Below are 57159 nucleotides of genomic sequence, written 5' to 3'. Positions count from 1 at the left end.
TTGTAACAACATTGTTAGCTTATGCGAGTCAGCTCAAATAAATTAACAATTACATTTCAATTTCATCACTCGTTATTTCTGAAATGTTTCATGGGTGTTATTTTTAAGCCACGGACGCAATACCCCCTCAAGGTCTGTGGTTATCTCCAAAGGACACCCTATGAAAATCTCTTTCTTTAAAAGCCTCTATGTCCAGGTTCTCTCGGCCATAGCGATCGGTATTCTGCTGGGCCATTTTTACCCGGAACTGGGTGCGCAGATGAAACCCCTCGGCGATGCCTTCGTTAAGCTGATTAAAATGATTATTGCCCCGGTTATCTTCTGTACCGTCGTGACGGGGATTGCCGGGATGGAGAGCATGAAAGCCGTCGGCCGCACCGGGGCGGTGGCGCTGCTCTACTTTGAAATCGTGAGTACCATTGCGCTGATCATCGGCCTGATCATTGTAAACGTGGTGCAGCCCGGCGCGGGAATGAACGTTGACCCGGCGACCCTCGACGCGAAGGCCGTGGCGGTTTACGCCGAACAGGCGAAAGATCAGGGCATCGTAGCGTTCCTGCTCGATATTATCCCCGGCAGCGTGATTGGCGCTTTTGCCAGCGGCAACATTCTGCAGGTGCTGATGTTTGCGGTGCTGTTTGGTTTCGCGCTGCATCGCCTCGGCAGCAAAGGCCAGCTGATTTTTAACGTTATCGAAAGCTTCTCGCAGGTGATATTCGGCATCATCAATATGATCATGCGCCTGGCGCCGATTGGCGCGTTCGGGGCCATGGCCTTTACCATTGGCAAATACGGCGTCGGTACGCTGGTGCAGCTTGGCCAACTGATCGTCTGCTTCTATATCACCTGCATCCTGTTTGTGGTGGTGGTGCTGGGGTCGATCGCCAAAGCCACCGGCTTCAGCATCTTTAAATTTATCCGCTATATCCGTGAAGAGCTGCTGATTGTCCTGGGGACCTCTTCATCCGAGTCGGCGCTGCCGCGTATGCTCGATAAGATGGAGAAGCTGGGCTGCCGCAAGTCGGTGGTGGGGCTGGTGATCCCGACGGGGTACTCCTTTAACCTCGATGGCACCTCAATATACCTGACGATGGCGGCGGTGTTTATCGCCCAGGCGACGAACAGCCATATGGATATTTTCCATCAGATCACCCTGCTGGTGGTGCTGCTGCTCTCCTCAAAAGGCGCGGCGGGGGTGACGGGCAGCGGGTTTATCGTCCTTGCGGCGACGATTTCCGCCGTCGGGCACCTGCCGGTCGCCGGTCTGGCACTCATTCTTGGCATCGACCGCTTTATGTCCGAGGCGCGCGCGCTGACCAACCTGGTGGGTAACGGCGTCGCGACTATCGTTGTCGCTAAATGGGTCAAAGAGCTGGACGCGAAACAGCTGGATGATGTGCTGAACAACCGTACTCCGGCAAGCAAATCGCACGAATTATCCTCATAAATCCATCTGTTAGGCCCGTTGTCCCTTGCTGGACTACGGGCTCCTGCGCATAATTAGGGGTCACTGTCGCTTGCGCGGCGGTGACCCTTATGTTTATTTCACGTCAACATGCGACATTTTCATCTCCGTGTGGTCTAACCGACGTACTTAACTCACCATATTTTTTCGGCGGCCCTCCCGTGGGCCGCTGTTGTAACCAGGATTGTTCATCAGGGGTTCACATGCAGGGCACAAAAATTCGACTCTTAACCGGTGGTTTGCTGATGATGGCGACGGTCGGTTATGTGCAGGCAGAAGCGCTCCAGCCGGACCCGGCCTGGCAACAGGGGACACTGGCGAATGGGTTTCAGTGGCAGGTTTTAGCCACCCCGCAGCGTCCCAGCGATCGTATCGAAGTTCGCCTGTCCGTGAATATTGGCTCGCTGAGCGAAAGCACTCAGCAGAGCGGCTTTAGCCACTTTATCCCGCGCCTCGCGCTGACGCAAAACGGTGGCCTCCCGACCATGCAGGCCCGTTCGCTATGGCAGCAGAGTATTGACCCGAAGCGTCCTCTGCCGCCCGCTATCGTCTCTTATGACTACAGTTTGTTTAACCTGAGCATACCGAATAACCGTAACGACCTGCTGAAAGAGGCGCTGAGCTGGCTGGCCAGCGCCAGCGGTAAAATGTCGATCGCCCCGGAAACCGTCAACCACGCGCTGCAGGGCGAAGACATGGTGGCAACCTGGCCTGCGGATACCAAAGAAGGCTGGTGGCGCTATCGGCTAAAAGGCTCCACCATGCTGGGGCACGATCCGGCGGCGCCGCTGAAGCAGCCGGTGGATATTGCTCAGCTAAAAGAGTATTACCACAAGTGGTACACGCCGGATGCCATGACCCTGATTGTGGTCGGCAACGTGGATAGCCGCAGCGTCGCGGAACAAATCAACAAAACTTTCGGCGGCCTGAAGGGCAAGCGCGAAACGCCGGTGGCGGTTCCTACGCTGTCGCCGCTGCCGACGACGCCGGTCAGCATCATGACCGATGCGGTGCGCCAGGATAAGCTGTCGCTGATGTGGGATGCGCCGTGGCAGCCGATCCGCGACTCGGTCGCGCTGCAGCGCTACTGGCGCGACGATCTTGCCCGGGAAGCGTTGTTCTGGCACGTACAGCAGAATCTGAGCAAAAGTAATATCAAGGATATCGGCCTTGGCTTTGACTGCCGCGTGCTCTACCAGCGCGCCCAGTGCGCGATCAATATCGAGTCGCCGGGCGAGCGCCTGAACGCCAACTTAACGACCGTGGCGCGCGAGCTGGCGAAAGTCCGCGATCGCGGCCTGCCGCAGGAGGAGTTTGATGCCCTGATCGCGCAGAAAAACCTCGAACTGCAGAAGCTGTTTGCCACCTATGCGCGCACCGATACGTACATCCTGATTAGCCAGCGGATGCGTTCGTTGCAAAATCAGGTGGTGGATATCGCGCCCGAGCAGTATCAGAAACTGCGCCAGGAGTTTCTCAATTCGCTGACGGTCGACATGCTGAATCAGTACCTGCGTCAGCAGCTGTCGCAGGATATGGCGCTGGTGTTGCAGCAGCCGCAGGGTGAGCCGGAATACAACATGAAGGAACTGCAGGCGACGTGGGAAAAGCTGATGGCGCCCGCGCCAGCGGCCGCAGCGTCGTCGAGCGCCGCCGGTGATGTTGTGGAAGGGCGTAACGAAGCGACGGATATCCCTCCCGCACAGTAAAGCAAAACCGGATAGCGTGGCTATCCGGTGAGGTTTATGGCTAATCTGTTTTAACTATTGCTCGGGATTCTCGCCGGCGGGCGTAACGCCATCGAAATTACTGCGGCATCGCCTCGCGCGGGATAATCGCGCCGCGATACTGGATCACCGTGCTGGCGGTCAGGTGCCCGCGTTTGGCCGCCGACTCAGCATCGCCCCCGGTCAGGCGCACGGCCAGGTAGCCGGCGCTGAACGAATCGCCCGCCGCGGTGGTATCAACCACTTTCTCTTTCGGCAGCTTAACGGCCGGGACTTCCCGCTGCGGCTGGCCGGCAATCGCCACCAGGCAGGAGTCTGCGCCGCGCTTAACCACCACTTCTTCCACGCCGGCGGCGTGGGTGCGGGCAATCACTTCCGCAACCGGCTTCTCGCCCCACAGCGCGTCTTCGTCATCGAGGGTCAGGAAGGCGATATCGGTGCAGCTCAGCATCTGCTGATAAACCTGCTGCGTCTCCTCTTTGCTGCTCCACAGGCGCGGGCGATAGTTGTTATCAAAGATAACTTTGCCGCCGTTCGCCCGGCACTCACGCAGCAGGGTCAGCAGCTTCTCGCGGCTGGTCGGGCTGAGGATCGCCAGGCTGATCCCGCTAAGATACAGATAATCAAAGGTCGCCAGCTCTTCGCAGATGCTCGCAGACTGCTCGCTCTCCAGCCAGAACTTCGCCGCGGCTTCGTTGCGCCAGTAGTAAAAGGTGCGCTCGCCGCTCTCGTCGGTTTCGATGTAGTAGAGGCCCGGTAAACGGTCGGCCATGCGCTGAATCAGGTCAGTCTGAACGTTCTCGCGCTGCCAGGATTCGAGCATCTGCTGGCTGAAGGTATCCGTGCCCAGAGCGGTAACGTAGTGCACGCCCAGCGCACTGGCGTCGGTCTGGCGAGCGATGTAGACGGAAGTGTTTAAGGTGTCGCCGCCAAAGCCGCGATTAACCGCCGCGCCTTTCTCTGACAGCTCAATCATGCATTCGCCAATGACGGCAATTTTCTTCGACATAGTGATGACCTGAAATTAAATCAATATTAGCCCTAGTGTGCGCTGGGGCGCTTTGATGGTCAATGATATTAAAACAACGTTCCATTATTTTTTTGACCTGACGCGGATTATGTGACGAAAACCTCATTCGGCGGAGCAAATGGCGTTTCTCAACTATATTCAGGACTGACGAGACGCAAAAGGAGTGCAGAAGGGATGAGCAGAACCCGAAAAACCGTGGCTATTATCCTGGGAACGATTGTCGTACTGATCGTTCTGCTTTTTATCGTGCTGGCGACCTTTGACTGGAACCGCCTGAAGCCGACGATCAACCAGAAAGTCTCTGCCGAGCTGAACCGCCCGTTCGCGATTCGCGGCGATCTGGGCGTCGTCTGGGAACGCCAGCCCGGCGAGAGCGGCTGGCGAAGCTGGATCCCCTGGCCGCACGTTCATGCTGAAGATATCGTCCTTGGCAACCCCCCTGATATTCCGCAGGTCACGATGGTCCACCTGCCGCGCGTTGAGGCGACGCTCGCCCCGCTGGCGCTGCTCAGCAAAACGGTCTATCTGCCGTGGATTAAGCTTGAACAGCCCGACGCGCGGCTGATCCGACTTTCGGAGAAGACCAACAACTGGACTTTCGATCTGGCTTCGGCGGGGTCGTCGGAGAAAGATGCGGCGCCTTCCAGCTGGTCTTTCCGCCTCGACAATATTCTTTTCGATCGCAGCAAGATTGCCGTTGATGACAAAGTGTCGCGCGCTGACGTGACGGTCGTGGTTGATCCGCTCGGTAAGCCGCTGGCGTTCAGTGAAGTGACCGGCGAGAAGGGGAAAGGGCAGCCGCAGAAAGTGGGCGATTACGTCTTCGGCCTGCAGGCGAAAGGGAGCTATAACGGACAACCGCTCTCCGGTAGCGGCAAAATCGGCGGCATGCTGGCGCTGCGCAGCGAAGGGACGCCGTTCCCCCTGCAGGGGGATTTTCGTTCCGGCAATACCCGGGTCGCGTTTACCGGTACGGTCAGCGATCCGCTTAACCTCGGCGGCGTCGATCTGCGGCTGAAGTTTTCCGGGGACTCGCTGGGCGATCTCTATGACCTGACCGGCGTGCTGCTGCCGGATACGCCGGCCTTTTCGACCGACGGGCATCTGCGGGCCACCTTCAAGGAAAAAAACGGTTCACGCTTCGCCTATCAGGATTTTAATGGCCGCATCGGCGAGAGCGATATCCACGGCTCGCTGACCTACACCACCGGTAAACCCCGGCCTAAGCTGGAGGGCGACCTTGAGTCCAGACAGCTAAGGCTGGCGGATCTGGGCCCGCTGATTGGCGTCGATTCCGGCGGTAAAGGCAGCCAGACCGAACGGCGCAAAGGCGAGGCCTCCCCGCAGCCGGCCGGAAAAGTGTTGCCGTATGACCGCTTTGAAACCGATAAGTGGCAGGTGATGGATGCCGATGTGCGCTTTAAAGGACGGCGCATTGAGCACGGCGGCACGCTCCCCATCAGCGACCTCTCCACCCACGTGATCCTCGAACAGGGCGACCTGCGCCTGCAGCCGCTGCGTCTGGGGCTGGCCAACGGCACGATTGCCGGCAGCATTCATCTTGAAGGGGATAAAAAACCGCTGCAGGGGACGGCGAACCTGCAGGCGCGCCGCCTGAAGCTGAAAGCGCTGATGCCAAACGTGGAGATGATGCAGAAAACCCTCGGCGAAATGAACGGCGATGTGCAGCTTCGCGGTACCGGCAACTCCGTCGCCGCGCTGCTGGGCAACAGTAACGGTAACCTGAAGCTGCTGATGAACGACGGTTTAATTAGCCGCAACCTGATGGAGATCCTTGGCCTGAACGTTGGTAACTTTATCATCGGGCAGATCTTTGGCGATGATGAGGTGCGGGTGAACTGCGCGGCGGCCAATATCGACGTGGTCAACGGCGTCGCCCGGCCGCAGGTGTTTGCTTTTGATACCGAAAACGCGCTGATCAACGTCACCGGTACCGCCAGCTTTGCGTCGGAGCAGCTCGACCTGACCATCGATCCGGAAAGCAAGGGATTCCGCATTATCACCCTGCGTTCACCGCTCTACGTGCGCGGCACCTTTAAGTCGCCGAATGCGGGCGTAAAGGCGGGTCCGCTGATTGCCCGCGGCGCGGTGGCGGCAGCGCTGGCGACCCTGGTGACGCCGGCCGCCGCGCTGCTGGCGCTGATCTCACCCGCCGAAGGCGAGGCGAACCAGTGTCGGGCAATCCTGTCGCAGATGAAAAAATAGTGGGCAAGGAGAGACGCCCCTGGCCGGATGGCCAGGGGCGTGGAGGGAGAGTTACAGCGATTGATGACGCGTTTCGTGAGTCAGCAGCAGCGCGATCATCGTCAGCGCCGCCATGGCGGCCAGATAGAGCCCCACCGCAGGCAGACCGTAGTTGCCCTGCAGCCAGGCTGCGATATACGGTGCGACGGACGCCCCGAGGATCGACGAGACATTATAGGAGAACGATGCGCCGGTATAGCGAACTTCCGTCGGGAACAGCTCCGGCAGCAGCGCGCCCATGGGGCCAAAGGTCAGCCCCATCAGGCTCAGGCCAATCAGCAGGAAGGCAAAGACCAGCAGCGGGTTGCCGGAACCAAGCAGCGGTTTAAAGGCAAACAGCGCGAAGAGGATGATCAGGGTCGTAATCACAACCATGCTCTTACGACGGCCGAATGCATCCGCCAGCAGGCCCGCAACCGGCACCATCACGCCAAAACCGATAACCGCCATCATCAGCATCCACAGCACTTCGTTACGCGGCAAGCCGAGGCCAATCGGTGCGGCGGCAGTGCTGAAGGTCATGGAGTAGACGGTCATGATGTAAAACAGCGTATAGGTCGCCAGCATGATAAAGGTGCCGAGAACGGTGACGCGCACGTGTTTGGTCAGCAGCGTGCCCAGCGGGATTTTGACCTGTTTTTTCGCGGCGGCTACCTTAGCGAACACCGGCGACTCGTGCAGCGAAACGCGGACGTACAGGCCGATAATGACCAGCACGGCGGAGAAGATAAACGGCATACGCCAGCCCCATTCCATAAACTGCTGGTCGGTCAGCAGCCAGGAGAGCAGCAGGAAGGTGCCGTTCGCGAAGAAGAAGCCGATAGGCGCGCCCAGCTGTGGGAATGAGCCATACAGCGCGCGCTTGCGCGGCGGGGCGTTTTCCGTCGCCAGCAGCGCCGCGCCGCCCCATTCGCCGCCAAGGCCGAGCCCCTGACCAAAGCGCGCCAGCGCCAGCAGCACCGGCGCCATAATGCCAATGGTTTCATAGCCGGGCAGCAGGCCGATAACCACGGTGGAGATCCCCATCGTCAGCAGCGAGGCGACGAGGGTCGCTTTACGGCCTACGCGGTCGCCGAAGTGGCCAAAGACTGCTGAACCGATAGGGCGCGCAATAAAGGCGATAGCGAAGGTCGCCAGCGATTGTAGCGTCGCGGCGGCGGGATCGCCCTGCGGGAAGAAAATATGCGGAAATACAATGACCGCCGCGGTGGCATAGATATAGAAGTCGAAGAACTCGATGGCGGTACCAATGAGTGAGGCGACGACGACTTTATTGCGTGAGTTAACCGGAACGGTGTCCTGCGCGTTGTCGAGTGTTGTGGCTGTGGCTTGCATAGATCTTTCTTATTTTTTGCGAACGAAAGGCCATATAGCCACAGCCTTGGGGACATTTCAATCTGTAACAAGGGGCGATGGAGACCAAAAAAGAAGCAAAAAGTGAATAATTTCTGTGCCAGAAAAATAACTTCTATGAAATGCTTCACAAAATTAAAATAATGGTCGATAAAACCAGGTTTAGGTTAAATAAAAGTTACATGTTGGATTTATATGCTGAAATGCCAGGTTGGGCTGAATTTTGCGTCTTTTATTCAGCCCATTGATGGTTTAGTCGTGGGCTTTGCCCGGCATCCGGCGGTCGTCTTTATATTCGGCGGTGGCAATCCATGCGGCGCAGAACAGCGTCAGGCGGGCGAAAAAATAGAAGAAGGCCATTATCCCCAACACCGAACCGAATGCCGCCCCGGATGGGGATTTCACCAGCGCCGGTAGCGTCCAGGTCATGATGATTTTGATTACCTCAAAGCCGACGGCCGCAATCAGGGTGCCGCGAATCAGCGCCTTACGGCGAGGTCGGTGGCGCGGGAGTCGCCAGAAAATCCAGAAAAACAGCAGATAGTTGGCGAAGATGGAAATAGCGAGGCCAATCAGCCGCCACGCCGGTTTCAGCCACTCAATATAATCAAGATAAAGCGCTGAGATAATCATCTGCTGGGCCGAGCCGGCGATGGAGGTGATCGACAAGGTAATGACCAGCGCCACCAGCAGGCCGATCAGGGAGATAAAGTCGCGGAAATACTTTACCCAGATTTTCTCCTGATCCTGCGGCGTGCGCTCCCAGACGTCGCGCGACTGGGCGCGAATGGCCTCACGCAGGTTGCCCATCCAGTTAATGCCAGAGTAGAGCGCCACCAGCAGACCCACGATACCGACGGCGGTACGCTGCTGTACGGCGGTATTGATGGTATTTTTCAGCGTTGCCGCCAGCGTCGGGTCGCTAACGTTAAGCAGGATTTTATCGAAGATGTCCTGTAACAGCGTGGGATGCGAGGCCAGCACAAAACCGGCGGCCGCAAAAGAGACCATCAGGATTGGGATCATCGATAAAAATGAGAAGTAGGTGATTGCCGCGCCAAACTGATTACCCAGCCTGTCGTTGAAGCGCTCCGCGGCGCGGATGATATGGGCGACCATATGGTTACGCTGAACTTTTTCCGCCGTTCCGGTGACGCTTTTCAGCGCCTGGTTGGCTTTTTTCGCCACGGTAGAGTCGTTTATCGCAGCCATCGCGCTTTTGTTTTTATCCGGCTGCTGGCCCGGATCCTCGGTTGGGCGTTGAGGGTCGTTTTCCGGCGTCATAAATTATTTCTTCCTTTTTTACAGCGTTATTCATCAAAATTATATACGTAAAATCGCGGATAAGGCGTACCGGGGCCATCCGGTGTATGAATCAGAGGGCGGTTGAAGCGCGCTCTTTTGCCATTGTCCGGGCCTACGGGAAGTTGATAACATGGTGTTATAGCTGGTTTTTTATTCTGAGTCAGGCCTCATTCGACACCCGGCAGAAAATATCGGCACGCTCTCAAATACGGATTTTTCATCATGCGGACTAATCAACGTAGTTTTTCATCAGCCCGCCGAGCCACTCCATAAACAGATGTACCCGCCGCGAGAGATTGCGCCGGTGCGGGTAAATGAGCGACACCGGCAGCGGTTCGGCGCGGTAGTGGGGAAGAATTTCGATCAGTTCGCCGCTGCGCAGCACTTCGCGAACGCCTACCCGTGGAACCTGAATAATCCCCAGTCCTGCCAGACACGACGCCTGATAGGTCTCGGTACTATTGACCGTAAGCACGCCGCCCGCTTTAACCCAGCGAACCGCGCCATCGCTGACCACTTCAAATCCGAGCGGACGAACGCCCAGATTGCTGGCGTAGTGGATCAGCGCATGATCGGCGAGATCGTCCAGCGATTGCGGATAGCCGAAGCGCGTCAGGTACTGCGGGCTGGCGCAGTTGATTTGCGTTAGCTTGCCCAGCGGCCGCGCAATGAGCCCGGAATCTTTCAGCGTACCGACGCGCACCACGCAGTCAAAGCCCTCGCGAACCACGTCGACTAACCGATCGCTGCTGCTGAGCTCCAGTTCGATGCCGGGATACTGCTGCAGAAATGCCGGCAGCTGTGGAATGACCAGCTTTTTCGCGACTGCGACGGGCATATCAACCCGCAGACGCCCGCTGATGCTGGAGGGGTCGAGCTGAAACATGCCGTCCAGCTCTTCAAGATTGCTGAGCAGGTCTCTGGCGCGTTCATAGTAAACCATGCCGTCCTGGGTTAGCTGCACCCGGCGGGTCGTGCGGTGCAGCAGGCGAGCGCCAAGGTGGCTCTCCAGCGCCTGAATCTGGCGCGATACGCTTCCTTTCGGCAGGCCAAGAGTGTCGGCGGCGCGGGAAAAACTTTCCAGCTCCGCTACCCTAATAAACAGCTGCATTGCGTGAATTTTATCCATCCCGGCGGCCTATTGTTGTTCAATAAGAAACAGTAAAACGTAATTTGCCATATTTATTGTTTTTATAGCAGCTAATAAGCTCTTCAACTATGCAAACGCAACCAAGAAGGGGTTTTCTGATGACGCAACGTATCGCTTTAGTCACCGGCGGTAGCCGTGGACTGGGAAAAAACGCCGCATTGAAGCTGGCGGCAAAGGGAACCGATATTATTCTGACCTGGAACAGCAATGCGCAGGCAGCGCTGGACGTGGTGGCTGAAATTGAGCAAACGGGCGTGAAAGCTGCGGCATTACCGCTAAACGTCGGTGATGTTAGCAGTTTCGACAGTTTTGCTCAGAAGGTAAGAGAAGTGCTTCAGCAGCGCTGGCAGCGGGAGACCTTCGACTATTTATTGAACAATGCCGGAATTGGCCTGAATATCCCCTTTGCTGAAACCAGCGAGGCGCAGTTTGATGAATTAATGAACATCCAGTTCAAGGGGCCGTTTTTCCTCACCCAACGCCTGTTGCCGTTATTGCAGGACGGGGGGCGGATCCTCAATGTTTCCAGCGGACTGGCGCGTTTCGCGCTGCCGGGCTATGCGGCCTACGCCTCAATGAAAGGCGCGATGGAGGTGCTGACGCGCTACCAGGCGAAGGAGCTGGGCGCGCGCGGAATTTCGGTCAATATCATCGCGCCCGGCGCGATTGAAACCGATTTTGGCGGCGGTGTGGTCAGGGATAACGCGCAGGTGAATCAGCATATTGCCGCGCAAACGGCGCTCGGAAGAGTGGGGCTGCCGGATGATATTGGCGATGCCATCGCCGCGCTGCTTAGCGATAACCTGCGCTGGATGAACGCCCAGCGCGTAGAAGTCTCCGGTGGGATGTTCTTGTAATCCCGCGCCCCTCCATAGAGTATGGAGGGGCTAACGCATTTCATGCGCTTTCTTATTTCGTAAAGGACTTTCCTCATTTCGCCATCACCTGCGTTTTCGGCTTCGTTTAAACTAGAAAATTAATATTATTTTATTTTTTCTTGCCCGCCTGATTAAGGATTTCCTTAAGTCAAATGTAATAAATATTGTGAATAAGTAATGGTATCAATAAGGCCTGTAACTATTCATATATATGATATTTAGTTAATCCTCCTTATCGGTAAAATGCCCCAGGCCAAACGGCGAGTGCTTTTTTCTTGCTGATATTACCATTCCCCGTGATTTAATCAGGCCTTTCTTTGATGGAGAGAAATCCATGCAGGTAATCATGTTTGACAGGCAGTCGATATTTATTCATGGAATGAAAACGGGTCTACAGCAATACATTCCTGAAATTGATATTTTTGGCACCTGTCAGGCTGAACAGCTCTGGCAGACGCTGACGGCGCATCCGGAAGCGCTGCTCATTCTGGACGGTGATATGCACAGTGAGTTTTGCTGCGGGTTGTTGCAGGAAAAACAGCGTCGCTTCCCACACGCTCAGGTCCTGCTGATCGTTTCTGAAGATAATAAGCACTGGCTACAGCGCGCGCTGTCTTATAATGTACGGGCCATTCTGCAGCGCGAGGAAAGTTTGCCCACTTTCGCTCAGACCATCAACCGTCTCCGGCGGGGGATGCCCTGCTTGCCGGACGATGGATTAATAATGGCGGAGGTGAGCGATAATAAACGGGTTCATTTAAGCCAGCGCCAGCGTGAGATTTTACAGCTGCTGGCCGCCGGTGATTCAAATAAAGAGATTAGCCGTACGTTAAATATTAGCGCCGGCACGGTAAAGGCCCACCTCGAGTTGCTCTATCGCCGGCTTGATGTGAAGAATCGTACCCAGGCGGCGATAATTTTTAATAGCATTAGCGAAACTTAATCGGTTCTGGCTTTGAATCGTGCGCACTCTTCGCGCCGCTGTTCGCGGCCGCTGCGAATATTTTCCCATGCTTTAAGTGCCTCAGCGAACCGCTGCTGGTTAAGATGCGTCAAAACACTATTAAGCGCTGGAGACGCCGGCCCGCAGCTAAAGGCTAAAGAGACCAGCGCATCATATTGCGCTTGATTAAGCGTAACCCGGAGGCTGCGCTTAAGCTCGCGCTGGCATTGCAGTAGATCCACGGTAAGTAAGGTCTCCGCGACCTCGCGCGTGAAGTGGCTGAACGTCTCGAAATCGTTGAGAACGTGGCCGTAGCCAATCACGCGCAGGCCGCTTTCGTCCCGATAGGGGACGAGCGCTAATCCCTGGGCGCGCTTAATAAACTCGAGGCCCTGCAGGCTTAGCGGTGGTATCGTTGGGGACATTTATCGCTTCCTCTGTTGTCGGCCTGCAGTGTAGAGGAAAAGCGCGTCGCGCCCTATTCGCCAGATGGCCCAGGCTGGTGGTAATCGCGGCGCAGCAGGCCAAACAGCCAATCGTTGTGCCAGCGACCGTTGAGCCAGTAGCATTCGCGCAGCTCACCTTCCTGATGAAAACCAACCTTTTGCAGCAGATTCTTTGACGCCAGGTTGCCCGCGGTGACGGTTGCCGTAAGCCGCCGGATGCCGCCGGCGGAGAAAGCGTAATCGCACAGCGCGCGCAGAGACTCATAGCCGTAACCTTTGCCCTGCGCCCGGGGAACGAACAGAAAACCCGATTCAGCGCTGTCGGGAGCGTGGTGCTGATAGCCGGTGAGGCCCAGGGGAGCGTGGGTGTAGCGGTCGCGCACCACCAGGCACAGCCAGTGGGCCGCGCCCGGCGACCACGCGGGAAGCCGGGAATCAAAAGCATCACGAATGTCCGCTACCGGGCGGGGATCTGCGACGTAAAGCATCACCTGGGGGTCTTGCTGTAAGCTGAGAAAAAAGGGCCAGTCGTCAAGCTGCAGCGGTGAGCAACGCAGACGTGGGGTAACCAGTTCAGGCATAGCTGGGCTTCCGGCGAAAGTCGATGCCATGAACATAGCAGGACATCGACCGCGGGAATAGTCCGCTTTTACAACGGTTCGCCGTACAGGCCGATAAGCCGGCGCACCACGCCATTCGTCCAGCCAAAGCCATCCTGGAGCGGATATTCACCGCCTCCGCCTTCATGGGGCGTGGCGCTGGCGATATGGTACTTTTCAATCAGCTTATAGTGCTGTTTATAGAAATGATTCACCGTTTGCAGCCAGCTTTGGGCTATCTCATCGCCCAGCGGATCCTGGCCGTACATTTTAAAACCCTGTACCGCCATCCACTGCAGCGGCGCCCAGCCGTTGGGCTTATCCCACTGCTCACCGCTTTGATATTCGGTCGCCATAATACCGCCGGGGGTGAGCAGGCGGGCGCGTACCGCGTCGGCGAGCCTGTCGGCCTGTTCATGGGTCGCCATGCCGACATACAGCGCGACGATGCTGGCGGCGGAAAACAGCGCCAGCTGCTCGCGGCGCCAGTCGTAATCGCGGAAACAGCCGCTTTCGTCATCCCACAGATAGCGGGTTACCGCCGCCCTGCGCTCGCTGGCCTTCTGGCGAAAAGCGGCCTCTGTTTCCCGGTCGCCCTTCAGGCCGGAGAGGTTGGCGATGGTATTCTCCAGCTTGAACAGGAAGGCATTCAAATCAATGGGGATAAACTGGGTGGTGCGGATGCTCGCCAGCCGGGTGATATCCCGCAGCCAGCGGCTGGAGTAATCCCAGCCGGACTCCGCCCCGGCGCGCAGGTCGCGATAGACCTCGTTCGGCGGGCGCCCGGAGTGCTTCGCCGTTTCGACATCTTCCCGCCATGACTCATCGCGCGGCGTATCGCGATCGTCCCAGTAGCGGTTCAGCAGCGAGCCGTCCGGCATCCGCACCACGTGGCGGTAGGCCTGATTGGGGATCAGCGATTCCGCGCCGTCCATCCAGAAGCTGTACTCCATATGCAGATGGTCAAGGTACCGCTTAGCGCCGCGGACGCCATCTTCTTCAAACAGTTCAACCATCAGGGCAAACACCGGGGGCTGCGAGCGGCTGAGATAATAAGTGCGGTTGCCGTTGGGAATATGGCCATAGATTTCAATCATCCACGCGAAGTTGTCGGCCATGCACTTCAGCAGATCTTCGCGGCCGCTTTCCGCCAGCCCCAGCATGGTGAAGTAGGAATCCCAGTAGTAGGTTTCGCTAAAACGGCCACCGGGAACGATATAAGACTGCGGCAGCGCCAACAGCGACGACCAGGGTATATGATCCTGCGGCTCGCGGGTCAGCACGGGCCACAGGTTATCAATATGCTCTTTTAACGATCGATTAGGATCTGAGACGTAATCCTCGGCGCGGCTATCCGGCAGCCAGAAGTGATCTTCAACAAACTGGCGGAGATCGAATCCGGGAGTGCGTCTTACGCGACGGTAGTGAATCAAAATATCCAGCGGGTCCTGCTTCGGCGCGCAGTCGGGGAAGGTTTTGCTATCGGCGAAAATTCGTGACTTCTGGACGTGAGCGAACAGTTCCAGATAGCGATCGGCAGGGGTCAGGGCATCCGAGGCGGGCAGCCCTTCGATGATCTCCGGTTCGGGTTCGGCGTCGAACATTTCATCCAGCTTTAACTCATACGGATCGGCTTCGTAGCACGGATCGATCTCGATCCTGAGCTCATCGTCATCAACGTTGCGTAATTTCTGGCTGAACATAGTGGTACGGACCTCCGGATTGCGTCAGTAGAGGATGCCGGGCGCGCCCGACCTGTCTATTAAGCTTAGACATTCGCAGCGGGAAACGAAAAGAGAAGTGTGCGTTAGATCACGCTTTTTTCTAAACCTTCAGCCTGGGGTTTCTCCTTTAACTCGTTGACCTGGCGAATTAAAACTATTTTAACCGCTTCGTATTGCGCCGAAAAATTCGGAGATTTCGTTTTGCAACAAAATCTAAATTTCCATGCGCTTTTGCGATTAAGCCATTACTCCCACGCGGCCTCCAGCATTTCCAGCAGCTGCTCGCTGGTCAGCATAACCGGGTTAGCCTTCATGGAGGATGAGCTGCTGGCGGCGAGGGCCGCGGGTTCCAGCGCTTCGCGAGGGACGCCGAGCTCGCGCAGATTGCCCAGACCGGATCGCTGGCTCCACTCGCGCAGGCTCTCCCAGGCGCTGTTTGGATCGGCGTCCAGTCCGGCGGCCAGCCACTGGCGTACGTCGGCAAAACGCTGGCGGAGGCGTTCGTCGCTAATTTGTGTTTCATTGAGCGCCAGGCCGAAGGGAAGCAGGCTGCCGCAAAGCGCGCCGTGGGGGGCGTTGCTCAGACCGCCTAATGGCCCCGCAAGACCATGAATGACGCCGAGACCGGCGTTGGCTAGCGCCAGCCCGCCGCACAGGCTGACCCATGCCATCTCATCGCGGCTATCCGGACACTCTTTGGCCATCAGCGTTCTGAGCGCTTTGATGCCGCGTGGGATTGCCTCCCGGCAGAGAGCGTCGGTAAAAGGATTCGCCCGGGTGCACAGCCAGGGCTCAATCACCTGGGTGAGGGCATCCAGACCGGAAGCGAGGGTCACCGCGCGCGGGGTGTTGTCGGTGAGCGACGGGTCGACAATCGCCAGGTCCGGCAGCATGCGGTCATCGCGCAGGCTGACCTTGCGCTGCTGCTCGGGGACGTTGATCACCGCGTTCTTTGTGACTTCCGCCCCGGTACCGGCCGTGGTGGGGATGGCGACGAATGGCAGCGGATTGGCTTCTAACAGGCGCCCGGTACCCACCACTTCCAGATACTCGATCGCGGGCCCCTGCGCGGGAACCAGTGCCGCAATCGCTTTGCCGGCATCTATCACCGCGCCGCCGCCGAGGCTGACCACCGCGCCGACGCCTTTTTCCCGCGCCAGACGAACGCCCCGTTCAATATCCTGCAGGTCGGGTTCATGGGCGATAGACAGCGTGGTGACGTTCAGCTGGTGAGCGTGGAGTTCGCTTAATAAGAACGCCGCGCGCTGCAGGCTGGCGCCGTGAATCAGCAGTATCTGTGCGGAGCGGGCGGCGAGCCAGGGGGCGGCGCTGCGAGCAAGGCCGCGTCCAAAGCGGATATTGCCCGGTGTTAAAACGTTAAAAGAGGTCAACATGTCGGGTAGCCTGTCCTGGAGAAAAATCGTGCAATCCACTATACACATTATCCGGCTGTACATGCGCCGCCGATGCAGTATTGTGAAACAACCATCTCTTTTGATTGAGGAATTGCTGACAATGCTAAAAATACTGGGCAAACGCTCATCAATTAACGTGCGTAAAGTGCTGTGGACCTGCGAAGAAGCGGGGCTTGAGTATCAGCAGGAGGATTACGGCAGCGGGTTCCAGTCGATTGAGACCCCGGAGTTTCGCGCCCTTAATCCAAACAGCCTGGTGCCCGTGCTGCTGGACGACGACTTTGTGTTATGGGAGTCGAACAGCATCTGCCGCTATCTGGCGCGCAAAGCCGGGCGGGAAGACCTGCTCCCCACGGCGCCGCGGGCTGCCGCCGAGGTTGAGCACTGGATGGACTGGCAGGCGACGGAATTTAATACTGCCTGGCGCTATGCCTTTATGGGACTGGTACGCAAGGACCCGCGTTTTCAGGATCCGACGGCTATCAAAGAGAGCGTTGCTGCCTGGACCCGCTGCGTGCAGATCGTCAATACGCAGCTGCAGCAAACCGGGGCATGGGTCGCCGGTAGAGAGTTTACGCTGGCGGATATTGTCCTTGGCCTGTCGGTGCATCGCTGGAAAATGACGCCGTTCGCCCATCCTGAAATGGCGGAAGTGGAGCGCTGGTATATGGCGCTGAATCAGCGGCCGGCGTTTAAGCGCCACGGGAATAACGGCGTGGCGTAGAGGTAAAAAAAAGAAGCTCCGGAGAGCTTCTTTTTCAGGCATGGTGCGCGTCTTACCGCATCGTCACAAACTCTTCCGCGGCGGTTGGGTGGATCGCCACGGTATTGTCGAAGTCTTTCTTGGTTGCGCCCATCTTCAGCGCCACCGCGAAGCCCTGCAGCATCTCGTCCATTCCGAAGCCGATACCGTGAATACCGACAATCTTCTCTTCCGGGCCGACACAGACCAGCTTCATGCGGCACGGCTGGCGGTGTGAGGTCACGGCGGTATACATGGCGGTGAAAGAGGATTTATACACTTTCACCGCTTCATCGCCGTACTGCTCGCGCGCCTGCGGCTCGGTTAAGCCGACGGTGCCGATGGGCGGATGGCTGAACACCACGGTCGGGATATTGCTGTAGTCCAGATGTTCGTCCGGCTTGTTGTTAAACAGACGCTCGGAGAGACGACGGCCTGCGGCAACGGCGACCGGGGTCAGCTCGACGGCGCCGGTATTATCGCCGACGGCGTAAATACCCGGAACGCTGGTATTCTGGAATTTATCGACGACGATATAGCCTTTATCGTTGGTTTCCACTCCGGTCGCGGCGAGGTTGAAGTTATCGGTTGCCGGTTCGCGACCGATCGCCCAAATCAGGCAGTCCACGGTCTGGCTGCGGCCATCTTCCAGTTCCAGGGTCAGGCTGCCGTCGGCGTTCTTCACAACCGTTTTCGGAATGGCATGGGTATGCAGCTGCGGGCCTTCGGCGTTCATCACCTCAACCAGCGTTTCCACGATCAGCGGATCGAAGCTACGCAGCGGCGCGTGTTTACGCACGAACAGGTGCGTCTCCGCGCCCAGGCCGTTAATCACGCCCGCCAGCTCAACGGCGATATAGCCCGCGCCGACAACCGCAACGCGTTTCGGCAGCGCCGGCAGTTCGAAGAAACCATCGGAATCAATGCCGTATTCGACGCCGGGGATATTCGGATGGCTCGGGCGGCCGCCGGTGGCGATCAGAATATGATCGGCGGTTATCGTCTCGCCGTTAACTTCGATGGTTTTCGCATCGACAAAACGGGCGAAGCCTTTAATCACATCGACCTTATTTTTGCCCAGCACGTTGTCGTAGGAGGTGTGGATACGATCGATATAGGCGCTACGGCTGGCGACCAGTTTGTCCCAGTCGAAGTGATTGATAGTGGTGTCAAAACCGTAATCCGGGCCATACAGATGGATGGCTTCACGGATCTGCGCCGCATGCCACATGACTTTTTTCGGCACGCAGCCGACGTTCACGCAGGTACCGCCCAGGTCTTTGGCTTCAATCAGCGCGCACTTCTGGCCGTACATAGCGGCACGGTTAATGGAGGCGATACCGCCGCTGCCGCCGCCAATGGCGATATAGTCATAATGCTTGCTCATGAGTCTTATCCTTAATGTCTGATTGGCGCGATTGTATACCTGAAATCAATAGTTTCCACCGATGACTGCGATTACTCAGGCACGATCCAGCTGACGGTGGTATGGCCGATACCGGTCGGCACCAGCTTTTTATGCAGCCACGGCAGAACGTTGTTCATCTGCTGCTCCAGCTTCCACGGCGGGTTGATGACGATCATCCCGGAGGCGGTCATCCCGCGCTGGTCGCTGTCCGGACGCACCGCCAGCTCGATTTGCAGAATTTTGCGAATGCCGGTGGCCTCTAACTCTTTGATCATGCGCTTAATCTGCGCCCGCAGCACCACCGGATACCACAGCGCGTAGGTGCCGGTAGCAAAGCGTTTGTAGCCTTCATGAATACCGGTCACGACCGCCTGGTAGTCGCTTTTGATTTCGTAAGGCGGGTCGATCAGCACCAGTCCACGACGAGAAACCGGCGGCAGCTTCGACTTCAGCTGCTGATAGCCATCGGTTTTTTCAACCCGGGCGCGGTCGTCTTTCTGAAACTCGGCGCGCAGCAGCGGAAAATCGCTGGGATGCAGTTCGGTCATCTGCAGGCTGTCCTGCTCGCGCAGCAGCTGGCGGGCAATCAACGGCGAGCCGGGATAGTAGCGTAGCTGGCCGCTACGGTTGAAGTGCTGAACGACGGAGATATACGGCTCCAGCTCGGCGGGCAGGTCATCCTGCTGCCAGATGCGGGCGATGCCTTCGAGATATTCACCGGTACGCTCGGCGTGTTCGCTGCTCAGCTGATAGCGGCCTGCGCCGGCGTGGGTGTCCAGATAGAGAAACGGTTTTTCTTTCTCTTTGAGCGATTCAATGATCAGGCTCTGAACGGTGTGTTTAAGAACGTCGGCGTGGTTGCCTGCGTGAAAGCTATGACGATAACTGAGCATGGATACGGTGATTCCGGGATTTAGACAAGATTACCGATAGTTTACCGCAGATCGGCCTGGATTACCGCCGCGCTGTTTCCATTCCGCTTAAAGCGTTGCAAAACATAACCGTGTCATAAAAGCGTCAAAGAGAAGGGCTAGCGTCACGTAAAGGCAAGGTAATGGTTTGAATAAAAGGAAAAATAATGAAACTGCACATCACGCTACTCGCATCGGCGTTAATGCTGGCGCTGCCGGCGCTGGCGAAAGAGGTTCCTTTGAATCAGGCGGCGGCAATCGCCAACGGCGTGACGCCAGCCGCCGCCAGTCCGGCGTTTGACGCGCTGGAGAGCCAAAGCCTGTCGCAGCTGCGCAACGCGCTGAAGGGCGATGCGGCAACCCTGACTCGCGACCAGCTTGAACACGCCAGACAGAATAAAACACAGGCGGATACCGCGTGGCTGAAGGCCAGCGGTTATGACTTCCAGACAAAAGCCAACCAGCAGGTGGGAATCGAGCTGCTCTCAGCGTTCAGCGCGCTGCCGAAGGCGGTCACAGAGCAAAACCTGGCGACCGTCACCGCCATTAACCGCGATGCTGCACAGAGCGCTCGCCACCAGGCACTGGCGGATGCCGAAGGCATCAGCTATCTCTATTTCCTCAGCGATGCGCTGGGGCCGCGCCTCGGCAAAGCGTTCCTCGCCGCCTACGACAAAGGCGAGCTCGGTAAGGCGGCGGCGCTGATCAAAGCGTCTGAAGTGAGTACCGGGGCGGCGAAAAAGCACTTCAATAACCCGCGCCCGTTCCTGATTCAGGGCAATACCATCCATCTGGTGCCGGACGATGTGGTGGTTAAGGACAATAAGCCCTATACCGCCGACGGCGGCTCGTTTCCGAGCGGGCACACCAACACCGGCTATACCGACGCTCTGCTGATGGCGGAGATGATCCCGGAGCGCTTCGACGCGCTGGTGACCCGCGGCGCCCGCTATGGCTATTCGCGCATCGTGCTGGGCGTGCACTATCCGCTGGACGTGATGGGTTCGCGGATGGTGGCGCAGCGCAATGTCGCCCACTACCTGAATGACGCGAAGTATCGCGGGCTGTTTAATGAGGCCCGCGACCAGCTGCGTACCGCGCTGGAGAAAGAGTGCGGCACGACGCTGGCGGAGTGTGCGAAAGTGCCTGCGAAAGACGATCCGTATCGCGACCCGGCGATGGGCGCGTTTTATCGCTTTACCATGACCTACGATCTGTCGCAGCAGAAGGGCGAAAAACAGAGCCTGAAGGTGCCGCAAGGGGCTGAAGTGCTGCTGGAGGCTGCGCTGCCGAATCTGTCCGCCGCGCAGCGTCGGGCGCTGATGGTCAAAACGGCGTTGCCCGCAGGATATCCGCTCTCCGGTGATAACGACGCGCAGCAGTTCTGGCAGCGGCTGAATTTGCCAGCGGCGTATGCGATGGCGAATAAAGCGCATTAAACCTGGTGCAGTCCGGAGGCGGTGCTGGCGCACCTCTCCGGGATATAAGGGCAATGCGGCGGCGTACAGCGTGGCGCCGCCGGGCGTTTTAATGCGGGCGTACCGGCAGAACTAGCTCTCTTTGGCGGGCTTTATCGCGGGCAGGGCGCGCTGCATCGGCACCGGCAGCCAGGCGCGAATTAATAATCCGCCGCGTTCGCTGGAGCCAAGTTCCAGCTTACCGTTATGGTTATCGATAATGCGCTGAACGATAGCCAGGCCGAGGCCGGTCCCGCTAATCGTACGGGCGCTATCGCCGCGCACGAACGGCTGGAACAAATGCTCACGCTGCTCCGGTTTAATTCCCGGACCGTCATCTTCCACCTGGAACCAGGCCCGGTTCCCCTCGCTGCCGCTGCTGACTTTAATCCAGCCGTTACCGTAGCGGGCGGCGTTGACCACCATATTCGCCAGCGCGCGCTTGATGGAGAGCGGATGCACGCGCAGCGGGATCTCGCCCGGCTGCAGGTCGGTGGCGATTTCTCGCTCGTAGCCGCTCTCCGCCGCAATCACTTCCCCCAGTACCGCGTTAAGGTCCGTCAGCTCCATCGGCATCTCCTGGCCGGTGCGCAGGTAGTCGATAAACTGCTCGATAATGGCGTTACACTCTTCTATATCTTTATTAATCGACTCGGCGAGGTAGCCGTCCTCTTCGCCCATCATCTCCGTCGCCAGACGGATACGCGTAAGGGGAGTGCGTAAATCATGGCTCACCCCGGCCATCAGCAGCGTGCGGTCATCCGCCAGCTGCTTCACGCCAGCCGCCATGTGGTTAAAGGCGCGGGTCACCGATCGCACTTCCGATGCGCCGTATTCGCGCAGCGGCGGGGGAATAATCCCTCGCCCGACCTGAAGCGCCGCGTGCTCCAGGTCGACAAGCGGTCGGTTCTGAATACGAATAAAAAGCCAGGCGCCGCCAATCGCCAGCAGCATGATGGCCAGGGTGTAGCGGAACAGCGGCGAGAAGTCGCCCTGGTGGATTTCGGTCAGCGGTACGCGCACCCAGATATTGGGAGAAAGCCAGGTTTTCAGCCATACCACGGGGGAGCTTTTGTTTACCTCGACCCGCACTTCAGTCGGCCCGCCGAGCTGGTGCGCCATCTGCTGACTTAAGAATTCATAATGCTGCGCCCAGCGCAGGCCTGCGTCTTCCGCCGCTTCGTTGGAATAGAGCGAAATGCCCAGCTCGCGGTAAATCTCGCGGCGAAACGCCGGCGGCACCACCAGTTGAGTGCCGTCTTCCAGCTGGAGTTTATCGGTCATCAGCATACGCACTTCGTAGGCCAGAACCTTATTAAACTGCTGGAGACTGGGCAGGATCGCGAAATTCAGCACCACTAAATAGGTTGTCACCAGGCTGGCGAACAGCAAGGTGACGATCAGTAACAGAGTGCGGGCAAACGAGCTTCGCGGCGAAAAGCGCACGCGTTTCATGCCTTAGAGCCGTCCGGGACGAAAACGTAGCCCAGGCCCCAAACGGTCTGGATATAGCGCGGATGCGCCGGATCTTCTTCCACCATGCGGCGCAGGCGGGAGATTTGTACGTCGATGGAGCGCTCCATGGCCGAATATTCACGGCCGCGGGCGAGGTTCATCAGCTTATCGCGGGATAATGGTTCGCGCGGATGGCTCACCAGCGCTTTCAGTACCGCGAATTCACCGCTGGTCAGCGGCATAGGCTCATCTTCGCGGAACATCTCGCGGGTGCCGAGGTTCAGCTTGAACTTACCAAAGGCGATAACCGCTTCTTCCTGCGAAGGCGCGCCCGGCAGTTCGTTAGCCTGGCGGCGCAGCACGGCGCGGATACGGGCCAGCAGCTCGCGCGGGTTGAACGGTTTTGGGATGTAGTCGTCGGCGCCGATTTCCAGGCCCACGATACGGTCAACTTCTTCCCCTTTCGCCGTGACCATAATGATCGGCATCGGGTTGCTCTGGCTGCGCAGGCGGCGGCAAATGGACAGGCCATCTTCGCCCGGCAGCATGAGATCCAGCACCATCAGGTGGAAGGATTCACGGGTCAGCAGGCGATCCATCTGTTCAGCGTTCGCCACGCTACGAACCTGGAAGCCCTGCTCGGTCAGATAACGTTCGAGTAGCGCACGCAGGCGCATGTCGTCATCGACAACCAGAATCTTATAATTCTCTTGCATTGTTTATACTCCCAAAGGTTCACTGCAATTGTCAGTACGTATTCTCAAAAAAGCCCGGGTCGCCCACCAGCGAAATCTGGTATATATTCCAGGCTAAATTGTTACAAAGCATATTTAACAGCAGCTTAAGTATACATTTAAGCATAAGACACATTATTTATCCTGTTGGTATGATGACGTGCGACGAATTGTGCGCAGCATTGCACAAAGATCTGTAATCAGGAGCCGGAACCTTCGATGAAAACGCCGCTGATCACCCGTGAAGGGTATGAAAAACTGAAGAAAGAGATGGATACCCTGTGGCGCGAAGAACGTCCGGAAGTCACCAAAAAGGTGACCTGGGCGGCGAGCCTCGGCGACCGCAGTGAAAACGCCGATTACCAATACAATAAAAAGCGCCTGCGTGAAATCGACCGCCGGGTGCGCTACCTGACCAAGTGCCTTGAGCAGCTGAAAATCGTCGATTATTCGCCGCAGCAGGAGGGGAAGGTCTTTTTCGGCGCGTGGGTGGAGATTGAAAACGATGCGGGCGAGACGAAGCGCTTCCGGATTGTCGGCTACGATGAAATCTTTGGCCGCAACGACTACATCTCCATTGATTCGCCAATGGCGCGCGCGCTGCTGAAAAAAGAGGTCGGTGATTTAGCTATCGTGAACACCCCCGCGGGCGAGGCGGCCTGGTACGTGAACGAAATTGAATACGTCAAAGCCAGATAGGTCCGGAACATTCCGAGAGGCTTTGGTCGCGGCTGGCATTTTAGCGTGCCAGTCCGTATAACTATCCCCCTGATTTTTGATCCTAAAGATGAATTAAACCGATGATGAATGATTCGCTCTGCCGCATTATTGCGGGTGAACTTCAGGCCAGGGCTGAACAGGTAGAAGCTGCCGTTCGCCTGCTTGATGAAGGGAATACCGTGCCGTTTATTGCACGCTATCGTAAAGAAGTCACCGGCGGTCTGGATGACACGCAGCTGCGTAATCTGGAAACCCGCCTGGGCTATCTGCGTGAACTTGAAGACCGTCGTCAGGCGATCCTGAAGTCCATCGGCGAGCAGGGCAAGCTGACCGAGGCGCTGGAAAACGCCATCAACGGGACGTTGAGTAAAACCGAGCTCGAAGATCTCTATCTGCCGTACAAGCCGAAGCGCCGCACGCGCGGGCAGATCGCCATTGAAGCCGGGCTGGAACCGCTGGCCGATCTGCTGTGGAACGAACCCTCTCACGACCCGGAAACCGAAGCCGCTAAATATATCGACACCGACAACGGCGTAGCGGACACAAAAGCCGCTCTCGACGGCGCGCGCTATATCCTGATGGAGCGCTTTGCTGAAGACGCGGGCCTGCTGGCGAAAGTGCGCGACTATCTGTGGAAAAACGCCCACCTGGTGGCGACCGTCGTCAGCGGTAAAGAAGAGGAAGGGGCGAAATTCCGCGACTACTTCGATCACCATGAACCGATCGCCACCGTCCCGTCGCACCGCGCGCTGGCGATGTTCCGCGGCCGCAACGAAGGTGTGCTGCAGCTCTCTTTAAATGCCGACCCGCAGTTCGACGAGCCGCCGAAAGAGAGCCACGGCGAGCAAATCATTATCGACCATCTCGGCCTGCGCCTGAACAACGCCCCGGCGGACAGCTGGCGCAAGGGCGTGGTGAGCTGGACGTGGCGCATCAAGGTGCTGATGCACCTCGAAACCGAACTGATGGGTACCGTACGCGAACGTGCGGAAGATGAGGCAATTAACGTCTTTGCCCGCAACCTGCACGACCTGCTGATGGCCGCGCCGGCCGGGCTGCGCGCCACCATGGGCCTCGATCCGGGCCTGCGCACCGGTGTCAAAGTTGCCGTCGTTGACGGTACCGGCAAGCTGGTGGCTACCGATACCATCTACCCGCATACCGGCCAGGCCGCAAAAGCGGCGGTAGCGGTTGCCGCGCTGTGTGAAAAGTACAACGTTGAGCTGGTGGCGATCGGCAACGGTACCGCCTCGCGTGAAACCGAGCGCTTCTTCCTCGACGTACAGAAGCAGTTCCCGAAAGTGACCGCGCAGAAGGTCATCGTCAGCGAAGCGGGCGCGTCCGTGTACTCCGCCTCCGAGCTGGCGGCGCTGGAGTTCCCGGATCTCGACGTTTCCCTGCGCGGCGCGGTCTCTATCGCCCGTCGTCTCCAGGATCCGCTGGCTGAGCTGGTGAAAATCGATCCCAAATCCATCGGCGTCGGCCAGTATCAGCACGATGTCAGCCAGACCCAGCTGGCGCGTAAGCTGGACGCGGTGGTGGAAGACTGCGTGAACGCCGTCGGCGTCGATCTGAATACCGCTTCCGTCCCGCTGCTTACCCGCGTCGCCGGTCTGACCCGCATGATGGCGCAGAATATCGTCTCCTGGCGCGATGAGAACGGCCAGTTCCAGAATCGCCAGCAGCTGCTGAAGGTGAGTCGTCTGGGGCCGAAGGCCTTTGAACAGTGCGCGGGCTTCCTGCGTATCAACCACGGTGACAACCCGCTGGACGCCTCAACCGTGCACCCGGAAGCGTATCCGGTGGTGGAACGCATTCTGGCGGCGACTCAGCAGGCGCTGAAAGATTTGATGGGCAACAGCAGCGAGCTGCGTCATCTGAAAGCCGCTGACTTCACCGATGAGAAATTCGGCGTGCCGACGGTGACCGACATCATCAAAGAGCTGGAAAAGCCGGGCCGTGATCCGCGACCTGAGTTTAAAACCGCCCAGTTCGCCGATGGCGTAGAGACCATGAACGACCTGCTGCCGGGGATGATCCTCGAAGGCGCGGTGACCAACGTCACCAACTTCGGTGCGTTCGTTGATATCGGCGTTCATCAGGACGGCCTGGTGCATATCTCTTCCCTGTCGAATAAGTTCGTTGAAGACCCGCACACGGTGGTCAAAGCGGGCGATATCGTGAAGGTGAAAGTGATGGAAGTCGACCTGCCGCGTAAGCGCATCGCGCTGACGATGCGTCTGGACGAGCAGCCAGGCGACAGCAACGCGCGCCGTGGCGGCGGAAGCGATCGTCATCAGGGTAACCGCCCGGCGGCGAAGGCCGCTAAACCTCGCGGTCGCGAAGCGCAGCCAGCGGGCAACAGCGCGATGATGGACGCGCTGGCGGCGGCAATGGGTAAAAAACGCTAGTCTCTTTCCGGCCCCTTTTCTGAGGGGCCGTTTCTCCTCTGCTCTTCGCCATATTGCGCAAACAAGCATCAGTATTTTCTTATAACCTCTTAATAAGCGCGTATTGCGGATAATGAGTTTATTATTTTCATTTCATTAACCAATGACACCTTTATTAAACATTCGCTAAGCAGAAATAATGATTCTCGCTACGGCCATGACAAAATAGAGTTTGCTCAATATCAACAAATGCTCAATTTCCTGTTTAAAAAAAGAATCGAGCGCATTATATGTATTGATGATAAAAACTATTCTCATTATCATTATTTCCATTGAATATTTTTTATTCTTCGTTGGCTACGGTTCCTGGCGCCGCGTCTCAGGCGCATACGGAAAACTCTCTTTTCAGTTGGCGATAAACAAGTAGGTCCTATGCAATTCACACCTGATAGTGCGTGGAAAATCACCGGCTTCTCCCGCGATATTAGTCCGGCGTATCGGCAGAAGCTGCTGTCCCTCGGGATGCTGCCGGGGTCGTCTTTTAATGTGGTCCGCGTGGCGCCGCTCGGCGACCCAATTCACATTGAAACCCGACGCGTTAGCCTGGTATTACGTAAAAAGGATCTTGCGTTAATTGAGCTGGAAGCGGTTGCACAATAATGCCTGACCGGCACTAAGAGTATGAATATGAAAAAATTAACCCTTGGTTTAATTGGTAATCCAAATTCCGGGAAAACAACGCTGTTTAACCAGCTCACCGGCGCGCGCCAGCGTGTCGGGAACTGGGCGGGGGTGACCGTTGAGCGCAAAGAGGGTGGCTTCAACACCACCGATCATCAGGTCACGCTGGTAGACCTTCCGGGCACGTATTCCCTGACCACCATCTCCTCGCAAACTTCGCTGGATGAGCAGATTGCCTGCCACTATATTCTCAGCGGCGACGCCGACATGCTGATTAACGTGGTCGATGCGTCCAATCTGGAGCGTAACCTCTATCTGACGCTACAGCTGCTGGAGCTCGGCATCCCCTGCGTGGTCGCGCTGAATATGCTCGATATCGCGGAAAAACAGAACATCCGCATTGATGTCGACGCCCTGGCCGCCCGCCTCGGGTGCCCGGTGATCCCGCTGGTTTCCACCCGTGGGCGCGGTATCGAAGCCTTGAAAATGGCTATCGACCGCCATCAGCAGAATCAGGATATTGAACTGGTGCACTATCCGCGGCCGCTGCTGCGCGAGGCGGACAAGCTGGCGGAGATAATGGCCGCGGACATTCCGCCGCGCCAGCGCCGCTGGCTGGGTTTACAGATGCTTGAAGGCGATATTTATAGCCGCGCCTTCGCCGGAGACGCCGCCCACAAGCTGGACGTAGCCCTGGCGAATTTGAGCGAAGAGCTGGATGACCCGGCGCTGCATATCGCCGATGCCCGCTACCAAAGCATTGCCGCCATTTGCGATGCGGTCAGTAATACCCTTACCGCCGAGCCCAGCCGCTTTACCACAGCGATGGATAAAGTGATCCTCAACCGCTTCCTCGGCCTGCCGGTCTTCCTGTTCGTTATGTACCTGATGTTCTTGCTGGCGATTAATATTGGCGGCGCGCTGCAGCCTATTTTTGATGCCGGTTCCGTCGCTATCTTTATTCACGGCATACAGTGGATTGGCTACTCTCTTCACTTCCCGGACTGGCTGACGGTGTTCCTCGCCCAGGGGATTGGCGGCGGTATCAATACCGTGCTGCCGCTGGTACCGCAGATTGGCATGATGTACCTGTTCCTCTCTTTCCTTGAAGACTCTGGCTATATGGCGCGGGCGGCGTTTGTGATGGACCGCCTGATGCAGGCGCTGGGGCTACCGGGGAAATCCTTCGTGCCGTTAATCGTCGGTTTTGGTTGCAACGTTCCGTCGGTGATGGGCGCGCGTACGCTTGATGCCCCGCGCGAACGTTTGATGACCATTATGATGGCGCCGTTTATGTCCTGCGGCGCGCGGCTGGCGATTTTCGCCGTCTTCGCCGCCGCCTTTTTCGGCCAGAACGGCGCGCTGGCGGTCTTCTCCCTGTACGTGCTGGGGATTGTGATGGCGATTGCGACCGGATTGATGCTGAAGCATACCATTATGCGTGGCGAAGCATCGCCGTTTGTGATGGAGCTGCCGGTGTATCATGTTCCGCACGTGAAAAGCCTGCTCATCCAGACCTGGCAGCGCCTGAAAGGCTTCGTCCTGCGGGCAGGTAAAGTTATCGTTATCGTCAGTATCTTCCTCAGCGCGCTGAACAGCTTCTCGCTGAACGGTAAGATCGTCGATAACATCAACGACTCGGCGCTGGCGTCGGTCAGCCGGGTGATTACCCCGGTGTTTAAGCCGATTGGCGTACATGAGGATAACTGGCAGGCGACCGTCGGCCTGTTTACCGGCGCGATGGCGAAAGAAGTGGTGGTCGGGACGCTGAACACCCTCTACACCGCCGAAGATATCCAGAACGAAGCGTTTAATCCGCAGGCGTTTAACCTCGGCGATGAGCTACTGGCCGCGGTAGATGAGACCTGGCAGAGCCTGAAAGACACGTTTAGCCTGAGCGTGCTGGCCAACCCTATCGAAGCCAGTAAAGGCGACGGCGAAATGGCAACCGGCGCGATGGGCGTGATGGGCAGCAAATTCGGTAGCGCCGCTGCGGCGTACAGCTACCTGATTTTCGTCCTGCTCTATATTCCCTGCATCTCGGTCATGGGGGCGATTGCCCGTGAGTCGAGCCGTGGCTGGATGATGTTCTCGGTTCTGTGGGGGCTGAATATCGCTTACTCGCTCTCTACGCTGTACTACCAGACCGTCAGCTTTAGCCAGCATCCGCGCTATAGCCTGGTGTGCATTCTGGCCGTTGTGTTATTTAATATTGTGGTCTTCGGCCTGCTGCGCAGAGCCCGTAGCCGGGTGGACGTCTCGCTGCTGGCGACGCGCAAAACGCCGTCGTCCTGCTGCCAGAGTCCGACTGGCGATTGTCACTAAGGAGCGATGATGGCGTCGTTAATTGATGTGCGCGATATGCTGGCCCTGCAGGGGAGAATGGACGCAAAGCAGCTCAGCGCCCGCCTGCAAGCGCCGCAGCCGTTGATCGACGCGATGCTGAGCCGTCTGGAAGCGATGGGTAAAGCGGTGAAAGTGACCGAGGATGCCGGTGGCTGCCTCTCCGGCAGCTGTAAAAACTGCCCGGAAGGCAAAGCCTGCCTGCGGGAGTGGTGGTCGCTGCGCTGATTGGGCTGTGAAGGCAGGTTTCCCGGATTGCGGCTTACGCCTTATCCGGGCTACACGCCTGTGCGGTTTGAGTCTGGTAGCCCGGGTAAGGCGTTTACGCCGCGACCCGGGAGATTCGATCACAGATTTGTACGGTTTTGGGGTGGGGAGCGCGGAGAGTCTCACCGCGCCGCCTCCGGGCCCAGGGTTGCAAGCGGGTCCTGAGACCCGCTTTCTGGCTTACTTGTAGACGTCCGCGTTAGCGTGAACCGTTTTCTCGTTCTTCTCGCCTGCAATCACCACGAAATAGGTGCCGCCCAGCTCATCCGCTTTTTTCGACAGATCGCGCTTTGCATCCATCGGAGAGGTCGTTCTGGAGGTGGTAATAGAACCAATTTTGGTCAGGTTCATCTTAGCCACTTCGTCTTTTTGAATTTCCTTGGCGGCGAACGCGCCGAAGGACAGGGAGCCAATCACCAGAGATGCAACAATTCCTGTAACAAATTTCATAGCCTCTACTCTCCATTAGGTTGTTTTTTTAGGTCACGGGTCCGGCGTGAAATAGTCAACCCCCGCAACAACCTAAGTATTGCTGCACCTTGCGTTTTTACCATGTCCCGCTAAAAAAATTTATCGATCTCATGCTTCAGCTCAATCAGCGGAGCGCAAAACGCCTGCGGATGTGAAATGAATGGCGCATGGGCGGCTTTATCGAAGACAATCGACGTGCTTTTTGGCCATAGCGCATCGAGAACCGGGATGATTTTACGCGGCACCAGGCCATCCAGGCGACCGTACAGGCGCAAAAACGGCACGTCGAGGGTAGTCAACGGCTGGCGTAAATCGGCGGTTTTGAGGATCTCCAGCCCGCCGTTTAAAACCTCCGGCGACGGCATCGGTAGCGACAGCACCGTGCTCTTCAGCGCTTTCGCATCCTGACGCGCGCTTTCGGTACCCAGGGTTTGCAACGCCAGAAAGCGTTCGACGGTGCGTTGAAAATCTTCGCTCAGCTGCTGCTGAAATCCGCTCAGCACGTCGGGCTTAATGCCGGGCCAGCTGTCGTGAGCGCTAAAGCAGGGGGAAGAGGCGACGGTGACCAGCGCCTGCAAGCGGTCGGGATGGGATAACGCGACCTGGCTGGCCACCAGCCCGCCGAGGCTCCAGCCTAGCCAGATCGCGCGATCCGGCGCGTTTTCCAGCACCCGCTGCGCCATCTCTTCCAGCGACATCGCGCCAAAGCCGCCGCTGCTGCCATAGCCAGGCAGGTCGACGAGGTGCAGCGTAAAATGCGAAGCCAGCTGCGGCGTGATGCAATCCCACACTTTGGCATTCAGCCCCCATCCGTGCAGCAGCACAAGATGACAATTTCCTTCGCCCGTGGTCTGCCACGCGATCGTTTTCATCAGTTACTGTTCTCTTTCCACCAATATGAGGGGGAAATATGCTAACAGCACACAGCTTATGCTGGCTATGCCAAATGCCGCTGGCCATCGCCAGCTGGGGGATCTGCTCGCGATGCGCGTCGGCGCTGCTGGCGTCTGAACCGCTGTGCCCGCGGTGCGGCCTGCCGGCCCAATCAAGCACGCTGCCCTGCGGGCGATGCCTGCAAAAACCGCCGCCGTGGCAGCGGCTGGTGACGGTGAATGACTATCGACCGCCGCTGAGCGGCCTGATTCACCAGCTGAAATTCAATAAGCGGCCCGAGCTGGCCCCGGCGCTGGCGCGTCTGCTGCTGTTGCGCATTCGCCAGCGTCGGGATCTTCCCCGCCCGGACCGGATAATTAGCGTGCCGCTCTGGCAGCGTCGCCAGTGGAAGAGGGGATTTAATCAGAGCGATCTGCTGTGCCGACCGCTCTCCCGCTGGCTGGACTGCGCCTGGCGCAGCGATGCGCTAACCCGCCGGCGCCGCACCGCCACCCAGCATCAGCTCAGCGCCAGATTGCGTAAACAGAACCTGAAAAACGCCTTCCAGCTTGAATTGTCGCTACAGGGCCACCATATCGCCATTGTGGATGATGTCGTCACAACCGGAAGCACCGTCGCCGAGATATCCCGCCTGCTTTTGCGAAACGGCGCCGCGACGGTTCAGGTATGGTGTATATGCCGTACCTTGTAGACCCCTGCTGATGGGCGTATTATAACCCAGTAAAATAGTCAACTATTAGGCCAACGCTATGATCCGTATTTCCGATGCTGCACAAGCGCACTTTGCCAAACTGCTGGCAAATCAGGAAGAAGGGACACAAATTCGCGTATTTGTGATCAATCCCGGCACCCCTAACGCCGAGTGCGGCGTGTCCTACTGCCCACCGGATGCGGTGGAAGATTCCGATACCGCGCTGAAGTTTGAACAGCTCACCGCTTATGTCGATGAACTTAGCGCGCCGTATCTGGAAGACGCTGAAATCGATTTTGTTACCGACCAGCTGGGCTCCCAGCTGACGCTGAAAGCGCCAAACGCCAAGATGCGCAAAGTGTCCGACGATGCCCCGCTGATGGAGCGCGTCGAGTACCTGCTGCAGTCGCAGATTAACCCGCAGCTGGCCGGTCACGGCGGGCGCGTCACGTTGATGGAAATCACCGAAGATGGCCTGGCGATTCTGCAGTTCGGCGGCGGCTGTAACGGCTGCTCGATGGTCGACGTGACCCTGAAAGAAGGGATCGAGAAGCAGATGCTCAGCGAGTTCCCTGAATTGAAGGGCGTACGCGACCTGACTGAACACCAGCGCGGCGAGCACTCCTACTACTAATTATCCGCCCGGTTGCCTTTGCGCAGCCGGGCGGTTCCCCCATGTTACCGCGCAACATTCCCCGTTAAGCGACCCGGCAAAAACCCGGGAAAGAGTATGACTTAAGTCTCATATTTGAAATTTTCACCGCCCAGGTGATTCTCAAACTTCATATGTTACCCGTATCATTCACTTCAGGCGCCACAGATAAAAAAATAGCCAGCTATCCTTTCTCTGGGTAAGGATAAAGCCAGCTTCTACGGCGTCAGACATTTTTTGTTCCGGTCGGAACGGATGAAGTCAATGTTGAAACTATGACGTTACCCATAACAAATTAAGGCCAGGTAAATCATGCCATTAGTCATCGTTGCTATCGGGGTTGCCCTGTTATTGTTGCTGATGATCCGTTTCAAGCTGAACGGGTTTATCGCTCTGGTTCTGGTGGCACTTGCCGTCGGGCTCATGCAGGGTATGCCTCTGGATAAAGTTATCGTCTCCATCAAAAACGGCGTTGGGGGAACCCTCGGCAGCCTCGCGCTGATCATGGGCTTCGGCGCGATGCTCGGTAAAATGCTGGCGGACTGCGGCGGTGCGCAGCGTATCGCCACCACGCTGATTGCCAAATTTGGTAAACAACATATTCAATGGGCGGTTGTGCTGACCGGTTTTACCGTCGGCTTCGCCCTGTTCTATGAAGTGGGCTTCGTACTGATGCTGCCGCTGGTCTTTACCATCGCCGCATCCGCCGGTATCCCGCTGCTCTATATCGGCGTACCGATGGCGGCCGCGCTCTCCGTGACGCACGGTTTCCTGCCTCCGCACCCGGGCCCGACGGCCATTGCCACTATTTTCCATGCCGACATGGGTAAAACCCTGCTGTTCGGTACGATTCTGGCGATCCCGACGGTTATCCTCGCGGGGCCGGTTTACGCACGCTTCCTGAAAGGTATCGATAAGCCGATTCCGGAAGGCCTGCATAACCCGAAAACGTTCACTGAGGAAGAGATGCCGGGTTTTGGCGTCAGCGTCTGGACCTCGCTGGTGCCGGTTATCCTGATGGCTATGCGCGCCGTGGCCGAAATGGTGCTGCCGAAAGGTCATGCCTTCCTGCCGATCGCGGAATTCTTCGGCGACCCGGTGATGGCGACGCTGATCGCGGTACTGATCGCCATGTTCACCTTCGGTCTCAACCGCGGTCGTTCAATGGAGCAGATTAACGATACGCTGACCTCCTCGATCAAAATCATCGCCATGATGCTGCTGATCATCGGCGGCGGCGGCGCCTTCAAGCAGGTGCTGGTCGATAGCGGGATGGATAAATACATCGCCTCTATCATGCATGAATCCAATATGTCCCCGCTGTTTATGGCGTGGTCGATTGCTGCGGTTCTGCGTATCGCGCTGGGTTCCGCCACCGTTGCGGCTATCACCGCGGGTGGTATCGCCGCGCCGCTGATCGCCACCACCGGCGTGAGCCCTGAACTGATGGTTATCGCCGTTGGCTCCGGCAGCGTTATCTTCTCCCACGTTAACGATCCGGGCTTCTGGCTGTTTAAGGAATACTTCAACCTGACCATCGGCGAGACTATTAAGTCGTGGTCGGTGCTGGAAACCATTATCTCCGTGTGCGGTTTGATCGGCTGCCTGCTGCTGGGGATGGTGGTATAAGCTGCTTGTCCGCCTAAAACGGGCCGGGTCGCCGCGAGGCGAACCCGGCTTTTTTATGCGCTCTGGCCACAACGGCCAGACTTATCGCAGTAATACCCGCCTGCGCGCGGCGGCTGACATTGAAATTCAGCAAACTATCCCCCATTCTAGATCTCATGCTATAGCGCGGGACGCGCGCTTCATTCACCCTATTCAACAGGACTGCGCATATGACCAATCCATTACTGACGCCTTTTTCATTACCGCCATTCTCTGCCATCAAACCCGAGCACGTGGTCCCCGCGGTCACTAAAGCGCTGGATGATTGCCGGGCGGCGGTAGAGCGCGCGGTGGCGCAAGGGGCGCCGTATACCTGGGAAAATCTTTGCCAGCCGCTGGCGGAAGTAGACGACGTGCTGGGGCGTCTTTTTTCCCCGGTCAGCCACCTGAACTCGGTCAAAAACAGTCCGGAGCTGCGCGAAGCCTACGAGCAGACCCTGCCGCTGCTTTCGGAGTACAGCACCTGGGTTGGGCAGCATGAAGGCCTGTACAAAGCGTACCGCGACCTGCGCGACGGCGACCATTACCCCACCCTGAATACCGCGCAGAAAAAAGCGGTCGATAACGCGCTGCGTGATTTTGAACTCTCCGGTATTGGCCTGGCGAAAGAGCAGCAGAAACGCTACGGCGAAATCGCCGCCCGCCTCTCCGAGCTGGGCAATCAGTACAGCAACAACGTGCTCGACGCGACCATGGGCTGGACCAAGCTGATCGCCGATGAATCTGAGCTCTCCGGCATGCCGGAAAGCGCGCTTGCTGCAGCGAAAGCCCAGGCTGAAGCCAAAGAGCAGGAAGGATTTCTGCTGACCCTGGATATCCCGAGCTATCTGCCGGTAATGACCTACTGCGACAATCAGGCGCTGCGTGAAGAGCTGTATCGCGCCTATTCCACCCGCGCCTCCGACCAGGGGCCGAACGCCGGAAAATGGGATAACGGCCCGGTGATGGCGGAAATTCTTGCCCTGCGCCACGAGCTGGCGCAGCTGCTGGGCTTCGACAGCTATGCCGACAAGTCGCTGGCGACCAAAATGGCGGAAAATCCGCAGCAGGTGCTCGACTTCCTGACCGACCTGGCTAAACGCGCCCGTCCGCAGGGTGAGAAAGAGCTTGCCCAGCTGCGCGCCTTCGCCAAAGCCGAATTCGGCGTGGATGAACTGCAGCCGTGGGATATCGCTTACTACAGCGAAAAACAGAAGCAGCATCTTTACAGCATCAGCGATGAACAGCTGCGCCCGTACTTCCCGGAAAACAAAGCGGTTAACGGCCTGTTCGAGGTGGTTAAGCGTATTTACGGTATTACCGCGAAAGAGCGTACTGACGTTGACGTCTGGCATCCGGAGGTGCGCTTCTTCGAACTCTATGATGAAAATAACGAGCTGCGCGGCAGCTTCTACCTCGATCTCTACGCCCGCGAACACAAACGCGGCGGGGCGTGGATGGATGACTGCGTCGGCCAGATGCGCAAGCTTGACGGCACGCTGCAAAAGCCGGTCGCTTATCTGACCTGCAACTTTAACCGTCCCGTCAGCGGTAAGCCGGCGCTGTTCACCCACGATGAAGTGATCACCCTGTTCCACGAGTTTGGTCACGGTCTGCACCATATGCTGACCCGTATCGATACCGCCGGCGTGTCTGGCATCAGCGGGGTACCGTGGGATGCGGTCGAGCTGCCGAGCCAGTTTATGGAAAACTGGTGCTGGGAGCCGGAAGCGCTGGCGTTTATCTCCGGCCACTACGAAACCGGCGAGCCGCTGCCGCAGGAGCTGCTGGAGAAAATGCTGGCGGCGAAAAACTACCAGGCGGCGATGTTTATTCTGCGCCAGCTGGAGTTCGGCCTGTTCGACTTCCGCCTGCATGCGGAGTTCAGCCCACAGCAGGGCGCGAAAATCCTCGAAACGCTGGCGGAAATTAAGCAGCAGGTCGCGTTGATTCCCGGGCCGTCGTGGGGCCGCTTCCCGCACGCCTTCAGCCATATCTTCGCCGGAGGTTATGCGGCGGGCTACTACAGCTACCTGTGGGCCGACGTGCTGGCGGCGGATGCCTTCTCGCGCTTCGAAGAGGAGGGGATCTTCAATCGCGAAACCGGCCAGTCGTTCCTCGACAACATCCTTAGCCGCGGCGGTTCGGAAGAGCCAATGGTCCTGTTCAAACGCTTCCGCGGTCGCGAGCCGCAGCTGGACGCGATGCTTGAGCATTACGGTATTAAGAGTTAATCCTGTTGTGAAAATTTGTTTAATTGATGAAACGGGCGCCGGAGACGGCGCCTTATCCGTTCTGGCTGACCGCTGGGGGCTGGAGCAGGATGAGGACAACCCGATGGCGCTGGTGATGACGCCGGCGCATCTTGAGCTGCGCAAGCGCGATGAACCGAAGCTTGGCGGTATCTTTGTTGATTTTGTCGGCGGGACGATGGCCCACCGGCGCAGGTTCGGCGGCGGACGCGGCGAGGCGGTGGCAAAAGCGGTGGGAATCAAAGGCGACTATCTGCCGGATGTGGTCGATGCGACCGCCGGTCTGGGAAGAGACGCCTTTGTGCTGGCGTCAGTCGGCTGTCGCGTGCGGATGCTGGAGCGTAACCCGGTGGTTGCCGCGCTGCTCGACGATGGCCTGGCGCGCGGCTACGCCGATGCGGAGATCGGCCCGTGGTTGCAGGAGCGGTTACAGCTGATCCACGCTTCCAGCCTGACGGCGCTGACCGATATCACCCCGCGCCCGCAGGTGGTCTATCTCGACCCGATGTTTCCGCATAAGCAGAAAAGCGCGCTGGTGAAGAAAGAGATGCGGGTATTTCAGTCGCTGGTGGGGCCGGATTTAGACGCCGACGGTCTGCTGGAACCGGCGCGACGGCTGGCGAGCAAACGGGTAGTGGTTAAGCGCCCGGACTACGCGCCGCCGCTGGCGGACGTGGCGACGCCGAACGCGGTGGTGACCAAAGGCCACCGGTTTGATATCTATGCCGGAACGGCGGTTGAGCCGCAGGGGTAAGCAACTTGCGTCAGGGCCCTTTCCCCGGGGGCGGCGCGTTGCGCCTGCCCGGGCTACGGGTTCGTGCGGTCTGGGGGAGCACCGCTTCCGGAAAACCCCGTCGACCGCACCGTGTTTACGCGCTTTTTGTATTAATCATCCGGTTCAGCCACGGCACCATGATCGCCATGACCACCGTTACGCCCAGGGTCACCAGGCCAATTTTGCTGAAGACATCGGTATAAATCGGCAGCGTCTGTAGCGGGTCGGTAATATTATCCGGTACGGCGGTGAAGGTCGCCACGTAGCCGCCCAGCAGGAACGCGGCCGCCTGCGTCAGGAACCACATCCCAAGAATAAAGCCCATCAGATGCTGCGGTACCAGCGCGGCGACCATCGCCAGCCCCAGAGCGCTAATCAGCAGTTCCCCCAGGCTCTGGAACAGATAGACCAGCACGATAAACCACGGCGAGGTCAGCCCCTGGGCATCGGCAAACCACATTCCCGCCGCGGCGGCCGTCAGGAAACCCAGCGCGCACAAGAACATGCCAAGGGTAAACTTCATCGGCATAGTCAGGTCTTTGCCTTTATTGCCTAAACGCGTGTAGATAGCGGCGAGGATCGGGCTGGCCACCACCACCCAGAACGGGTTTAGCGCCTGAAAGCTCACCGGGTTAATCGCGAAACCAAGTATTTCATGGTGAACGTTATTGATAGCAAAGAAGTTGAGCGAGGTGGGCATCTGCGCGTACAGAATATAAAACAGCACCGCTTCCAGCATCAGGATAAAGGCGACGAACATTTTGTTGCGCCCGGTTTTATCCAGCTTGAAGGCCTCGCGGAAGAAGAAAATCGTCACCACCACTGAGAGGATAATCAGCACCAGGTTGGCGATTTTGACATTATGCATTAGCCAGGCGCAGAGAAAAATCATGACCACCGTACCGGCCAGCACGTACAGTAAATTGCGCAGGCTCAGCGGTTTGTGGTCCGGCTCAGAGCCGATATCCTTCACCATCCCTCGACAGGCGAAGTAAACCAGCAGGGCGACGATCAGCCCCGCGCCGCAAAGGTTGTAGGTCACCGCGTAGCCGAACTTATCGGCAATCACCGGCGCCAGCGAGAGCGACAGCAGCGAACCGATATTGATCGACATATAAAACAGCGTGAAGGCGCCATCCAGACGGGCATCTTTTGGCGGGTAGCATTTGGACAGCAGGCTCGCCGGGTTGGCTTTAAACAGGCCGTTACCCACCGCAATGGTCCCCAGCGCGATGAAAATCAGATTGGGTTGGTGCAGCGACAGGCCGGTCATAAAGTAGCCCGCTGCCAGCACAATCGCGCCCAGAACCAGCGTACGTTTCGTACCCAGCAGATGATCGCCGACATAGCCGCCGATGGAGATAAGGCCGTAGACCAGCGCGGCAAACGCGCCGAAGGTAATAAACGCCTGCTCCTGAGAAAAACCAAGCTGTTTAACAAAGAATACGGCCAGGATGCCCTGAACGCCGTAATAGCCAAATCGCTCCCATAGTTCCACAAAAAAGATCATGAAGAATGGGCGAGGTTGCTGCAGCAAGCCTGTCGGTGCGGTTGAATTCATCTTTCTTCGCCTTTAAGTCCTGTCCGGAAAAGTATGAACGCGTATGCCAAAACGCGCTGAAAAAGGTTAATTTTGCGTAATGATATGATGTTTATCTATTTTGGCGAATTATTATATGGCTATATCGCATTTGAAATGGTTGATCAACCTGGTATTGTGGCTATTATTTGGATTTATATGCTTTTTGCGGCGGAGTGAGGGGAAATAAAAACGCCCGCGTTGGCGGGCGTTGGTCATCAGCGAAATGAAATAACGGCCTGTTATTCGTCTTCTTCGTCGCGCAGCGGGACAATCAGCATATCCACGTGAACGGTGTTGATGAGCTGACGAGCCGAGGACATCAGTTTGCTCCAGAAGTCCTGATGGTGACCGCAAACCACGAGGTCCATATCATACTTTTTAATCGCATCAACCAGCACCTGGCCGAGATCGCCGCTGCCGCTCAGGGTCTCAGTGATCGGATAGCCCGCGTTGGTGGACAGCTCGCTTAACGCGTGGTGAGTCTCTTCGGAGATGCGCTTCTGCATGTCGCCCAGATTGACGTCAATAAGGCCGGTGTAGAGATCGGAGTAATTCACATCCACGTGGATCAGGGAAACTTTTGCATTGTAGGGGCGGGCCATAGAAACGGCTTTTTCTACCAGTACTTTGCTTTCCGGGGACAGGTCTACTGCAATAAGAATATGTTTGTAAGCCATGGTGTTACTCCTTCCATAAGTTGTCGATGACCGTTGGACCTGACAGCCAGCGCTGCCGCTTCGCCCGCGTCCTGCGTGCTACATTCGCGGGGGGGAGTCCTTAAGGACCTAATTGTAGAAGATATTTCTACCTTATAGCGCCCCTCGCGATCCGTCAATCCACCTTGTTCAGCGAATAGTTAAACAAATATATCCGACTTATGCATTGATAATGATTAACGTTGTGGTAAAAAAATTAACTGATCTCCTACACTATTTAATGAGCCGGTCGGATAAATAAACGTGATCGGAATCGCACTCTTTCACAGTACAGTCGGTTTGATATTGGGGAGCGGTAGTCCCGGAGGGAGCCTCCGAGGACGGGTCGCCGGGGAGGAGGTATGATCAGCACTGTTGCGCTGTTTTGGGCCCTGTGTATCGTATGTGTAGTGAATATGGCACGCTACTTCTCGTCGCTGCGTGCATTGCTTGTTGTGCTACGTGGTTGTGACCCTTTGCTCTATCAATATGTCGACGGCGGCGGTTTTTTTACGTCGCACGGGCAGCCCGGCAAACAGGTGCGCCTGGTGTGGTACATCTACGCCCAGCGCTACCGCGATCACCACGACGATGAATTTATCCGCCGCTGCGAGCGGGTTCGTCGGCAGTTTATTCTCACCAGCGCGCTATGCGGCCTGGTGGTGGTCAGCATGATTGCCCTGGCTATCTGGCACTAGCTTCACGATACAAAAAAACGGGCCAGTTTCCTGGCCCGTTTATCTTTCTTGTTTCTGATATTCGCTTAGATAATCTGCAGTGAGAGCCAGTACAGCGCGCCGGACAGCAGAATCGCCGCGGGCAGGGTTAGTACCCAGGCCATCAGGATGCTGGTGACGGTTTTCTTCTGCAGACCGCCGCCATCAACGAGCATCGTCCCCGCTACCGAGGAGGAGAGCACGTGGGTGGTGGAAACCGGCATACCGGTATAGCTCGCCAGACCAATCGATACGGCGGCGGTCATCTGAGCTGACATACCTTGTGCGTAGGTCATCCCTTTCTTACCGATTTTCTCGCCGATGGTGGTCGCCACGCGACGCCAGCCGATCATGGTGCCGATACCCAGCGCCAGCGCAACCGCCATAATAATCCAGATTGGCGCATACTCGATGGTGCTCAGCATATCGGTTTTCAGCTTCTTCAGCAGACGCTTATCGTCAGCATTCACTTCCGGCAGCTTAGCCACTTTGTCTGTGGTGTCGGAGATGCAGAGCATAATACGGCGCAGATGGCTACGCTGTTCCACGGAGAGCGTGTCGTAGCTTTCTGTACCGGCCAGCATTGTCTTCACGCGGTCAAGCGCGTTGATGGTGTTTGCCGGGTGGCAGTGAAACTCGCCGTTGGCGGCTGCCCCTGCGTCCGGAGACGGAATGAGCTGCTCGGCGCCGGTCGCTTTCTTCAACAGCTCAGGGCGCTGCTGGAAGAAGGTTTCCACGTTGTTGACCGCATCGCGGGTACGGGTGATTTCGTAGCCGGAAGCGTTCATATTGACCACGAAGCCCGCCGGAGCAACGCCGATCAGAACCAGCATCACCAGGCCAATGCCTTTCTGGCCATCGTTCGCGCCGTGGGAGAACGCGACGCCAATGGCGGACAGAATCAGCGCAATACGGGTCCAGAACGGCGGCTTTTTCTTGCCGTCTTTCTTTTCACGCTCGGCTGGGGTCAGGTGAATACGGGCGCGTTTTTTGGTTCCGCTCCAGTAGCGACGCAGAATGAAAATCAGGCCGCCCGCCACTACCAGACCCACGATTGGCGAGATGATCAGCGAGCCAAAAATACCCATGACTTTCGGGATGTTCAGCGCATCTACCACCGACGTGCCGGTCATCAGCGCATTGGTTAAACCAATACCGATGATCGCGCCGATCAGAGTGTGCGAGCTGGAGGCCGGAAGGCCGAAGTACCAGGTGCCGAGGTTCCAGATGATTGCCGCCAGCAACATGGAAAAGACCATGGCGAGGCCATGCGCTGAACCCATGTTAAGCAGCAGGTCGGTCGGCAACATATGCACGATGGCATAGGCTACGCTGAGACCGCCCAACAGAACGCCGAAGAAGTTAAAAAGAGCCGCCATCGCCACAGCAAGCTGCGACCGCATTGCGCGTGTGTAAATCACAGTTGCAACAGCGTTTGCGGTATCATGAAAACCATTGATCGCTTCGTAAAAAAGCACGAAAGCCAGAGCAAGCAATAATAATAGCCCGGTATGTAAATCCAGACCGGCAAATAAATGTAGCATAGGACGTTACGCCATTTTGAGGACATGAACGCGGCGCATTATCAGTGACTTTCGCGGCGCGGGCAAAGTGAAATATAGACTTTTTTTGATTTTCTTCCTGTTTAAGTTTTACCTTGTTGGGAGTATTCCTATATCTTTCAATAAGGTACATAAATCTGTTTTTTTCAGGCTGGTGCGACCAGGATGAAAAATTTACAATTCCCGACAATCGGGATATGAGGAATGTTGTGTGGAAAGGTTTGATGCCATCGTAATCGGCGCCGGAGCGGCGGGAATGTTTTGTGCGGCGCAGGCGGGGCAGGCAGGCTGTCGGGTGCTGTTGCTCGATAACGGCAAAAAGCCCGGGCGTAAGATCCTGATGTCTGGCGGTGGCCGCTGCAACTTTACTAACATGTATATCGAACCTGCGGCATATCTCAGTCAAAACCCGCATTTTTGCAAATCTGCGCTGGCGCGCTACACCCAGTGGGACTTTATCGATCTGGTTAGTAAACACGGTATCGCCTGGCATGAGAAAACCCTGGGCCAGCTTTTCTGCGATGATTCCGCCGAGCAAATCGTTAACCTGCTGCTGGCCGAGTGCGAAAAAGGCAGCGTACACATTCGCCTGCGTAGCGAAATTATCAGCGTAGAGCGGGATGATGAGGGCTACACGCTACAGCTTAACGGCGAGACGGTGGCGGCGAAAAAGCTGGTGGTTGCCTCTGGCGGACTGTCTATGCCAGGCCTCGGTGCCTCGCCGTTTGGCTATAAGCTTGCCGAGCAGTTTGGCCTGAAGGTGCTGCCGACCCGAGCGGGCCTGGTGCCGTTTACCTTGCATAAGCCGCTGCTCGAACAGCTGCAGGTGCTTTCCGGGGTGTCGGTGCCGTCCACCATCACGGCGGAAAACGGGACCGTCTTCCGGGAAAACCTGCTCTTTACCCACCGCGGGCTGTCCGGGCCGGCGGTACTGCAAATTTCCAGCTACTGGCAGCCGGGAGAGTTCGTCAGCATCAATTTGCTGCCGGATTGCCATCTTGATGACTTCCTCAACGAGCAGCGCGCGGCGCATCCCAATCAGAGCCTGAAGAACACCCTGGCAATGAAGCTGCCAAAGCGGCTGGTCGAGTGCCTGCAGCAGCTGGGGCAGCTGCCGGACGTCACCCTGAAACAGCTTAACGTTCGCGAGCAGCAGGCGCTGGTTGAGACGCTGACCGCGTGGCGCGTCCAGCCGAATGGCACCGAAGGCTATCGCACGGCGGAAGTGACCCTCGGCGGTGTCGACACCAACGAACTCTCTTCGCGCACCATGGAGGCCCGCAAGGTGCCCGGTCTGTACTTTATCGGCGAAGTGATGGACGTCACCGGCTGGCTGGGAGGCTATAACTTCCAGTGGGCGTGGGCGTCAGCCTGGGCATGCGCGCAGGCTTTAGCGGAACAGAAATAACCGCCTGCTCTGTATCAGCGGACCCGGCTCCGCCTTATCCGCTGATATTGTGCTGCTTTAATTTGCGCCACAGGGTCGTGGGGCTGATGCCGAGCATCACCGACGCTTTGGTTCTGTCCCCGTCGGTTTTTTCGATGACATGGGTAATCAGCCGTTTCTCTTGTTTCTTTAATAAATCGGTTTCATCTGATGTCACGCCCGTGGCCGGGAAGTGGGAGCTCTCGTTGTAGTCATCCGGTGCAATTTGACCGATTTGCAGCAAAACGTCTTTGCTCACTCGATCGATGTCCAGCAGGACGATGAGCCGGTAGATAACCGCCTGAAGTTCACGAATGTTGCCAGGCCAGCTATAGCGATGCAAAAAATCCACCGCGTCGGGGGTAAATGTGATTTGCTTACCTTGCTGATAAAGCAGATGCTGAATCAACAACATGATATCGCCCGGTCGTTGGCGTAAGGCCGGTAGGCTCAACTCAAGAATATTGATTCTATAGTACAGATCCTGCCTGAACTCACCGCTGGCGACGAGCTGGCGCAGATCCTTATTGCTGGCGGTGATCAGGCGAAAATCGGCGGTGATCAACGTATCGCCCCCGAGACGAGAGAATTGCTTCTCTTGTAACACGCGCAGCAGCTTAACCTGTACCGATAACGGCGCTTCGCTGATTTCATCGATAAACACCGTGCCGTTCATCGCCATTTCAAACACCCCCGGTTTTCCGCCCTTACGTGCGCTGGTAAATGCGCCGTCGGCATAGCCAAAGAGTTCGCTTTCCAGAATACCCTCAGGGATGGCCGCGCAGTTAATCGCGATAAAAGGGCTATGGCTTCTGGCGCTATGGTTATGAATACTCTGGGCGAAAAGTTCTTTGCCTGTGCCGGTATCGCCTAAAATATGAATGGGAAGTTCGTGGCGGGCGCACAGTTTAGCTTTTTTTATGACATCGCGTATCGCCGGAGACTGGCCAATAATGTCGTCGAAAGACCAGGTTGTGGAAAAACCGCGGAGCTTACTTTTTTTGCTGATACTATTTTGCCAAAGCGAGCTTTCCTGGCTTAACCCCGTAATAACGGCATATGATATTTTGGGGTTTGAAAAATGGCGCACGGAAATATGAATCGTTACGCCGTTAATGTCTATAGCCTGCTCTTTGATGTCTAATTCATTAATAATGCTGGCATAAATCTCTTTAAAGGCTTCTTTTTTGAATAGTTTATCTCCGGCTTGACATTGAAATAATTCAACGCCGGTGGCATTGATGTTTATTATTTCACCAAGTTGATCAATGCACATAATACCTTCGCGCGCCTGATTCAAGGCTGAATGGCTCATGATTAGCTTGCTGTTTTCTCGATTAATGTATTTCAATAAACTGTGAGATTCATTGATGGCCTGTTCAATGGAAATGTTATCGGTATCCCCCATAATAGCATTGAGATTATATTTTTGCGCCATTTCAGCAACGGTCAGGCCGCCGATTACGGTATGATAATTATTCTCTGAAAGATTTTTTATAACATTTTCAATATCGTGATGGTTGTAAACCTGACAAATTTTAAACTCTTCATTGGTCATGTTTTGGTAATGGCGCAAGGCGCTACAAAATTGCGGGAAGCCAACGGCGGCAATTTTTTGCGATTTGCTGTTGGCTTCTTGTAGGATACGATAAACGCCATGAAAATCATGAGCGATTTCAACGACAGGGATAGTAATATTACTACGCAAGAGTGCGGCGGTACCGCCCCGGCTAATAATTATCTTAGTGCCGGATTGAATCATCTCATGGGCTTTGTCGAGAACATCTGAATAACGAAATTCATAGACGGGGATGTCGAGCTTTCTTTCAATAAGGACATTCATAATTCTTTGGGTTATTGTCCTGGAAACTGAAAAGATAACAATTTCATTATTATTCATGCATTATTCTCGCAGGCATCAGAGTAGGCAAGCCTCAGTATATGATGAGACCGAGGAGAATCAATGAGGGAAGTCATATTATGTGTGATTCAGAATAAAAGCCCTACGCCGATGTAGACGTAAGGCTTCATAATTAGCGATTAGAAGCGCAGGCGGCGATAGACGATTTGACCATTACACAGAGTTGCGCAGTTATCAATGTAACGGTCCCCTTCAATTTTAACGCCCTGAGTATCTTCAAAAACAATCTTCTCTTTTCGCAGCTTAACAATGGAAATATCAGCACAAGCACCGGGCGCCAGGGTACCAATTTGTCCCTGCATTTTCATTAAGCGCGCCGGCGTAGCGGTTACCGCGCGCAGGATATCGAAGAAGGACATTCCCATGTTGAGATATTTCGACATGACGTGGAGCAGACTGTAGACCTTATCCGTCCGTAAGCTATTTCTCAGGGTGAGATCGGTACTAATGATATCCGGATAGAATCCCTGCGCCATGGCGGTTCTGGCAACGTGAAAATCAAAGTGGGCCACGCCGTTTGAACAGTCGAAGATAACCCCCCGGGTCTGCGCCTCTTTTATTGCCGCATAAACCTCGCCCTGTTCATTAAGAATCGAGTGGCCGGTACCGTGGAAGCAGTGGGCGTAAATATCATCGGCATTAAAATAGCGGATCAGTTCATCGGCGCAGAGAAGAGAGTCCGTGACGTGAACGCAAATCGTGGTATCCAGTTTACGCGCCAGGGAGACGGTAGAGAGAAGAGGGTCGCTGGCGTACTGTTTCCCTTTGGCGATATCCTGGCTGTAGCGTAGTTTCAATCCCAGAATATTGTCTCTGTTGCTATTCAGCGTTTGGGCGATTTTCTCCTCGTTGTAATTCGCCGGATTGGTATTTTCCAGATACCCGGTCGGCCCGCCCCCGAGGGTGGAAAGCCCGACGTTGACCACGTTCAAATAGCTTTTGATTTTCACCATGGCCGGATGAATCACGCTATTGCGAAAAAGCTGATAATTCACCCAGCCGCTGCTGCCGGCATCAACCATGCTGGTGACCCCGTTGGGTAAGCATACGATGTCAGGGTTGACGCTGATGGCGGTCCCGCCATGAAAAACATGACCATGGAAGTCGATTAAGCCAGGCAGCACGATACAACCCGCGGCATCAATCACCGTTTCCGCCTGCAAATCGTCAACGGTATTTAAGTCCACGATGCGATCGCCGATAACGCCAATATTACGGTTAATATAATCATGACCTTCGAGATCGGCGACCAGACCGTTTTTAATCAGAATATCCAGTTTCATTTTTTGCTCCTGTTAAATGCCGATAAACTTCCAGTAGGGAATACCGATCAGGAAGAAGATTAATACGTTGACCACCACCATGATGGTGCCCAGCATCCAGAACGTTTTTTGCGGGACGTAGCCGCTGGAGAACGTAAATACGCCAGCGCCGTTGCCGTAGTGCGTCAGCAGTGCGCCATAGCCTGCGGAGAAAGCCAGAGAAAGCGCCACGTACATCGGGTGCGCCTGGGTCGTCATTCCCAGGGTAAAGAGTACCGGATAGAAAGAGACGACGAACGCGCTGTTCGAGACAAAGAAATAGCGGACGGCAAGGCTGATAAAGACCAGCACGGCAATCGCGCTGATTTCATTGAGATGCGACAGGTCGAGATAGTTTTTGATAACGTCCACCAGAAAGACGTAGAACCCGCCTTTTGATAGGGCAACCGCACAGCCATAAAACGCGCCATACCAGACGAAGGTCTGCCAGGCCGATTTTTCGCTCACCACGTCATTCCAGCTCAGCACGCCGAAAAGCAGCAGGCAGGCGAGGAACGCCAGGCCGACGGGAATAAAGGCGATGCCGGTGATGGAACCCGTCATCCAGCCGAGCACGCCCAGGACAAAGAACACGATCAGCAGCTTCTCTTCACGTTTTACCGGACCCAGCTCACGCAGGCCCTTCTCGGCAATTTCATTGACGTTATCGATAACTTTCAGTTCCGGCGCGTAGATTTTATACAGTATCCACGGCGCGAGCAGCAGCACCAGTCCGGCTGGCACCACGGCGGCTTTAAACCAGGTCATCCATTCGAGATTCACCTTCATGATCTCGTTGGCCAGCGAGACGGTAATTGAGTTGGTCGCCATCCCCGTCAGAAACAGGCTGGAGGTTCCCATTGAGACGACGTACATCAGGATGGTCAGATAGGCGCCGATTTTGCGGCTACCGTCGTCGGGCTTCGAGCCCAGCGCTTCGGCGATGTTCCTGAAGATGGGATAGGTAATGCCTCCCGAACGGGACATATTTGAACCCGTTGCCGGGGCCAGTACGGTATCCGTCACCATCATCAGATAACCCAGGGTGAGGGTATTTTTTCCATAGCGTTTTAGCAGCAGATAGGCGATACGTTTACCCAGTCCGGTAATAACAAACGCTTTGCAAATAATAAAGGCGCTGATAATAAACCAGACCATAGGGCTGCCAAAACCGGCAAACAGGGGAGCGGGGTCGAGAACCAGAGAGGCAAACCCGAGAATAATCAGCATAATGACCGCATCGGTAAACGGGCGTAAAACCAGCCCGCACAGCATCGCCAGATAGATGCCAACCATATGCCAGGTCGGTGCGGAGACGCCTTCCGGGTGCGGTATTATCCAAAATAAAACGGGGAAAAAGATAATGGGCAAGAGTTTTAAATAAAGCATTTTTATTACCTTTGCTTTAAAGCCACGGCCCGTCAGGGCGCCGCGGCCTGATATTATTTAATCAAATTAACGATACACGTCGTCGATAAACTCAACGCCGGTCTCATCCAGTGATTTTTTGACCCAAAGGCGATTCGCGGTGCCGTTTTTGGCGGCCTCTACTTTGCTGGCATCGAATTTTGCATACTCTTTGGCTTTATTCAGTACGGCTTCTGCGTCGCCGAGGGGGATTACAATCACGCCATCCGCGTCGCCGACGATCAGGTCGCCTGGACAAACCGCGACGCCGCCAACGGCGATCGGCGTGTTCACCTCTCCCGGACCTTGTTTAAACGGGCCCGCGGGGTTGGAGCCGGTGGCGAACAGCGGAAAATCGAGAACCGACAGCGCATCGATATCGCGGATAGGTCCATCCAGCACGATACCGGCGACTTTCTTCATGCAGTGGGCATAGGCCACCATGATCTCGCCCATCAACGCTCGTGAGCGGTCGCCTTCGTTGGAGACGACAATCACATCGTTCTCACCCGCCATATCCAGCGCGGCGTGCAGCATCAGGTTATCGCCCGCGCGGACTTTCACGGTGATAGCGAAGCCCGCCATAATCGGTTTTTTCGGCGAAGAAATACGTTTAATGCCGTTACCCAGTACGGCAATGCGGTTCATGGTGTCAGCGATATTCGCCGCCGGGAGCTGTTCAAATTCTTTAAGAAGATCGACGCTGCTGGTCGGACGCTTTAAAAAAATACGGTTACCAATAGTCATTTTTTTCTCCTTAAAAACCCGGGACCGGCCAGGACGGTTTCTTACCGGATAAGACTTCATCAATGCCAATCGCGGAATGGAGCGAGGCTCTGTCGGTCGCTTCAATGGTGGCGGCGCCAATATGCGGGGCAATCACGATATTGCTTAGCGAGAAAATCGGGTCGTTGGCATCAAACGGCTCTTTCTTTAAAACATCCACGCCCGCCCCGGCGATAGCGTGGGTGCTCAAGGCGTGATAGAGCGCTTTTTCATCGACCAGCTTTCCGCGTGCGGTATTAATGAAGTAGGCGGTGGGCTTCATCATGGAAAACTGTTTCTCACCGACAAAATCAGTGGTTTCCGCGGTTGTTGGGCAGTGCAGAGAAACAAAGTCGCTCTCTTTGAAAATCCGGTCAAAATCGTCGGTAAGCTCTACGCCTTCGGGGATCTGCTGCTGAGTTTTATACGGATCGTAGGCGATAACTTTCATATTAAAGCCATGCAGCGCTTTTATTGCCACGCGTGAACCGATATTTCCCACGCCAATCAGGCCCAGCGTTTTACCATCCAGCTCCACTTTTGGCGTGCGCAGTTTTGCCCAGTAATAATCTTCAAGCATCTTTTCCTGTACCAGCTTGAAATTACGCGAGCAGTGCAGCATATAAAATATGGCCAGTTCGGCAACGGACATGCTATTAGCAATCGGCGCATTTAATACGACGACGCCATGACGTTTAGCGGACTCCAGATCGACCGTATCGTAACCAGCACCATGTCGTGCAACGACTTTCAGCTTTTTAGCCGCCTCAAATACGCGATCGGACATTTTTGAAAGGCGTACGATAATACCGTCGCAATCGACGATGTCGCGAATGATATCTTCTTCTTCCATCCCTGAGCCGTTAATCAGCTGATAACCGCGGCTTTCCAGATATTCTCTTCCTTCCGCCATGATTTCCTGCGGGAGTAAAATTTTGTAGGTCATTTAACTATCTCCAGTGTTGATTACGTGGAGGTAACTGCATGGGGTGTGCCATAAATTAATATTGTGCGAATTTAATTTTCAACTACATGATAAATGTGCAGTTTTTTTATTTTTGTTTTTGCGGCTGAGTGATGCTCTTCGCATATTAAGATAGTGCTGTGGGTCGGGGTATTTAATTTTGAAATGGTTGAAATGCAAAATTAAATGAGGCGGCTATTCGCCTCACATTTTCTGTTGTTGATGCAAAATAAAGGTTTGTTTGTATCCATTGACATTGTTCAGCGGACAACTTAAAACGTCAGGGTGACGTTTTCTCAAGGGGAATTATTGCCAGTGAATAAACTACAGCTGGAGATATTCATGCTTATGGTTCAGGAGGGGAATATTCATTGCGTATCTCAGCGGCTAAGTATTGAACCCTCTTCGATAACAACCAGCATTTGTGCGCTTGAAAATGCGCTGGGTTTCAATCTTATTAAGCGCGGCAGGAATATCAGAAAAGTTATCTTAACGGAAAAAGGGCACGCGTTTTATCGACTTGCCCCAGAGTTACTGAGATTGCTTAATGCGATTGCGGATATTCGGGCAGGAATAAAACAGCCCGGCAAATCCTTCCCGCCGGGCAAGATAATCAGTTCAGCCCGAGAAAATACTGGGCGATTTTGAAGTAGATAATCAGTCCGGTACCATCGATAAGGGTGGCGATAAACGGCGCTGAAACTACCGCCGGGTCGATACCGACGCGTTTGAGCGTCAGGGGGATCACCGACGACACCACCGCGCTCCACAGGGTAATACAAACCAGCGTCAGGCTGACGATCAGGGTGATCTCCATGCCGATGCCCATCATCCAGGCGCGCAGGCAGCCCGCCAGACCGAGCGTCATGGCGATCAGCAGCGAGGTTGAGACCTCTTTACGGATCACGCGCCCCATATCGCGCAGCCGCACTTCCCCGAGCGCCATGGAACGCACGAGAGTGGAGGTGATCTGCGTCCCGCTATTGCCGCCGGTACCAATCAACAGCGGAATGAAAAAGGCCAGCGCAATCGCCGACTCCAGCGCTTCCTCAAAATGCTGCAACACGCTGCTGGTATAGGCTTCGGCGACAAAGAGCAGCAGCAGCCATACCGAACGTTTTTTCCACAGCGCCCACGGGCTGGTTTCCAGGTAGGGCTTTTCCAGCGGCAGCGTCGCCCCCTGGCGCTGAGCATCCTCGGTCACGTCATCTTCCAGCAGATGCGCGATCTCTTTTTCCATCAGGCAGCCAACCAGCTCGCCTTTTTCGACCACCGGCACGAGGTCGAGCCCGCGCTCTGCCAGTTCGGCGACCACCTGCGGCCGCGGGTCGTCAGGCCTGACGCGAAACAGGCAGCTATCCATTAAATAACGAATGGACTGGGCGGTATCGCTCTCCTGCAGCAGCTTTTTAATCGATAAACTGCCGCGCAGTTTTTTCCCGGCGACGACAAAAACCTGGCCGGGGATCTCATCGCTGGCCAGCTGAGAAACGAACAGCTCACGCGCTTCATGAACGCTGAAATGTTCCGGCAGGGTAATGAAATCGGTACGCATGTACTGGGCGATCGCGTCGCCGTCGAACGCTGCGGTAGCCTGATGTGCGGCGCACAGTTGAATGGAAGACATGGTGTAATTCCCTATAAAAAATCACTCATAGGGGCGAACAAGACAGGATGAGCACAGGCAGATCCCTACGTCCTGGTTTTAGCACTGCACAACGTATCTGCCCGGCATGAACGCCGTCAGAAGTTACCTTGGCAACACCTTGATTCGATGGAAGCCTGTATTTCCCTGAGTGGTCTCTCTCGATACCAACAGGGCGGTAACTTATGTTTATGCAGGAGCCTCGCCATAACGAGATCGTTAAATGAGACGTGATTATTAGCGAAGTGAAATAATTAACCAAACGTATAATTCATGTCGTTTATTAATGGTTGAGAAAAACCGCTACGAGGCGCATGGGCCAACGAGCCAGCATGATAGCGTTAGCTCCGCTCGCGAGTTAAAAAGCCGTTTATTGCCGCGCGCAGTTTATGAGTGGGGTGACACCTTCTCCGTTGGCAAACACTGCAAATGGCCGTGGCGCACGCCGCGCTGGGCGATAACGTCATCGGCAAAATGCTGAACGTCGCCCATATCGCCTTTCAGCACGGCGATTTCCAGGCAGTCGTCATGGTTGATATGTACGTGAAGGGTGGCGACGGAGAGATCGTGGTGGTGATGCTGGGTGGAGACTAAACGGCTGGCTAAATCGCGCTTCTCATGTTCATAAACATAGGAGAGTACCGCGAAGCCCTGGGTGCCGTACTCCTGAGCGCTTTCCTGGGCCAGCGCGCCGCGCAGAATATCGCGGATGGCTTCGGAGCGATTATGATAGCCGCGGCGCTGGCTCAGGCTATCCAGCGTGTCGAGTAAATCGTCATCAAGCGTAATCGTGATACGTTGCATCTGTTTTAAACCTTATTACGGCGCACGGGAAAGGCGGGAAGTACCGCATTTTGTAACACGCGACCGGCGTGGGAAGAAAACGTTAATTTGTCGCCCACGACCTGCGTCTCAACGATTTGCCCCTCATCCATCACCATCACCCGCTGGCAAAAACGCTCCACCAGACGTAAGTCGTGGGTGATAAACAGACAGGCGGTGCCAAACTGTCGCTGGAGCTTTTTGAGCAGACCAATGACGCCCGCCTGGAGCACCAGGTCGAGGTTAGACACCGCCTCATCAAGGATCAGCAGCTGCGGCTCAACCGACAGCGCTCGCGCCAGGCAGACGCGCTGCAGCTGTCCGCCGCTCAGCTGCGGGGGGCGCTTATCAAGCACGCTATCATCGAGATCCACCGCCCTGAGCATGTCGCTTGCCCGCGCCAGCTGTTCCGCTTTCGTCAATGACAGCAGATGTCGCATGGGTTCACGCAAAATTTCGCGTACCGTTTTACGCGGATTCACCGCGCTGATGGCGTCCTGGAATACCATCTGAATATCCCGCCGGAACGCCTTTTGCTTAGCGCGATTGAGCCGGGAGAGTGGTTCTCCCCGCCAGCAGACGCTGCCCTGCGTGGGCGATTCCAGGCCAACAAGCAGGCGCGCCAGGGTGCTTTTCCCGCAGCCGCTGCGTCCCAGCAGGGCCACGGTTTCACCGCTTTTCAGCGCCAAAGAGACCTCTTTTAGCACCTTTAAATCGGTATATTGATGGGTAATCGTGGATACGCTCAGTAATGTCATCAGGCCAGCTCCAGACCATAAAGGGCGAGATGCGCCGCCACCAGGCTGCGGGTGACGCTGTGCTGCGGGGCGCGAAACAGAGAGTCAACATCGCCCTGTTCTACAATGCAGCCGTTATCCATTACCGCCACATCGTCCGCCAGCCGCGCCACGACGCCCATATCGTGGGTGACCAGTAGCATCCCGGGCCCGCGGTTTTGCATAACACCTGCCAGTAGATCGAGAATGCGCGCCTGGGCCACGGCGTCCAGATCGGTGGTGGGTTCATCGGCAATGATAAACGGCGCCTCGCACAGCAGCGCCATGGCAATCATCATCCGCTGCAGCATGCCGCCGCTCATCTCGAACGGATAAAGCTTCAGGACGCGCTGCGCCTCCTCCAGCCCAACGGCTGCCAGTACCGCCGTAAGCGTGGCGTCGTCTGCGGGTTTACCCAATGCCCGGCAGGTTTCCCGCGCGTGGGTCGCCATGGTGTGCAGCGGATTAAAGGCGCTGCGCGGGTTCTGCATAATGGTGGCGATTTTGCTGCCGCGCAGCTCGCCGGGGGAAACCGGCTGGCCGTCGGCGAGGATCATCCCCGCCGTTTGCCGTACGCCGGGAGGCAAAATGCCCAGCGCCGCCGCGCAGGTTAGCGATTTTCCGCTGCCGCTGCCGCCAACCAGCGCCAGCACGCGCCCGCGTTTGAGCGTCAATGATACGCCGTGCACCAGCGGACGCTCGGCCTGTAAGACGATGTTTTGCAGTGTAATTTGTTGCGGCATTAGTGGGCGTGCTCCGCGATCAGATGAGGATCCAGGCGATCGCGCAGCGCGTCGCCCACCATGTTGAAGGCCATGACGGTAATAAACAGCGCCAGTCCCGGCCAGAACATTTGCAGCGGCTGGGTCCAGATATACTGGCGGGCGTCGTTAATCATCACCCCCCACTCGGCGGTTGGCGCGGTGACGCCGAGGCCGAGAAACGACATCCCGGCGACGTGCAGCATCATATGCCCGATATCCAGGGTCGCCAGTACCAGCAGCGACGGAATGACCGCGCCGGCCAGATGGTCGACGAATACCCGCATGTGTCCCGCGCCGGAAAGCCGCGCGGCGAGCACAAATTCGCGCTGGCGCAGGGAGATTGTCAGGCTGCGCACCATCCGCGCATACCACGCCCAGTGCGACAGGGCGATGGCGATAATTACGTTGGTCAGCCCGGTTCCCATTACCCCCACCATAAAGAAAGAGAGGATTGAGGTCGGGAAGGTCATAAACAGATCCGCGACGCGCATGGTGGCCTGATCGACGCGGCCGCCGATAAGCCCGGCGCATCCCCCGACAAGGAGTCCCAGCGCCAGCACCAGCAGCAGGCAGGCCATCACCGAGCCAAGCGATACGCGGGTCGCTGCCAGCAGACGCGAGAAGATATCGCGCCCCAGATGATCGGTACCGAGCCAGTGCTGGCTGCCGGGCGGCAGCAGGCGCGAAGGCAGATCGATCGCCTGCGGATCGTACGGCAGCCACCACTGGCTGGTGAGCGCAACGACCGCCAGCAGGGCGATGATAAGCAAAGAAATGCGGACGGACCCGCGTGAAGAGAGGAAAAAGTTCACGAGCGCGCTCCTTCATGGCGGCGAATGCGCGGGTCCAGCGCGGCGTTCAGCAGATCAACCATCAGGTTACAGACCACAAAAACGATCACCATCATCAGGGTGAAACACTGAATCACCGGATAATCGCGATTAAAAATCGCCGAGACGGCGTAGCGGCCCACGCCGGGCCAGGCAAAGATATTCTCGATAATCATCGTGCCGCCAATCAGCTCGCCGATATGCATCCCCACGGCGGTAATCATCGGCAGCGAGGCGTTGCGCAGAATATGGCGGTGCTCGGTTTGCCTGTCGTTCAGGCCGCGCAGTCTGGCCCAGGTTACGTGACGCTGCCCGGCGACTTCCAGCATGCTGGCGCGCAGCAGGCGGGCGTTGATCGCCAGCGACATAAAGGCGATCGACACCGCCGGCAGAATGATATGCTGCCAGCCGCCATAGCCCATCGCCGGCAGCCATTGCAGATAAACCGAAAAGAACATCACCAGCAGGAAAGCCAGCCAGAAGTTGGGCATCGACACGCCGAGAAAAGCGATGATCCGCACAATAAAATCCGGCAGGCGGTCGCGGTGCCGCGCCGCCCAGATGCCCAGCGGCACGGAGGTGAGGAGGATCAGCACCAGCGCGGCGCCGGCCAGTTGCAGCGTGGCGGGCAGAAAGCTCAGCATGTCATCCAGCACCGGACGCTGGGTGGCGAACGAAACGCCAAAATCCAGATGCAGCGCCTGCCACAGCCAGCTGCCGTACTGGACGATAAGCGGCCGCTCCAGCCCCAGCATCGCGCGTGTTGAGGCCACCATCTCCGGCGTCGGCGGCAGGTTTGACAGACGCAAATAGTCCAGCGCCGGGTCACCGGTGCCCAGGCGCAGCATTAAAAAGATAATCACCGAGGCGGCGAAGATCATCGGGATCAGCAGCGCGACCCGCCGCAGCGCGTAACGTAACATCAGGGTTTCACCGGCTTAATCTGTTCAAACGGAATTTCAGACGCGATCGGCGCGTAGGGAATCGCCCCCAGCTCCGGTCTGGCGACCACCATCATCGAGACGTAGCTGATGGGCAGATAGACCGCATCGTTGTGCAGACGGGTCAGCAGCTCTTTGTACAGCGCCTGACGCTGCGTTTCGTCGGTGGTTTTCAGCACCTCGCCGATTTCTTTATCAATAATCGGTTTGTCGGCTAATCCCTGCTGCGCCTGAAAATCGGCGTGCGACGGTACGCGCATCGAACTCATAAAGGCGTGCGGATCGTAGGGTGCGCCCCAGGTACGGTTGAAAATCATGCCGAAGCGACCATCGCGCTGGCGGGCATAAATACTGCTCTCTTCCTCGCCGACCAGCGCCACGTCCACGCCAACCTGGCGCATATCGGCCTGAATGATTTCCGCCATTGATTTGCTCAGCGCGTCGGTACCGATAAACGACAGCTCAACGCGCAGCGGCAGGCCGTTTTTCTCGCGAATATCCTTACCCGCAGGCAGGACCCAGCCGGCGTTTTCCAGCAGCGCCTTCGCCTGCTGCGGATCGTACCGGCGCGGCGTCAGGCCAATATCGGCATAGGGCACGGTGGGGGCGAACAGCGTATCGGCAACCTGCTGAGTGCCGTACAGGGCGTTATCAATCAGCGATTTTTTATTCACCGCAAAGTTCAGCGCTTCGCGCACCGCTAGCTCGTTGGTGGGGGCTTTGGCGGAATTCAGCGCCAGCATCACCGTCTCTATCGGCTGGGAAAGCTGGGTTCGGTAGGCCGGGTTGTGGCTGAAGCGGTCGAAGGTGTCGAGCGGCAGCAGCCCTTCGTTGCCGTAGAGCAGGTCAATATCGCCGGTTTCAAAGGCCACCGCGCGGGTCGTCGGGTCCGGGATCACCTTGACGGTAATCTTTTCAATCTGCGGCTTTTCGCCCCAGTAGCGCTCGTTACGCACCAGTACATTGTACTGATTGAGTTTTGTTTCCTTCAGCACCCACGGACCGGTGCCAATCGGCGCTTTAATGCCGTGCAGGGTCTCATTGTCTTTGAACTGCGACGGGGCGATAAAGCGGAAAGGGCGCGGCAGCGCCAGCTCCTGTAAGAACGGGTAATAGGCGCTTTTCAGGGTGATTTGCAGCTGGTTTTTGTCGAGCGCGTTGACCTCGACGATCTGATTGACCAGCTCCAGCCAGGCGTGGCGCTGGCGGTTATCGAGCACCACGCGGAAGTTCTCCGCGGCGGCATGGGCGTCAAACGCTTCGCCGTTGGAAAATGTCACGTCATCGCGCAGGGTGAAGGTCCAGACTTTGCCGTCCGCCGAGTGGGTCCAGCTTTTTGCCAGCCAGGGTTTTACCGAGCCATCCGCCTGATACTTTACCAGCGGCTCATAGACCATGCTCTGGGCGTACATCTGGTTGGGCGTATAGAGGTGCGGGTTGAGCGGCCCCACGTTGACCGGCCAGGCGGTGGTGATTTCATTGGACGCGGCGCAGGCCAGCAACGGGGCGCAGGCGAATAGCGCCAGCAGGGTGGTGCGGATAATAGACAAGGCTTTTTCTCAGCGACAGGAAAGTATGACGATTTTAAAGATTCATCATACTTTCGGCGTAAGCTGGATCAATAACGGGCCTGAAAGTATAAGAAAACGGTATATCTGTTTTGGCTGTATGAGTCTACTAACCCGCCTGCAGCCCGGCTAAGCGCAGCGCGAGCCGGGTAAACAAACCCATCAGGGCGCTCTGAACAGATCCAACAGCGTGGCGACCTGCTCATCAATGGGCGTTAAATCACGCTTCACGATCAGGTGAAGCGGCGTAGCCCGCCGCGCGCCGTGTCCTAACGGTAGCGCCTTCAGTACCCCCTCTTGAAGCTGCGGGCCAATGCGCTCTTCCGGCAGCCAGCCAAACCCGACCTGATACAGCACCGCATCGATGGCGGCATCAATAGTGGAAAACGTCCATGCATCGCGGGAAGATTGCGGATCGTTGCTGCGGTCGGCGATGCGCACCAGCGGCCAGGGGGCCAGCGCGCTGTCGTCCAGCGGCCCCGTCAGCGCGGAAAGTGGATGATCGCGATGGGCGACGGCGACAAAATCAATGTTCATCAGCCATTCGCCGCGGCCGGTAATATCCTGACGGCGGGTCAGCACCATCACGTCCGCCTCGCTGCGGGCCGGATGCTCTTCCTCAACGTTTTCCAGCACTTCGGTCAGCCTGACCTGGGTTTGCGGGTAGCGCTGTTGAAACTGGCG

At 56.7% G+C, this 57159-nt stretch carries 51 protein-coding genes and 1 riboswitch (1 of these 52 only partly in view); of the genes, 21 read left to right on the top strand and 30 right to left on the bottom strand.

From position 1 onward, the window contains the following. The 3 genes from hmsP to HMPREF1144_RS02595 form a co-directional block, all read left to right on the top strand. Positions 1 to 6, top strand: the end of a protein-coding gene (gene hmsP / locus HMPREF1144_RS02605) for a biofilm formation regulator HmsP (protein ID WP_009651761.1). It extends 2001 nt beyond the left edge of the window; only the last 6 of its 2007 coding nucleotides appear in the window; the start codon falls outside the window, past its left edge; its stop codon occupies positions 4 to 6. Positions 7 to 160: 154 nt separating this feature from the next. Further along, positions 161 to 1447, top strand: a complete 1287-nt coding sequence (gene dctA, locus HMPREF1144_RS02600; RefSeq protein ID WP_004855267.1) for a C4-dicarboxylate transporter DctC — start codon at positions 161 to 163, stop codon at positions 1445 to 1447. Positions 1448 to 1668: 221 nt separating this feature from the next. Continuing rightward, a complete protein-coding gene (locus HMPREF1144_RS02595; protein WP_004855263.1) occupies positions 1669 to 3174 on the top strand; it encodes a M16 family metallopeptidase in 1506 nt (501 codons plus the stop codon). A 97-nt stretch (positions 3175 to 3271) separates the two neighbouring features. Here HMPREF1144_RS02595 and HMPREF1144_RS02590 read toward each other — a convergent pair whose 3' ends face one another. Further along, positions 3272 to 4201, bottom strand: a complete 930-nt coding sequence (locus HMPREF1144_RS02590) for a sugar kinase (protein WP_009651756.1) — start codon at positions 4199 to 4201, stop codon at positions 3272 to 3274. Between the two features lie 195 nt (positions 4202 to 4396). Here HMPREF1144_RS02590 and HMPREF1144_RS02585 point away from each other — a divergent pair, with 195 nt between their 5' ends. Beyond that, positions 4397 to 6448 carry an AsmA family protein gene (locus HMPREF1144_RS02585; RefSeq protein ID WP_009651783.1) on the top strand — a complete coding sequence of 684 codons (2052 nt, stop codon included), beginning with the start codon at positions 4397 to 4399 and terminating at the stop codon, positions 6446 to 6448. Between the two features lie 51 nt (positions 6449 to 6499). Here HMPREF1144_RS02585 and HMPREF1144_RS02580 read toward each other — a convergent pair whose 3' ends face one another. The 3 genes from HMPREF1144_RS02580 to HMPREF1144_RS02570 form a co-directional block, all read right to left on the bottom strand. Next, on the bottom strand, positions 6500 to 7822 hold the full coding sequence (locus HMPREF1144_RS02580; RefSeq protein ID WP_004126314.1) for an MFS transporter: 1323 nt from the start codon (positions 7820 to 7822) through the stop codon (positions 6500 to 6502). Between the two features lie 270 nt (positions 7823 to 8092). Beyond that, complete coding sequence (gene yhjD, locus HMPREF1144_RS02575; RefSeq protein ID WP_004855254.1) at positions 8093 to 9124, bottom strand: inner membrane protein YhjD; 1032 nt, start codon at positions 9122 to 9124, stop codon at positions 8093 to 8095. Positions 9125 to 9374: 250 nt separating this feature from the next. Then, positions 9375 to 10274, bottom strand: coding sequence for a LysR family transcriptional regulator (locus tag HMPREF1144_RS02570; RefSeq protein WP_004855251.1), 900 nt, complete (start codon positions 10272 to 10274; stop codon positions 9375 to 9377). A 119-nt stretch (positions 10275 to 10393) separates the two neighbouring features. On the opposite strand from HMPREF1144_RS02570, the gene HMPREF1144_RS02565 reads away from it, so the two are divergent. Then, positions 10394 to 11152 carry an SDR family NAD(P)-dependent oxidoreductase gene (locus HMPREF1144_RS02565; RefSeq protein WP_004855248.1) on the top strand — a complete coding sequence of 253 codons (759 nt, stop codon included), beginning with the start codon at positions 10394 to 10396 and terminating at the stop codon, positions 11150 to 11152. 355 nt (positions 11153 to 11507) lie between these two features. After that, a complete protein-coding gene (locus HMPREF1144_RS02560; RefSeq protein ID WP_004855247.1) occupies positions 11508 to 12116 on the top strand; it encodes a response regulator transcription factor in 609 nt (202 codons plus the stop codon). On the opposite strand, the gene HMPREF1144_RS02555 is transcribed toward HMPREF1144_RS02560, so the two are convergent. The 4 genes from HMPREF1144_RS02555 to HMPREF1144_RS02540 form a co-directional block, all read right to left on the bottom strand. Then, a complete protein-coding gene (locus tag HMPREF1144_RS02555; RefSeq protein WP_004855245.1) occupies positions 12113 to 12541 on the bottom strand; it encodes a lysozyme in 429 nt (142 codons plus the stop codon). The two genes, HMPREF1144_RS02560 and HMPREF1144_RS02555, sit on opposite strands and share 4 nt — an antisense overlap. Positions 12542 to 12594: 53 nt before the next feature. Further along, on the bottom strand, positions 12595 to 13143 hold the full coding sequence (locus tag HMPREF1144_RS02550) for a GNAT family N-acetyltransferase (RefSeq protein WP_009651749.1): 549 nt from the start codon (positions 13141 to 13143) through the stop codon (positions 12595 to 12597). A 68-nt stretch (positions 13144 to 13211) separates the two neighbouring features. Then, a complete protein-coding gene (locus HMPREF1144_RS02545) occupies positions 13212 to 14864 on the bottom strand; it encodes an alpha,alpha-trehalase (protein ID WP_004855238.1) in 1653 nt (550 codons plus the stop codon). 266 nt (positions 14865 to 15130) lie between these two features. Continuing rightward, positions 15131 to 16279: an iron-containing alcohol dehydrogenase gene (locus HMPREF1144_RS02540; protein WP_004855235.1), complete on the bottom strand. Its 1149-nt coding sequence runs from the start codon at positions 16277 to 16279 to the stop codon at positions 15131 to 15133. A 121-nt stretch (positions 16280 to 16400) separates the two neighbouring features. Here HMPREF1144_RS02540 and HMPREF1144_RS02535 point away from each other — a divergent pair, with 121 nt between their 5' ends. Further along, positions 16401 to 17024: a glutathione S-transferase family protein gene (locus HMPREF1144_RS02535; protein WP_009651778.1), complete on the top strand. Its 624-nt coding sequence runs from the start codon at positions 16401 to 16403 to the stop codon at positions 17022 to 17024. 52 nt (positions 17025 to 17076) lie between these two features. On the opposite strand, the gene gorA is transcribed toward HMPREF1144_RS02535, so the two are convergent. Together gorA and HMPREF1144_RS02525 are read right to left on the bottom strand one after the other, a co-directional pair. Continuing rightward, positions 17077 to 18429 (bottom strand): glutathione-disulfide reductase, encoded by a 1353-nt coding sequence (gorA, locus tag HMPREF1144_RS02530; protein ID WP_004855230.1) that lies wholly within the window; start codon positions 18427 to 18429, stop codon positions 17077 to 17079. Positions 18430 to 18500: 71 nt separating this feature from the next. Beyond that, positions 18501 to 19343 (bottom strand): 23S rRNA (adenine(2030)-N(6))-methyltransferase RlmJ, encoded by an 843-nt coding sequence (locus tag HMPREF1144_RS02525; protein WP_009651758.1) that lies wholly within the window; start codon positions 19341 to 19343, stop codon positions 18501 to 18503. Between the two features lie 185 nt (positions 19344 to 19528). Here HMPREF1144_RS02525 and HMPREF1144_RS02520 point away from each other — a divergent pair, with 185 nt between their 5' ends. Continuing rightward, complete coding sequence (locus tag HMPREF1144_RS02520) at positions 19529 to 20800, top strand: acid phosphatase (protein ID WP_009651776.1); 1272 nt, start codon at positions 19529 to 19531, stop codon at positions 20798 to 20800. A gap of 111 nt (positions 20801 to 20911) precedes the next feature. Here HMPREF1144_RS02520 and envZ read toward each other — a convergent pair whose 3' ends face one another. Both envZ and ompR read right to left on the bottom strand, forming a co-directional pair. Continuing rightward, a complete protein-coding gene (gene envZ / locus HMPREF1144_RS02515; protein ID WP_004855221.1) occupies positions 20912 to 22273 on the bottom strand; it encodes a two-component system sensor histidine kinase EnvZ in 1362 nt (453 codons plus the stop codon). Beyond that, entirely contained in the window at positions 22270 to 22989 is a 720-nt protein-coding gene (ompR, locus tag HMPREF1144_RS02510; protein ID WP_001157751.1) for a two-component system response regulator OmpR, read from the bottom strand. The genes envZ and ompR overlap by 4 nt, the downstream gene beginning before the upstream one ends. 237 nt (positions 22990 to 23226) lie before the next feature. Here ompR and greB point away from each other — a divergent pair, with 237 nt between their 5' ends. From greB to feoC, 5 genes are all read left to right on the top strand, one after another. Continuing rightward, positions 23227 to 23706: a transcription elongation factor GreB gene (gene greB, locus HMPREF1144_RS02505; RefSeq protein WP_004855215.1), complete on the top strand. Its 480-nt coding sequence runs from the start codon at positions 23227 to 23229 to the stop codon at positions 23704 to 23706. Positions 23707 to 23807: 101 nt separating this feature from the next. Continuing rightward, on the top strand, positions 23808 to 26138 hold the full coding sequence (locus HMPREF1144_RS02500) for a Tex family protein (RefSeq protein WP_009651769.1): 2331 nt from the start codon (positions 23808 to 23810) through the stop codon (positions 26136 to 26138). 411 nt (positions 26139 to 26549) lie between these two features. After that, positions 26550 to 26777: a ferrous iron transporter A gene (gene feoA / locus HMPREF1144_RS02495; RefSeq protein ID WP_004126281.1), complete on the top strand. Its 228-nt coding sequence runs from the start codon at positions 26550 to 26552 to the stop codon at positions 26775 to 26777. Positions 26778 to 26804: 27 nt separating this feature from the next. Further along, the gene (gene feoB / locus HMPREF1144_RS02490) at positions 26805 to 29123 is read left to right on the top strand and encodes a Fe(2+) transporter permease subunit FeoB (protein WP_004855200.1); all 2319 of its coding nucleotides are present in this window, start codon (positions 26805 to 26807) and stop codon (positions 29121 to 29123) included. 9 nt (positions 29124 to 29132) lie between these two features. Continuing rightward, positions 29133 to 29369 (top strand): [Fe-S]-dependent transcriptional repressor FeoC, encoded by a 237-nt coding sequence (gene feoC, locus HMPREF1144_RS02485; RefSeq protein ID WP_009651772.1) that lies wholly within the window; start codon positions 29133 to 29135, stop codon positions 29367 to 29369. Positions 29370 to 29588: 219 nt separating this feature from the next. Here feoC and HMPREF1144_RS02480 read toward each other — a convergent pair whose 3' ends face one another. Continuing rightward, entirely contained in the window at positions 29589 to 29858 is a 270-nt protein-coding gene (locus HMPREF1144_RS02480) for a YdgH/BhsA/McbA-like domain containing protein (RefSeq protein WP_004134288.1), read from the bottom strand. 110 nt (positions 29859 to 29968) lie between these two features. Then, positions 29969 to 30751, bottom strand: a complete 783-nt coding sequence (gene bioH / locus HMPREF1144_RS02475; RefSeq protein ID WP_042926885.1) for a pimeloyl-ACP methyl ester esterase BioH — start codon at positions 30749 to 30751, stop codon at positions 29969 to 29971. A gap of 38 nt (positions 30752 to 30789) precedes the next feature. Here bioH and gntX point away from each other — a divergent pair, with 38 nt between their 5' ends. From gntX to rsmJ, 5 genes are all read left to right on the top strand, one after another. Next, entirely contained in the window at positions 30790 to 31464 is a 675-nt protein-coding gene (gene gntX, locus HMPREF1144_RS02470) for a DNA utilization protein GntX (RefSeq protein ID WP_004855191.1), read from the top strand. 58 nt (positions 31465 to 31522) lie between these two features. Beyond that, a complete protein-coding gene (gene nfuA, locus HMPREF1144_RS02465) occupies positions 31523 to 32098 on the top strand; it encodes a Fe-S biogenesis protein NfuA (RefSeq protein ID WP_009651752.1) in 576 nt (191 codons plus the stop codon). A 330-nt stretch (positions 32099 to 32428) separates the two neighbouring features. Beyond that, complete coding sequence (gene gntT / locus HMPREF1144_RS02460) at positions 32429 to 33745, top strand: gluconate transporter (protein ID WP_004855187.1); 1317 nt, start codon at positions 32429 to 32431, stop codon at positions 33743 to 33745. 209 nt (positions 33746 to 33954) lie between these two features. After that, the gene (gene prlC, locus HMPREF1144_RS02455; RefSeq protein WP_009651757.1) at positions 33955 to 35997 is read left to right on the top strand and encodes an oligopeptidase A; all 2043 of its coding nucleotides are present in this window, start codon (positions 33955 to 33957) and stop codon (positions 35995 to 35997) included. Positions 35998 to 36004: 7 nt separating this feature from the next. Next, positions 36005 to 36769, top strand: coding sequence for a 16S rRNA (guanine(1516)-N(2))-methyltransferase RsmJ (rsmJ, locus tag HMPREF1144_RS02450; protein WP_009651771.1), 765 nt, complete (start codon positions 36005 to 36007; stop codon positions 36767 to 36769). A 115-nt stretch (positions 36770 to 36884) separates the two neighbouring features. Here the strand turns inward: rsmJ and dtpB are convergent, their stop codons facing one another. Together dtpB and uspA are read right to left on the bottom strand one after the other, a co-directional pair. Continuing rightward, positions 36885 to 38351 (bottom strand): dipeptide/tripeptide permease DtpB, encoded by a 1467-nt coding sequence (gene dtpB / locus HMPREF1144_RS02445; protein ID WP_042926881.1) that lies wholly within the window; start codon positions 38349 to 38351, stop codon positions 36885 to 36887. Between the two features lie 260 nt (positions 38352 to 38611). Continuing rightward, entirely contained in the window at positions 38612 to 39049 is a 438-nt protein-coding gene (gene uspA, locus HMPREF1144_RS02440) for a universal stress protein UspA (protein WP_004126268.1), read from the bottom strand. A gap of 380 nt (positions 39050 to 39429) precedes the next feature. Between uspA and uspB the strand changes: the two genes are divergently transcribed. Next, on the top strand, positions 39430 to 39765 hold the full coding sequence (gene uspB / locus HMPREF1144_RS02435; RefSeq protein WP_004855171.1) for a universal stress protein UspB: 336 nt from the start codon (positions 39430 to 39432) through the stop codon (positions 39763 to 39765). Positions 39766 to 39830: 65 nt separating this feature from the next. On the opposite strand, the gene pitA is transcribed toward uspB, so the two are convergent. Then, positions 39831 to 41327 carry an inorganic phosphate transporter PitA gene (gene pitA, locus HMPREF1144_RS02430; protein ID WP_004855169.1) on the bottom strand — a complete coding sequence of 499 codons (1497 nt, stop codon included), beginning with the start codon at positions 41325 to 41327 and terminating at the stop codon, positions 39831 to 39833. 229 nt (positions 41328 to 41556) lie between these two features. Here pitA and HMPREF1144_RS02425 point away from each other — a divergent pair, with 229 nt between their 5' ends. Beyond that, entirely contained in the window at positions 41557 to 42753 is a 1197-nt protein-coding gene (locus HMPREF1144_RS02425; RefSeq protein WP_009651765.1) for an NAD(P)/FAD-dependent oxidoreductase, read from the top strand. Between the two features lie 34 nt (positions 42754 to 42787). Here the strand turns inward: HMPREF1144_RS02425 and HMPREF1144_RS02420 are convergent, their stop codons facing one another. The 5 genes from HMPREF1144_RS02420 to HMPREF1144_RS02400 form a co-directional block, all read right to left on the bottom strand. Further along, entirely contained in the window at positions 42788 to 44671 is a 1884-nt protein-coding gene (locus HMPREF1144_RS02420) for a sigma-54-dependent Fis family transcriptional regulator (protein WP_009651775.1), read from the bottom strand. Positions 44672 to 44811: 140 nt separating this feature from the next. Continuing rightward, a complete protein-coding gene (locus HMPREF1144_RS02415; RefSeq protein WP_009651759.1) occupies positions 44812 to 45975 on the bottom strand; it encodes a metallo-dependent hydrolase in 1164 nt (387 codons plus the stop codon). 12 nt (positions 45976 to 45987) lie between these two features. Further along, the gene (locus HMPREF1144_RS02410; protein WP_004126262.1) at positions 45988 to 47382 is read right to left on the bottom strand and encodes a DASS family sodium-coupled anion symporter; all 1395 of its coding nucleotides are present in this window, start codon (positions 47380 to 47382) and stop codon (positions 45988 to 45990) included. A gap of 66 nt (positions 47383 to 47448) precedes the next feature. Beyond that, entirely contained in the window at positions 47449 to 48147 is a 699-nt protein-coding gene (locus HMPREF1144_RS02405) for an RraA family protein (protein WP_004855156.1), read from the bottom strand. Positions 48148 to 48157: 10 nt separating this feature from the next. Beyond that, on the bottom strand, positions 48158 to 49111 hold the full coding sequence (locus HMPREF1144_RS02400; protein WP_009651750.1) for a hydroxyacid dehydrogenase: 954 nt from the start codon (positions 49109 to 49111) through the stop codon (positions 48158 to 48160). Between the two features lie 303 nt (positions 49112 to 49414). On the opposite strand from HMPREF1144_RS02400, the gene HMPREF1144_RS30870 reads away from it, so the two are divergent. Then, on the top strand, positions 49415 to 49777 hold the full coding sequence (locus HMPREF1144_RS30870) for a LysR family transcriptional regulator (protein WP_316503925.1): 363 nt from the start codon (positions 49415 to 49417) through the stop codon (positions 49775 to 49777). Here HMPREF1144_RS30870 and HMPREF1144_RS02395 read toward each other — a convergent pair. The 8 genes from HMPREF1144_RS02395 to HMPREF1144_RS02360 form a co-directional block, all read right to left on the bottom strand. Next, positions 49743 to 50756 carry a magnesium transporter gene (locus HMPREF1144_RS02395; RefSeq protein WP_009651786.1) on the bottom strand — a complete coding sequence of 338 codons (1014 nt, stop codon included), beginning with the start codon at positions 50754 to 50756 and terminating at the stop codon, positions 49743 to 49745. The genes HMPREF1144_RS30870 and HMPREF1144_RS02395 overlap by 35 nt on opposite strands. 56 nt (positions 50757 to 50812) lie before the next feature. Continuing rightward, positions 50813 to 50996: riboswitch (M-box (ykoK) riboswitch) on the bottom strand. 165 nt (positions 50997 to 51161) lie between these two features. Next, the gene (nikR, locus tag HMPREF1144_RS02390; protein WP_004855145.1) at positions 51162 to 51578 is read right to left on the bottom strand and encodes a nickel-responsive transcriptional regulator NikR; all 417 of its coding nucleotides are present in this window, start codon (positions 51576 to 51578) and stop codon (positions 51162 to 51164) included. Between the two features lie 5 nt (positions 51579 to 51583). Further along, positions 51584 to 52354 (bottom strand): nickel import ATP-binding protein NikE, encoded by a 771-nt coding sequence (gene nikE, locus HMPREF1144_RS02385; protein ID WP_004855142.1) that lies wholly within the window; start codon positions 52352 to 52354, stop codon positions 51584 to 51586. Next, on the bottom strand, positions 52354 to 53115 hold the full coding sequence (gene nikD, locus HMPREF1144_RS02380; protein ID WP_004855137.1) for a nickel import ATP-binding protein NikD: 762 nt from the start codon (positions 53113 to 53115) through the stop codon (positions 52354 to 52356). The genes nikE and nikD overlap by 1 nt, the downstream gene beginning before the upstream one ends. Beyond that, positions 53115 to 53948: a nickel ABC transporter permease subunit NikC gene (gene nikC, locus HMPREF1144_RS02375; protein ID WP_009651755.1), complete on the bottom strand. Its 834-nt coding sequence runs from the start codon at positions 53946 to 53948 to the stop codon at positions 53115 to 53117. Before nikC ends, nikD begins: the two co-directional genes overlap by 1 nt. Then, entirely contained in the window at positions 53945 to 54889 is a 945-nt protein-coding gene (gene nikB, locus HMPREF1144_RS02370; protein WP_009651780.1) for a nickel ABC transporter permease subunit NikB, read from the bottom strand. The genes nikC and nikB overlap by 4 nt, the downstream gene beginning before the upstream one ends. Next, positions 54889 to 56457: a nickel ABC transporter substrate-binding protein gene (gene nikA / locus HMPREF1144_RS02365; protein WP_009651754.1), complete on the bottom strand. Its 1569-nt coding sequence runs from the start codon at positions 56455 to 56457 to the stop codon at positions 54889 to 54891. The genes nikB and nikA overlap by 1 nt, the downstream gene beginning before the upstream one ends. Before the next feature lie 180 nt (positions 56458 to 56637). Beyond that, the coding region (locus HMPREF1144_RS02360) for a LysR substrate-binding domain-containing protein (RefSeq protein ID WP_009651784.1) at positions 56638 to 57159 on the bottom strand (522 nt) is incomplete at its 5' end.

The sequence above is a fragment of the Klebsiella sp. OBRC7 genome, from assembly GCF_000293135.1.
Taxonomy (GTDB): domain Bacteria; phylum Pseudomonadota; class Gammaproteobacteria; order Enterobacterales; family Enterobacteriaceae; genus Klebsiella; species Klebsiella michiganensis.
This window is presented reverse-complemented; position numbering and strand designations above follow the sequence as displayed.

What these genes read in the sequence shown, in the direction of transcription:
- nikE (WP_004855142.1), bottom strand. Translation starts at nt 52,354, where the DNA reads ATGACATTACTGAGCGTATCCACGATTACCCATCAATATACCGATTTA.
- HMPREF1144_RS02550 (WP_009651749.1), bottom strand. Translation starts at nt 13,143, where the DNA reads ATGCCTGAACTGGTTACCCCACGTCTGCGTTGCTCACCGCTGCAGCTT.
- dctA (WP_004855267.1), top strand. Translation starts at nt 161, where the DNA reads ATGAAAATCTCTTTCTTTAAAAGCCTCTATGTCCAGGTTCTCTCGGCC.
- HMPREF1144_RS02410 (WP_004126262.1), bottom strand. Translation starts at nt 47,382, where the DNA reads ATGCTTTATTTAAAACTCTTGCCCATTATCTTTTTCCCCGTTTTATTT.
- gntT (WP_004855187.1), top strand. Translation starts at nt 32,429, where the DNA reads ATGCCATTAGTCATCGTTGCTATCGGGGTTGCCCTGTTATTGTTGCTG.
- HMPREF1144_RS02555 (WP_004855245.1), bottom strand. Translation starts at nt 12,541, where the DNA reads ATGTCCCCAACGATACCACCGCTAAGCCTGCAGGGCCTCGAGTTTATT.
- HMPREF1144_RS02585 (WP_009651783.1), top strand. Translation starts at nt 4,397, where the DNA reads ATGAGCAGAACCCGAAAAACCGTGGCTATTATCCTGGGAACGATTGTC.
- HMPREF1144_RS02500 (WP_009651769.1), top strand. Translation starts at nt 23,808, where the DNA reads ATGATGAATGATTCGCTCTGCCGCATTATTGCGGGTGAACTTCAGGCC.
- yhjD (WP_004855254.1), bottom strand. Translation starts at nt 9,124, where the DNA reads ATGACGCCGGAAAACGACCCTCAACGCCCAACCGAGGATCCGGGCCAG.
- HMPREF1144_RS02400 (WP_009651750.1), bottom strand. Translation starts at nt 49,111, where the DNA reads ATGACCTACAAAATTTTACTCCCGCAGGAAATCATGGCGGAAGGAAGA.
- feoB (WP_004855200.1), top strand. Translation starts at nt 26,805, where the DNA reads ATGAAAAAATTAACCCTTGGTTTAATTGGTAATCCAAATTCCGGGAAA.
- envZ (WP_004855221.1), bottom strand. Translation starts at nt 22,273, where the DNA reads ATGAAACGCGTGCGCTTTTCGCCGCGAAGCTCGTTTGCCCGCACTCTG.
- HMPREF1144_RS02420 (WP_009651775.1), bottom strand. Translation starts at nt 44,671, where the DNA reads ATGAATAATAATGAAATTGTTATCTTTTCAGTTTCCAGGACAATAACC.
- ompR (WP_001157751.1), bottom strand. Translation starts at nt 22,989, where the DNA reads ATGCAAGAGAATTATAAGATTCTGGTTGTCGATGACGACATGCGCCTG.
- HMPREF1144_RS02545 (WP_004855238.1), bottom strand. Translation starts at nt 14,864, where the DNA reads ATGTTCAGCCAGAAATTACGCAACGTTGATGACGATGAGCTCAGGATC.
- HMPREF1144_RS02520 (WP_009651776.1), top strand. Translation starts at nt 19,529, where the DNA reads ATGAAACTGCACATCACGCTACTCGCATCGGCGTTAATGCTGGCGCTG.
- HMPREF1144_RS02590 (WP_009651756.1), bottom strand. Translation starts at nt 4,201, where the DNA reads ATGTCGAAGAAAATTGCCGTCATTGGCGAATGCATGATTGAGCTGTCA.
- feoC (WP_009651772.1), top strand. Translation starts at nt 29,133, where the DNA reads ATGGCGTCGTTAATTGATGTGCGCGATATGCTGGCCCTGCAGGGGAGA.
- uspA (WP_004126268.1), bottom strand. Translation starts at nt 39,049, where the DNA reads ATGGCTTACAAACATATTCTTATTGCAGTAGACCTGTCCCCGGAAAGC.
- gntX (WP_004855191.1), top strand. Translation starts at nt 30,790, where the DNA reads ATGCTAACAGCACACAGCTTATGCTGGCTATGCCAAATGCCGCTGGCC.
- HMPREF1144_RS02415 (WP_009651759.1), bottom strand. Translation starts at nt 45,975, where the DNA reads ATGAAACTGGATATTCTGATTAAAAACGGTCTGGTCGCCGATCTCGAA.
- HMPREF1144_RS02395 (WP_009651786.1), bottom strand. Translation starts at nt 50,756, where the DNA reads ATGTCTTCCATTCAACTGTGCGCCGCACATCAGGCTACCGCAGCGTTC.
- bioH (WP_042926885.1), bottom strand. Translation starts at nt 30,751, where the DNA reads ATGAAAACGATCGCGTGGCAGACCACGGGCGAAGGAAATTGTCATCTT.
- nikB (WP_009651780.1), bottom strand. Translation starts at nt 54,889, where the DNA reads ATGTTACGTTACGCGCTGCGGCGGGTCGCGCTGCTGATCCCGATGATC.
- greB (WP_004855215.1), top strand. Translation starts at nt 23,227, where the DNA reads ATGAAAACGCCGCTGATCACCCGTGAAGGGTATGAAAAACTGAAGAAA.
- HMPREF1144_RS02535 (WP_009651778.1), top strand. Translation starts at nt 16,401, where the DNA reads ATGCTAAAAATACTGGGCAAACGCTCATCAATTAACGTGCGTAAAGTG.
- HMPREF1144_RS02560 (WP_004855247.1), top strand. Translation starts at nt 11,508, where the DNA reads ATGCAGGTAATCATGTTTGACAGGCAGTCGATATTTATTCATGGAATG.
- nikR (WP_004855145.1), bottom strand. Translation starts at nt 51,578, where the DNA reads ATGCAACGTATCACGATTACGCTTGATGACGATTTACTCGACACGCTG.
- dtpB (WP_042926881.1), bottom strand. Translation starts at nt 38,351, where the DNA reads ATGAATTCAACCGCACCGACAGGCTTGCTGCAGCAACCTCGCCCATTC.
- nikD (WP_004855137.1), bottom strand. Translation starts at nt 53,115, where the DNA reads ATGCCGCAACAAATTACACTGCAAAACATCGTCTTACAGGCCGAGCGT.
- pitA (WP_004855169.1), bottom strand. Translation starts at nt 41,327, where the DNA reads ATGCTACATTTATTTGCCGGTCTGGATTTACATACCGGGCTATTATTA.
- gorA (WP_004855230.1), bottom strand. Translation starts at nt 18,429, where the DNA reads ATGAGCAAGCATTATGACTATATCGCCATTGGCGGCGGCAGCGGCGGT.
- HMPREF1144_RS02525 (WP_009651758.1), bottom strand. Translation starts at nt 19,343, where the DNA reads ATGCTCAGTTATCGTCATAGCTTTCACGCAGGCAACCACGCCGACGTT.
- HMPREF1144_RS02405 (WP_004855156.1), bottom strand. Translation starts at nt 48,147, where the DNA reads ATGACTATTGGTAACCGTATTTTTTTAAAGCGTCCGACCAGCAGCGTC.
- HMPREF1144_RS02580 (WP_004126314.1), bottom strand. Translation starts at nt 7,822, where the DNA reads ATGCAAGCCACAGCCACAACACTCGACAACGCGCAGGACACCGTTCCG.
- prlC (WP_009651757.1), top strand. Translation starts at nt 33,955, where the DNA reads ATGACCAATCCATTACTGACGCCTTTTTCATTACCGCCATTCTCTGCC.
- HMPREF1144_RS02595 (WP_004855263.1), top strand. Translation starts at nt 1,669, where the DNA reads ATGCAGGGCACAAAAATTCGACTCTTAACCGGTGGTTTGCTGATGATG.
- nfuA (WP_009651752.1), top strand. Translation starts at nt 31,523, where the DNA reads ATGATCCGTATTTCCGATGCTGCACAAGCGCACTTTGCCAAACTGCTG.
- feoA (WP_004126281.1), top strand. Translation starts at nt 26,550, where the DNA reads ATGCAATTCACACCTGATAGTGCGTGGAAAATCACCGGCTTCTCCCGC.
- HMPREF1144_RS02480 (WP_004134288.1), bottom strand. Translation starts at nt 29,858, where the DNA reads ATGAAATTTGTTACAGGAATTGTTGCATCTCTGGTGATTGGCTCCCTG.
- HMPREF1144_RS02570 (WP_004855251.1), bottom strand. Translation starts at nt 10,274, where the DNA reads ATGGATAAAATTCACGCAATGCAGCTGTTTATTAGGGTAGCGGAGCTG.
- HMPREF1144_RS02540 (WP_004855235.1), bottom strand. Translation starts at nt 16,279, where the DNA reads ATGTTGACCTCTTTTAACGTTTTAACACCGGGCAATATCCGCTTTGGA.
- uspB (WP_004855171.1), top strand. Translation starts at nt 39,430, where the DNA reads ATGATCAGCACTGTTGCGCTGTTTTGGGCCCTGTGTATCGTATGTGTA.
- HMPREF1144_RS02565 (WP_004855248.1), top strand. Translation starts at nt 10,394, where the DNA reads ATGACGCAACGTATCGCTTTAGTCACCGGCGGTAGCCGTGGACTGGGA.